Source organism: Aureimonas sp. AU12 (assembly GCF_001463705.1).
Lineage (GTDB): Bacteria > Pseudomonadota > Alphaproteobacteria > Rhizobiales > Rhizobiaceae > Aureimonas.
Genome location: NZ_BBWH01000004.1, coordinates 169,292 through 225,290, shown reverse-complemented (window position 1 = coordinate 225,290; position 55,999 = coordinate 169,292). Strand labels below are relative to the sequence as shown.

The 55,999-nt window shown below is 68.1% G+C and carries 53 protein-coding genes (2 of these 53 cut by a window edge); 26 read left to right on the top strand and 27 right to left on the bottom strand.

Annotated features, from left to right (window positions below):
- Positions 1-125, bottom strand: partial view of an oxidoreductase gene (locus tag AUL33_RS02605; RefSeq protein WP_062203343.1) — the 5' portion only. 724 nt of this gene lie to the left of the window's left edge; 125 of the gene's 849 nt are visible here — the first part of the coding sequence; it begins with the start codon at positions 123-125; its stop codon lies off the left edge, out of view.
- A gap of 222 nt (positions 126-347) precedes the next feature.
- Here AUL33_RS02605 and AUL33_RS02600 point away from each other — a divergent pair, with 222 nt between their 5' ends.
- Positions 348-1,247 carry a D-alanyl-D-alanine carboxypeptidase family protein gene (locus tag AUL33_RS02600; RefSeq protein WP_244491901.1) on the top strand — a complete coding sequence of 300 codons (900 nt, stop codon included), beginning with the start codon at positions 348-350 and terminating at the stop codon, positions 1,245-1,247.
- A gap of 12 nt (positions 1,248-1,259) precedes the next feature.
- On the opposite strand, the gene AUL33_RS02595 is transcribed toward AUL33_RS02600, so the two are convergent.
- The 3 genes from AUL33_RS02595 to AUL33_RS02585 all read right to left on the bottom strand — a co-directional run bounded on the left by AUL33_RS02595 (position 1,260) and on the right by AUL33_RS02585 (position 3,538).
- Complete coding sequence (locus AUL33_RS02595) at positions 1,260-1,946, bottom strand: fumarylacetoacetate hydrolase family protein (RefSeq protein WP_062203341.1); 687 nt, start codon at positions 1,944-1,946, stop codon at positions 1,260-1,262.
- A 112-nt stretch (positions 1,947-2,058) separates the two neighbouring features.
- Positions 2,059-2,850 carry an SDR family NAD(P)-dependent oxidoreductase gene (locus AUL33_RS02590; protein WP_062203339.1) on the bottom strand — a complete coding sequence of 264 codons (792 nt, stop codon included), beginning with the start codon at positions 2,848-2,850 and terminating at the stop codon, positions 2,059-2,061.
- 22 nt (positions 2,851-2,872) lie between these two features.
- A complete protein-coding gene (locus tag AUL33_RS02585; RefSeq protein ID WP_062203391.1) occupies positions 2,873-3,538 on the bottom strand; it encodes a sulfite oxidase-like oxidoreductase in 666 nt (221 codons plus the stop codon).
- 152 nt (positions 3,539-3,690) lie between these two features.
- On the opposite strand from AUL33_RS02585, the gene AUL33_RS02580 reads away from it, so the two are divergent.
- The 4 genes from AUL33_RS02580 to AUL33_RS02565 all read left to right on the top strand — a co-directional run bounded on the left by AUL33_RS02580 (position 3,691) and on the right by AUL33_RS02565 (position 5,727).
- On the top strand, positions 3,691-4,056 hold the full coding sequence (locus AUL33_RS02580; protein WP_156419239.1) for a hypothetical protein: 366 nt from the start codon (positions 3,691-3,693) through the stop codon (positions 4,054-4,056).
- Between the two features lie 107 nt (positions 4,057-4,163).
- Entirely contained in the window at positions 4,164-4,490 is a 327-nt protein-coding gene (locus AUL33_RS02575; protein ID WP_062203335.1) for a four-helix bundle copper-binding protein, read from the top strand.
- Between the two features lie 3 nt (positions 4,491-4,493).
- Positions 4,494-4,886: a DUF305 domain-containing protein gene (locus AUL33_RS02570; protein WP_062203333.1), complete on the top strand. Its 393-nt coding sequence runs from the start codon at positions 4,494-4,496 to the stop codon at positions 4,884-4,886.
- Positions 4,887-5,004: 118 nt separating this feature from the next.
- Positions 5,005-5,727, top strand: coding sequence for a phosphatase PAP2 family protein (locus AUL33_RS02565; RefSeq protein ID WP_062203331.1), 723 nt, complete (start codon positions 5,005-5,007; stop codon positions 5,725-5,727).
- 110 nt (positions 5,728-5,837) lie between these two features.
- On the opposite strand, the gene AUL33_RS02560 is transcribed toward AUL33_RS02565, so the two are convergent.
- From AUL33_RS02560 to AUL33_RS02510, 11 genes are all read right to left on the bottom strand, one after another.
- Positions 5,838-7,070 (bottom strand): aminotransferase, encoded by a 1,233-nt coding sequence (locus AUL33_RS02560; protein WP_082652257.1) that lies wholly within the window; start codon positions 7,068-7,070, stop codon positions 5,838-5,840.
- A 145-nt stretch (positions 7,071-7,215) separates the two neighbouring features.
- Positions 7,216-8,319 (bottom strand): substrate-binding domain-containing protein, encoded by a 1,104-nt coding sequence (locus AUL33_RS02555; RefSeq protein WP_062203329.1) that lies wholly within the window; start codon positions 8,317-8,319, stop codon positions 7,216-7,218.
- Between the two features lie 74 nt (positions 8,320-8,393).
- Positions 8,394-9,338, bottom strand: coding sequence for an ABC transporter permease (locus AUL33_RS02550; RefSeq protein WP_062203328.1), 945 nt, complete (start codon positions 9,336-9,338; stop codon positions 8,394-8,396).
- A gap of 16 nt (positions 9,339-9,354) precedes the next feature.
- Complete coding sequence (locus AUL33_RS02545; protein ID WP_062203326.1) at positions 9,355-10,308, bottom strand: ABC transporter permease; 954 nt, start codon at positions 10,306-10,308, stop codon at positions 9,355-9,357.
- On the bottom strand, positions 10,305-11,843 hold the full coding sequence (locus tag AUL33_RS02540) for a sugar ABC transporter ATP-binding protein (RefSeq protein WP_062203324.1): 1,539 nt from the start codon (positions 11,841-11,843) through the stop codon (positions 10,305-10,307). Before AUL33_RS02540 ends, AUL33_RS02545 begins: the two co-directional genes overlap by 4 nt.
- Complete coding sequence (locus AUL33_RS02535; RefSeq protein ID WP_062203322.1) at positions 11,821-12,546, bottom strand: SDR family oxidoreductase; 726 nt, start codon at positions 12,544-12,546, stop codon at positions 11,821-11,823. Before AUL33_RS02535 ends, AUL33_RS02540 begins: the two co-directional genes overlap by 23 nt.
- 52 nt (positions 12,547-12,598) lie before the next feature.
- Positions 12,599-13,684, bottom strand: a complete 1,086-nt coding sequence (locus AUL33_RS02530; RefSeq protein WP_062203320.1) for an NAD(P)-dependent alcohol dehydrogenase — start codon at positions 13,682-13,684, stop codon at positions 12,599-12,601.
- Between the two features lie 169 nt (positions 13,685-13,853).
- A complete protein-coding gene (locus AUL33_RS02525; RefSeq protein WP_062203319.1) occupies positions 13,854-14,756 on the bottom strand; it encodes an AraC family transcriptional regulator in 903 nt (300 codons plus the stop codon).
- Between the two features lie 55 nt (positions 14,757-14,811).
- Positions 14,812-16,221 (bottom strand): FGGY-family carbohydrate kinase, encoded by a 1,410-nt coding sequence (locus AUL33_RS02520; protein WP_062203316.1) that lies wholly within the window; start codon positions 16,219-16,221, stop codon positions 14,812-14,814.
- Between the two features lie 6 nt (positions 16,222-16,227).
- Entirely contained in the window at positions 16,228-16,557 is a 330-nt protein-coding gene (locus AUL33_RS02515; RefSeq protein ID WP_082652256.1) for an L-rhamnose mutarotase, read from the bottom strand.
- Entirely contained in the window at positions 16,547-17,344 is a 798-nt protein-coding gene (locus AUL33_RS02510; RefSeq protein WP_062203313.1) for a DeoR/GlpR family DNA-binding transcription regulator, read from the bottom strand. Before AUL33_RS02510 ends, AUL33_RS02515 begins: the two co-directional genes overlap by 11 nt.
- A gap of 218 nt (positions 17,345-17,562) precedes the next feature.
- Between AUL33_RS02510 and AUL33_RS02505 the strand changes: the two genes are divergently transcribed.
- The 8 genes from AUL33_RS02505 to mce all read left to right on the top strand — a co-directional run bounded on the left by AUL33_RS02505 (position 17,563) and on the right by mce (position 29,410).
- Complete coding sequence (locus AUL33_RS02505; protein WP_062203311.1) at positions 17,563-19,665, top strand: bifunctional rhamnulose-1-phosphate aldolase/short-chain dehydrogenase; 2,103 nt, start codon at positions 17,563-17,565, stop codon at positions 19,663-19,665.
- Between the two features lie 97 nt (positions 19,666-19,762).
- Positions 19,763-21,058, top strand: coding sequence for an L-rhamnose catabolism isomerase (gene rhaI, locus AUL33_RS02500; protein ID WP_062203309.1), 1,296 nt, complete (start codon positions 19,763-19,765; stop codon positions 21,056-21,058).
- A gap of 13 nt (positions 21,059-21,071) precedes the next feature.
- Entirely contained in the window at positions 21,072-21,626 is a 555-nt protein-coding gene (locus AUL33_RS02495; protein ID WP_062203307.1) for an SIS domain-containing protein, read from the top strand.
- A gap of 178 nt (positions 21,627-21,804) precedes the next feature.
- Positions 21,805-23,331 carry an acyl-CoA carboxylase subunit beta gene (locus AUL33_RS02490; RefSeq protein ID WP_062203304.1) on the top strand — a complete coding sequence of 509 codons (1,527 nt, stop codon included), beginning with the start codon at positions 21,805-21,807 and terminating at the stop codon, positions 23,329-23,331.
- 29 nt (positions 23,332-23,360) lie between these two features.
- Positions 23,361-25,370 carry an acetyl/propionyl/methylcrotonyl-CoA carboxylase subunit alpha gene (locus AUL33_RS02485; protein WP_062203302.1) on the top strand — a complete coding sequence of 670 codons (2,010 nt, stop codon included), beginning with the start codon at positions 23,361-23,363 and terminating at the stop codon, positions 25,368-25,370.
- 28 nt (positions 25,371-25,398) lie between these two features.
- Positions 25,399-26,811 (top strand): methylmalonyl-CoA mutase family protein, encoded by a 1,413-nt coding sequence (locus tag AUL33_RS02480; protein ID WP_082652255.1) that lies wholly within the window; start codon positions 25,399-25,401, stop codon positions 26,809-26,811.
- Positions 26,808-28,994 (top strand): methylmalonyl-CoA mutase, encoded by a 2,187-nt coding sequence (scpA, locus tag AUL33_RS02475; RefSeq protein ID WP_062203298.1) that lies wholly within the window; start codon positions 26,808-26,810, stop codon positions 28,992-28,994. The genes AUL33_RS02480 and scpA overlap by 4 nt, the downstream gene beginning before the upstream one ends.
- A complete protein-coding gene (gene mce, locus AUL33_RS02470) occupies positions 28,991-29,410 on the top strand; it encodes a methylmalonyl-CoA epimerase (protein WP_062203296.1) in 420 nt (139 codons plus the stop codon). The genes scpA and mce overlap by 4 nt, the downstream gene beginning before the upstream one ends.
- A gap of 116 nt (positions 29,411-29,526) precedes the next feature.
- On the opposite strand, the gene AUL33_RS02465 is transcribed toward mce, so the two are convergent.
- Positions 29,527-29,904 carry a hypothetical protein gene (locus AUL33_RS02465; RefSeq protein ID WP_062203294.1) on the bottom strand — a complete coding sequence of 126 codons (378 nt, stop codon included), beginning with the start codon at positions 29,902-29,904 and terminating at the stop codon, positions 29,527-29,529.
- Between the two features lie 286 nt (positions 29,905-30,190).
- Here AUL33_RS02465 and AUL33_RS02460 point away from each other — a divergent pair, with 286 nt between their 5' ends.
- The 4 genes from AUL33_RS02460 to AUL33_RS02445 are packed head-to-tail and all read left to right on the top strand — an operon-like array spanning position 30,191 to position 35,014.
- Positions 30,191-31,339 (top strand): acyl-CoA dehydrogenase family protein, encoded by a 1,149-nt coding sequence (locus AUL33_RS02460; protein WP_062203292.1) that lies wholly within the window; start codon positions 30,191-30,193, stop codon positions 31,337-31,339.
- Positions 31,336-32,418, top strand: a complete 1,083-nt coding sequence (locus AUL33_RS02455) for an enoyl-CoA hydratase/isomerase family protein (protein ID WP_156419238.1) — start codon at positions 31,336-31,338, stop codon at positions 32,416-32,418. The genes AUL33_RS02460 and AUL33_RS02455 overlap by 4 nt, the downstream gene beginning before the upstream one ends.
- Complete coding sequence (gene mmsB / locus AUL33_RS02450; protein ID WP_062203288.1) at positions 32,415-33,326, top strand: 3-hydroxyisobutyrate dehydrogenase; 912 nt, start codon at positions 32,415-32,417, stop codon at positions 33,324-33,326. The genes AUL33_RS02455 and mmsB overlap by 4 nt, the downstream gene beginning before the upstream one ends.
- Positions 33,323-35,014 (top strand): AMP-binding protein, encoded by a 1,692-nt coding sequence (locus AUL33_RS02445; protein ID WP_062203286.1) that lies wholly within the window; start codon positions 33,323-33,325, stop codon positions 35,012-35,014. Before mmsB ends, AUL33_RS02445 begins: the two co-directional genes overlap by 4 nt.
- A gap of 16 nt (positions 35,015-35,030) precedes the next feature.
- Here the strand turns inward: AUL33_RS02445 and AUL33_RS02440 are convergent, their stop codons facing one another.
- The 7 genes from AUL33_RS02440 to AUL33_RS02410 all read right to left on the bottom strand — a co-directional run bounded on the left by AUL33_RS02440 (position 35,031) and on the right by AUL33_RS02410 (position 41,900).
- The gene (locus tag AUL33_RS02440; protein ID WP_062203284.1) at positions 35,031-35,405 is read right to left on the bottom strand and encodes a response regulator; all 375 of its coding nucleotides are present in this window, start codon (positions 35,403-35,405) and stop codon (positions 35,031-35,033) included.
- 195 nt (positions 35,406-35,600) lie between these two features.
- Positions 35,601-36,605 (bottom strand): zinc-binding alcohol dehydrogenase family protein, encoded by a 1,005-nt coding sequence (locus tag AUL33_RS02435; RefSeq protein ID WP_062203282.1) that lies wholly within the window; start codon positions 36,603-36,605, stop codon positions 35,601-35,603.
- A 77-nt stretch (positions 36,606-36,682) separates the two neighbouring features.
- Entirely contained in the window at positions 36,683-37,666 is a 984-nt protein-coding gene (locus AUL33_RS02430; RefSeq protein WP_062203279.1) for an ABC transporter permease, read from the bottom strand.
- Positions 37,667-37,711: 45 nt separating this feature from the next.
- A complete protein-coding gene (locus AUL33_RS02425; protein WP_062203277.1) occupies positions 37,712-39,250 on the bottom strand; it encodes a sugar ABC transporter ATP-binding protein in 1,539 nt (512 codons plus the stop codon).
- A 115-nt stretch (positions 39,251-39,365) separates the two neighbouring features.
- On the bottom strand, positions 39,366-40,352 hold the full coding sequence (locus tag AUL33_RS02420) for an ABC transporter substrate-binding protein (protein WP_062203275.1): 987 nt from the start codon (positions 40,350-40,352) through the stop codon (positions 39,366-39,368).
- Positions 40,353-40,476: 124 nt separating this feature from the next.
- Positions 40,477-40,902 (bottom strand): RbsD/FucU family protein, encoded by a 426-nt coding sequence (locus AUL33_RS02415; RefSeq protein WP_062203273.1) that lies wholly within the window; start codon positions 40,900-40,902, stop codon positions 40,477-40,479.
- An 8-nt stretch (positions 40,903-40,910) separates the two neighbouring features.
- Positions 40,911-41,900, bottom strand: coding sequence for an aldo/keto reductase (locus AUL33_RS02410; RefSeq protein ID WP_062203271.1), 990 nt, complete (start codon positions 41,898-41,900; stop codon positions 40,911-40,913).
- Between the two features lie 183 nt (positions 41,901-42,083).
- On the opposite strand from AUL33_RS02410, the gene AUL33_RS02405 reads away from it, so the two are divergent.
- Positions 42,084-43,010: a GntR family transcriptional regulator gene (locus tag AUL33_RS02405; RefSeq protein ID WP_062203267.1), complete on the top strand. Its 927-nt coding sequence runs from the start codon at positions 42,084-42,086 to the stop codon at positions 43,008-43,010.
- Between the two features lie 4 nt (positions 43,011-43,014).
- On the opposite strand, the gene AUL33_RS02400 is transcribed toward AUL33_RS02405, so the two are convergent.
- The 3 genes from AUL33_RS02400 to AUL33_RS02390 are packed head-to-tail and all read right to left on the bottom strand — an operon-like array spanning position 43,015 to position 45,486.
- Complete coding sequence (locus AUL33_RS02400; protein ID WP_062203264.1) at positions 43,015-43,863, bottom strand: fumarylacetoacetate hydrolase family protein; 849 nt, start codon at positions 43,861-43,863, stop codon at positions 43,015-43,017.
- Positions 43,864-43,899: 36 nt separating this feature from the next.
- The gene (locus tag AUL33_RS02395) at positions 43,900-44,643 is read right to left on the bottom strand and encodes an SDR family oxidoreductase (RefSeq protein WP_062203390.1); all 744 of its coding nucleotides are present in this window, start codon (positions 44,641-44,643) and stop codon (positions 43,900-43,902) included.
- A 60-nt stretch (positions 44,644-44,703) separates the two neighbouring features.
- Entirely contained in the window at positions 44,704-45,486 is a 783-nt protein-coding gene (locus AUL33_RS02390) for an IclR family transcriptional regulator (protein ID WP_062203263.1), read from the bottom strand.
- Between the two features lie 55 nt (positions 45,487-45,541).
- Between AUL33_RS02390 and AUL33_RS02385 the strand changes: the two genes are divergently transcribed.
- Positions 45,542-46,822 (top strand): L-fuconate dehydratase, encoded by a 1,281-nt coding sequence (locus AUL33_RS02385; RefSeq protein ID WP_062203261.1) that lies wholly within the window; start codon positions 45,542-45,544, stop codon positions 46,820-46,822.
- A gap of 356 nt (positions 46,823-47,178) precedes the next feature.
- Here AUL33_RS02385 and AUL33_RS02380 read toward each other — a convergent pair whose 3' ends face one another.
- On the bottom strand, positions 47,179-48,576 hold the full coding sequence (locus AUL33_RS02380) for an MATE family efflux transporter (RefSeq protein WP_062203260.1): 1,398 nt from the start codon (positions 48,574-48,576) through the stop codon (positions 47,179-47,181).
- 306 nt (positions 48,577-48,882) lie between these two features.
- On the opposite strand from AUL33_RS02380, the gene araD1 reads away from it, so the two are divergent.
- The 7 genes from araD1 to AUL33_RS02345 form a co-directional block, all read left to right on the top strand.
- Positions 48,883-49,875: an AraD1 family protein gene (araD1, locus tag AUL33_RS02375; protein WP_062203259.1), complete on the top strand. Its 993-nt coding sequence runs from the start codon at positions 48,883-48,885 to the stop codon at positions 49,873-49,875.
- Positions 49,876-49,886: 11 nt separating this feature from the next.
- A complete protein-coding gene (locus tag AUL33_RS02370; RefSeq protein WP_062203258.1) occupies positions 49,887-50,813 on the top strand; it encodes a Gfo/Idh/MocA family protein in 927 nt (308 codons plus the stop codon).
- 2 nt (positions 50,814-50,815) lie between these two features.
- Positions 50,816-51,877 (top strand): aldose epimerase family protein, encoded by a 1,062-nt coding sequence (locus AUL33_RS02365; RefSeq protein WP_062203257.1) that lies wholly within the window; start codon positions 50,816-50,818, stop codon positions 51,875-51,877.
- A gap of 49 nt (positions 51,878-51,926) precedes the next feature.
- Positions 51,927-53,780: an IlvD/Edd family dehydratase gene (locus AUL33_RS02360; RefSeq protein WP_244491896.1), complete on the top strand. Its 1,854-nt coding sequence runs from the start codon at positions 51,927-51,929 to the stop codon at positions 53,778-53,780.
- A gap of 125 nt (positions 53,781-53,905) precedes the next feature.
- A complete protein-coding gene (locus tag AUL33_RS02355) occupies positions 53,906-54,793 on the top strand; it encodes an SMP-30/gluconolactonase/LRE family protein (protein WP_062203256.1) in 888 nt (295 codons plus the stop codon).
- A complete protein-coding gene (locus tag AUL33_RS02350; protein ID WP_062203253.1) occupies positions 54,790-55,731 on the top strand; it encodes a 2-dehydro-3-deoxygalactonokinase in 942 nt (313 codons plus the stop codon). The genes AUL33_RS02355 and AUL33_RS02350 overlap by 4 nt, the downstream gene beginning before the upstream one ends.
- Positions 55,728-55,999 carry the start of a 2-dehydro-3-deoxy-6-phosphogalactonate aldolase gene (locus AUL33_RS02345; protein ID WP_062203252.1) on the top strand. The gene runs 373 nt beyond the window's last position, so the window shows 272 of its 645 coding nt (coding positions 1-272); it begins with the start codon at positions 55,728-55,730; the stop codon falls past the right edge of the window. Before AUL33_RS02350 ends, AUL33_RS02345 begins: the two co-directional genes overlap by 4 nt.

Genomic DNA, 55,999 nt, shown 5'->3' with positions numbered 1-55,999 from the left:
CGGCTTTTGTCGCGCGCGGTGACAGCGGCGCGCCAGCCGCGGGCGAGCACCAGCTTGGCGAGTTCGAGGCCGAAGCCGGTGGAGCAGCCCGTGATGAACCAGACGGGGGTCGTGTCCGATGCCATGATCCGTTTATCCCTTTCGTGACGCGGCGCCGGCCGGCCCCGCGGCCGCTTCGCCGCGATCCGCCTGGCGTCCACGCATCCCTAAATGGGACATACGATCGGGGAGGACAGCCCCGCGGAAGGCTCGCGCGCGATGGATCTGGACGAAAGCCGTTCGTCTGGCCTATCGATGGGCCGCGCGCCGCAGGGCGCCGGTCCCGGTCCCTCGCAGAGATCCCGCCCTTGCCCCTTCGCCTTATCCAACGTGCTGTCGCCGGGCGCGGCCTGCGGCGTCTCGCGTCGCTCGCGCTCGTCCTGTCGCTCACTGCCTGCCAGTCGGTCGATCTCTCGCGCAACGATATCATGCCGCTGTCGAAGGCGCCGGCGCTCGCCTATGGCGAGGAGGTGCCGATCCGCACGCCCGCGGCGATCGTCATCGACACCGACACGGGCCGGGTGCTCTACGACGAGGACGCCGACGGCCTGCGCCATCCCGCCTCGCTCACCAAGCTGATGACGATCTACCTGCTGCTGGAAGCGCTGGAGACGGGCAAGGTGAAGCTCGACGACGCCTTCGTCGTCTCTCCGGCGGCCGCCGCCAAGCCGCCCTCGAAACTGGGCTTGAGGCCGGGCGAGACGATCCGCGTGCGCGATGCCATGCTGGCGATGGCGGTGAAGTCGGCCAACGACGTGGCGTCGATCACCGCCGAGAACCTTGCGGGCTCCGAAGAAGCCTTCGCACGGCAGATGACCGGCAAGGCTCGCCAGCTCGGCATGACCCGCACCAATTTCGACAATCCGTCGGGCCTGCCTGATCCCCTGCAGATCACGACCGCGCGCGACATGGGCATCCTTGCCCTGCAGATCCGCCGCCGCTTTCCGCAATACGTGTCGCTCTTCGCGACGCCGGCCTTCGACTATGCGGGGCGGCACTACGTCTCGACGAACAAGCTGCTCGGCAAGGTGGCGGGCATCGACGGCATGAAGACCGGTTTCATCGGCGACAGCGGCTTCAACCTCGTCGCCAGCGCCCGGCGTGGGGCTAAGGGCGTCATCGTGGTGGTGATCGGCGGGGCGACGGGACGTGCGCGGGATGCACGCGTCGAGCAGCTGGTTGACACCTATCTCGGCCCCGCCGCCTGAGGCTTCTAGGTCTCAGGCGATCGTCGTCTCGACCGAACCGACGCCTTCGATCCGCCCGGACAGACGATCACCGGGCGTGACCGCGCCGACCCCGCCGGGCGTTCCCGTCATCACGAGATCGCCGGGCTCAAGCCGCACGAGCGCGGAGAGGTGGGCGATGATCTCGGGCACGCTCCAGATCATCATCGAGAGGTCCGAGGACTGGCGCACCGCCTCGCCGACGCGCAGTTCGATCAGCCCGGAGGCCGGGTGACCGATGCGCGAGGCCGGGGCGATCTCGCCGATCGGGACCGAGGCGTCGAAGCCCTTCGCCATGTCCCACGGCCGCCCGGTCTTCTTGGCGGCGTCCTGCAGGTCGCGCCGGGTCATGTCGAGGCCGACGGCGTAGCCGAAGATGTGGTCGAGCGCGTTGCCGGCCGAGATGGCGCTGCCGGCCGTGCCGATGGCCAGCACGAGTTCGAGTTCGAAATGCAGGTTCGCGGTCTGCGACGGGTAGGGCATCGCCGCGCCCGAAATCAGGACCGCGTCGGCGGGCTTGGTGAAGAAGAAGGGCGGTTCGCGCTCGGGATCGCTTCCCATCTCGCGCGCGTGGTCGGCATAGTTGCGCCCGACGCAGAAGATGCGGCGCACGGGAAAGCGGCCGCCGCCGCCCACCGGCACGAAGGGGGTCGGGAACGGCGAAACGACGAAGTCACTCATGCGGCCGGCTGTCCTTGCGATGGAATCGGAAGCGCGACTCAAGCGGCGCGCCCCGCTTCCATCCTGTCCCGGCGAACGCGCCACGTCGAGCACACGGCCGGGCGGGACCGGATCAAAGCGCCTTCATCATCCCGCCGTCGACGAAATAGGTCGAGCCGACCGAGTAGCTGGCCTTGTCGGAGCAGAGGAAGACGAAGAAGTGCGCAAGCTCCTCCGGCGTGCCGAAGCGCTTGATCGGGGCGTGCTCGTCGGCGACCGACTGGAGATAGCCCTCCCAGTCGCCACCGGTCTCGGCCGTCAGCTGCTTGGCGGTCTTGATCCAGTCGGGCGTCAGGATCAGGCCGGGATTGACGCAGTTGACGCGGATCCCGTCGCCGACGAGTTCGGTGGCGAGGCATTTGGAGAACATCATCAGCGCCGACTTGGTGACGTTGTAGATCGGCTCGTACCAGAGCGGTTGCGCCGCGCAGATCGAGGCGTTGTGGAGGATCACCCCGCCGCCGCGCCGCTTCATGCCGGGAACGACGCCGCGCGCCAGCCGCACGGCCGCCATCACGTGGAGATCCCAGTAAGATTGCCACTTGTCGTCGGACGCTTCCATCACCGTCTCGTTCGAGCCGGTGCCGGCATTGTTGACGAGGATGTCCGCTCCGCCGAACTTCGCCTCGACCGCGGCAATCAGTGCATCAACACCTGACGCCGTGCCGACATCGGCGGCGATCCCGATCGCCTCGACGCCGAAGGTTCGCGCGATCCGCGCTGCTTCCGCCTCGACCCGTTCGGCGCCGCGCGCCGCTATCGCGATGTGGGCGCCCTCGGCCGCCAGGCCCTCGGCCACCGCCAGCCCGATGCCGACCGAGCCGCCGGTGACGATGGCGACCTTCCCGCGCAAGCCCAGATCCATGGCATGTCCTCCCGTTGGGACCTCAGTCCGAATAGCGTTCCTCGGCCCAGGGGTCGCCGCGATTGTGGTAGCCGCGAACCTCCCAGAAGCCCGGTTGATCCCCGGTGCGGAACTCGATTCCCTTGAGCCATTTCGCACTCTTCCAGAAGTAGAGATGCGGCACCATCAGGCGGACGGGTCCACCATGCTCCTTTTCGAGTGGCCGGCCCTCCCAGGCGTGGACGAGCATCGCATCTTCGGCGGCGAAATCCTCAAGGGCGAGGTTCGTGGTGTAGCCGTCGTAGGAGGAGAGCACCACGAAGGCGGCGTCGCGCTTCGGCTGCACCTTGGCGATGAGATCGCGCGTGAAGACCCCGGCCCAGCGGTTGTCGTAGCGCGACCACGTGGTGACGCAGTGGATGTCGGTCGTCTCCTCCCCCTGCGGCTGGGCCTGGAACTTGGCGAAGTCCCAGATCTGCGGCTCTTCCACCGCACCGTTGATCGTCAGCCGCCAGCGCTCGGTCGAGACGTCCGGCAGCAGGCCGAGGTCGAGCACCGGCCAGTTCTTGACGAGATGCTGGCCCGGCGGCAGCCGCTCGGTGTCCGGCCGCGCGTGCCGGCCTGTCAGGAAACGACCCTCGCGCGCCCAATCCTGCTTCGTTCGCGTCAGCTTCGTCTCGGGCGCGGTGCTGTCGGTCTCTTCGGTCATGTCCATGGGCTCCTCGGTTGCGGAGAGACGTGGGAACGGAAAAGAGGACGCGCAACCATCGAACCCCGTCATATGGGGCCGGTCACGGGCCCATATGCACCATGGCGGCCGCGGCGACTTGAAATTGCCATCGCGTAGGCGATCTTGGTCGCATGAGACGCGGCAAGTCCTCCCCGACGGCATGGCGAGCGCTGGCGACCCCCTTGCGGGCCGTCTGGCTGGCGGTCGGCCTCGTCGTGGCGTTGCTCGGGCCTGCGCCGACGATGGCGATGCCGGTCATGACCATGGCGGCGACCGATTGCGCAGGTGCTGCGCATGCGGACGGGGATCACCACGATAAACGCGACGCGGCCGACCATGCCGGCGGCTGCTGCGTGTTCCATTGCGCGCCGGCCACCGCGTCGCCATCGATCGCCGCAACCGTCCGGGCCCGCGCCATCTTCAGAATTCCACCGGCCCTCGAAGCAGCCTCCGAAGGCGTCGTCCTGCCGATCCTGGTGCCGCCTCCACGCGCCTGACGCCGGACTGCCGATCGGTCATTCCCGCTATCAGACCCGCCCACCGGCCCGACGCATGGTTGGGACGCCGCGACGATGGCGCCTCACGCTTCCAAGGATTTGTCACGATGAACGACCACGACATGCAGGCCTGCATCGACGCCTGTCTCAAATGCTACCGAACCTGCCTTTCGACGGCGATGCATCATTGTCTCGAAGCCGGCGGTCGGCACACGGAGCCTCAGCATGTCCGGCTGATGATCGCCTGCGCCGAGATGTGCCGGGCCTCCGCCCACCTGATGCTGACGGGCTCGGATGCGCATCGCCATTCCTGCGCCGCCTGCGCGAAGATCTGCGCAGACTGCGCCGATGACTGCGAGCGTGTCGGCGACATGGCGGAGTGCGTCGCGGTCTGCCGCGCCTGCGCCGAATCCTGCCGCACGATGGCGGGCTGACCCATGACACGGACCCGCACACCCGCCCGCATCGCCGCCGTCGCCCTCGGCTTCACGCTGATCGTCGCTCCCGTCATGGCGCAGGACCACACCGCCGGACACGGCATGGCCCACGAGACGCCGGTCGAGCCGGGCTCGGCGTCGGCCCGCTACATGGACGCCATGAAGACGATGGACACTGCCATGCAGGGCATGACGATGACCGGCAAGGCCGGCGTCGACTACGCCGAGATGATGATCCCGCATCACCAGAGCGCCATCGACATGGCCGAGGCCTACCTTGCCAGCGGCGAGACCGACCCGGTTCTCACCCAGCTCTCCGAAGACGTCGTCGCCTCGCAGAAGCGCGAGATCGCGACGTTGCAGGAGTGGCTGGCAAAGAACGCCGAGAAGTAGCGGCGCGATGCAGGACGGGGCCGGCCGGCATGGCCGGCCTCAATCGTTCGCATGGCCTCTCGCCGCGGCCGTCCACGCGCTTACCTATGGCGCCTCAACCCTTTCTCGATCGAGACCGATGACCCGCGCCTTGCCCAAGACCTTCGACCGCTGGAAGCCGCTGCTCGAACGGGTGGAGGCGCGGGGGCTCGTCATTCTCGCGCTCGTCTCCGGCGCGCTCTTCGCTTTCCTGTCGATCGCCGGCGAGGTCCGCGAGGGCGATACCCACGGGTTCGACGAGCAGATCCTGCTGTGGTTCCGCACGCCCGGCGACACCGCGAACCCGATCGGGCCGCTCTGGCTGGAACTCGCCTTCCGCGACATCACCGCCCTCGGCGGCATGACGGTGCTGGCGCTGATCACGCTCGCGGTGGTCGGCTACCTGCTGATCGCTCGCAAGCGCGCCTCGGCATTGCTCGTCATCGGATCGGTGCTCGGCGGCGTCATCCTGTCGAGCCTTCTCAAGCTCGGCTTCGACCGGCCGCGTCCCGACGTCGTCTCGCATCTCGTCGACGTTCACACGCTGAGTTTCCCGAGCGGCCATGCGATGCTGTCGGCCGCGACCTACCTGACGCTCGGCGCGCTCCTGTCGCGAACCGAAAAGAGCCTTGTCATGCGATCCTACGTCGTCGGCGTCGCGATCGTCCTGACGCTGCTCATCGGCACCAGTCGCATCTTCCTCGGCGTCCACTATCCCACCGACGTCCTCGGCGGCTGGAGCGCCGGCGCAGCCTGGGCGCTGTTCTGCTGGTGGCTCGCGCGCTGGCTGCAGCACCGCGGGCAGGTCGAGCCGAGCGGCTAGGGCCTGTCCGGACGAAGCGGGCATGCTTCGTCGGCGGACAGTGCGGACACGATAAAGACTTGGCGCACGTCCGGCGGACCGATGTGTGCAGGACGTGCCTCAGCGCCGGCTCAGCCGGCCAAAGCTGCGCGTGCGCGTGTACCGAACAGTCGCTCTTCGCTGGCCGTTTCGAGCCGAATGCCGAAAGTGCGGATGGCGTCGGCATCGACATTGGCGAAGGCGACGCGCAGATGCGCCTCGCCGTCCGGACCGAAGAAGGTGCCCGGCAGCGTCAGCAGCCCGAGCCGCACCGCCAGCGCTTCCGCCACGGCCTCGGATCCGCGTCCCTCGAACGGATGGCGCAGATAGGCGAAATAGGCGCCGATCTGCTCGATGCGCCAGCCCGGTACCGCGCCGACCGCGGCCCGGAAGACCTCGATGCGCTCCAGGATCTCGGCGGCCTTCGCCGCCCGCCACGCCGCGGTGCCCTCGATCATCGGCGCTATCGCCGTCTGGCTCGGGCGCGGCGCGCAGATCTGCATGCAGTCGACGACCTTCTCGATCTCGGGCATCAGCGCCGGACCGGCGATGAGCGCACCAAGCCGGTGCCCCGGCACCGCATAGGCCTTCGAAAAACTGTAGAGGCTGACGAGGCTGTCGCGCCATCCCGGGTCGTCGAAGAGCGCATGCGGAGCCGCCGACGGGTCGGGGCGGAAGTCGCGATAGGTCTCGTCGAGCACGAGCGTGATGCCGCGCCGCCGGCAGACCGCGAAGAGCTCGGCGATGCGCTCGGGCGGATAGATCGCCCCCGTCGGGTTGTTCGGCGAGACCAGCACCAGCGCGCGCACCCGGTCGTCGATCGCCGCTTCGAGATCGGCCACTGTCGGCACGAAGCCGTTTGCAGCATGGGTCGGCAGCGGGCGCGGCTCGATCCCCAGCATCTCCAGCGTCATCTGGTGGTTGAAGTACCAGGGCGTCGGCAGGATGACGGCATCGCCGTCCCCCGCCAGCGCGATCATCGCGGCGAAGAAAGCCTGGTTGCAGCCGGCGGTGATGCCGACCTCGGCCGGTGCGATGGCCGCGCCGTAGCGCTCCGAGACGTGGTCGGCATAGGCCGAGCGCAGCGTCGCGTCGCCGAGCACGGCGCCATAGCGTGCCGCGGCCGGTGTGGTTCCGGCGTCGCGGAACTCGCGCACGAGATCGTCCGGCGGCGCGTAGCCGGGCACGGCCTGGCTGAGGTTGACCACCGGTCCGGCATCGCCGCGATAGTGCTCGAGCCATGACGCCGCGCGCCCGATCGGCGGCGCGGACACCGCGGCGAGGCGTCGGTTGGCGCGGGGGCGGGCGGGAGCGGATGAGGACAAGTCGCGAGCTTTCTGTCTGGAATGCGGGTCGGCGATGAGATGACAGGGAAGGGTGGACGGGATCAAGGCGCACGGCCCCGAACATGCGAACGGCGCGGGCCCTTTCGGACCCGCGCCGTTCGATCGATCGCCGGAGCGGACCGGCTTAGAAGTCGAAGTCGTTGATGTCGGCCTTCGTGAAGACCTTCGGCGCGCCGAGCAGGATCTGACTCTGGTTGACGATCTGCAGGTCGCCGAGGCGGCCGGCCTTGAACGAGGTGTCGCCGGGCTTCAGCGTGCCATCGGCGACGGCGCGCATCGCGAGGCCCGCCGCGTAGCCGAGATCGACGGTCGACCAGAGGATGGTCGACTTGATGCAGTCGCCGTTGACGTAGGGCTTCATGGCGTTCGGCAGCGCCAGGCCGACCACGGCGACCTTGCCGCAGAGCTTGTTCTGCTGCACGGCCTCGGAGGCGGCCGGCGTCGCCACCGAGGTCATGCCGAGAATGCCCTTGAGGTCGTCGCCGTGCTTGTTGATGAGCGTCTGCGCCTGGTTGAAGGAGAGGATGTTGTCCTCCTGCGCTTCGACCGTCTCCAGGAACTTGATACCGGGATGGCACTTCTCGGCATAGGCTGCCATTTCGCTGATCCAGCGCGACTGGTTCGGCGTGGTGAAGGTCGAGGTCACGATGGCGAAGGAGCCGTCGGCGCCGATTTCGGATGCCAGCTGGTCGATCATCGACTTGGCGACGCCGTTCGGCTCGGCCTGGTTGACGAACCACTGGCGCGCATCGGGCTCGGCGTCCGCGTCGTAGCCGACGACGTTGATGCCAGCTTCCAGCGCACGCTTCAGCACCGGCGCGATCGCGACCGGGTCATTGGCGGCATAGAGGATGCCGTCGACGCCGGAGGTGATGTAGTTGTCGATGAAGGTGATCTGCTCGTCGATGTTGGCCTTCGTCGGACCGTCGGTGGTGACGGTCATCGAGCCCGTCTCCTTCGCCGCTTCCTGAATGCCCTGCGCGGTCGAGTTGAAGTAGCCGACGCCGACGAGCTTCGGGATGTCGACCACGGTCAGCGGCTTGCCCTTGCGGTCGGGCGCGCCGGTTGGCGTGCCGCCGTTGTACTCGCCGGGCGGAACGGCCGTGACGGTAGCGTCGCAGGCGAGCGGGCTGGTCGGCAGGTCGTCGCCGCCGGTCCAGGCGCTCTGTGCCATGGCGGGTGCGGTGAGAAGGCTGGACCCCAGGAGCAGGGCGAAAAGGGTGCGCATGTCGTTTCCTCCGTTTGGACGTTGGTCGATCCGTCGGTCCGCCCCTCCCGGGCGGCCCCGCGGCAGTTTCCCCCTCAGTCGCTGGTGAAGCGGCTGAGGAAATTCGAGATGAGGACGGCGGCGATGAGCACGACGCCGATGATGACGATCGTGCCGTCGCCCTTGACGCCGGACAGCGCGAGGCCGTTCTTCAGGACCTGCACGAGGCAGAGGCCGAGCAGCGTGCCCACGACCAGGCCGCGCCCGCCGAAGATCGAGGTGCCGCCGAGCACGACGGCGGTGATCACGTCGAGCTCAATTCCCGAGCCCATGTCGGAGCGCGTCGTCGAGACACGGCTGACGAAGACCACGGCGGCCAGACCCGAGACGAAGCCCGAGGCCGAGTAGATCAGGAGCTTGGTGCGGGTGACGTCGATGCCGGAAAATTCCGCGCCGGCCTCGTTGTTTCCGATCGCGTAGGTGGCGCGGCCGAAGGCGGTGAAGCGCAGGATGAAGAACCCGATGAGCGCGACGATGGCGAGCAGCCAGAGCTGGGTCGGTATGCCGCCGAAGCTGCCTTGGCCGAGCGTGAAGAACCATTTGGGATAGCCGCGGATCGACTGGGCCTGGCTGATCCCCTCGGCGAGGCCGCGATAGAGGGCGAGCGTCGCCAGCGTCGCGATGAGCGGCGGCACCCGGAAGCGGGTGATGATCAGCCCGTTCACGAAGCCGGCGATCGTGCCGACCACGATGGACAGGCCCATCGCCACCGGCAGCGGCAGGCCGAGCGTCTTCCAGAAGACGCCGACGAGGATGGCGCAGAGCCCGAGAATGGAGCCGACCGAGAGGTCGATGCCGCCGGTGATGATGACGAAGGTCATCACCACCGCGATGAGACCGACCTCGGTGAGCAGCCGTCCCTGGTTGAGGAGGTTGGCGGCGGTGAAGAAGCGCTCGTTGTCGATCGCAAGGATGGCCAGCGCGAGGGCGAGGATGAGCGCTAGGATCGCCTCGTGGCGCAGGAGGGAGCGAAGGGTCATGGCGTCAGCTCCTTCGTCAGCCGGTTCGTCCGCGCCGCGCCATGTCGGCGAGGACGGTCACGAGGATGAGGATGCCCTGCACCGCCCGCAGCCAGTAGGCGGAGACGTTGAGGAAGATCAGCGAGGAGCCGATCGCGGCGAACAGAATGGCGGCGAGCGTCGAGCCGGTGACGGTGCCGATACCGCCGAGGATCGAGACGCCGCCGACCACCGAGGCGGTGATGACGATGAGTTCGAGACCGTTCGGCACGGTGGACTGGATCACCTGCAGCTGCGTCGCGAAGAGGATCGCGGCAATGCCGGCGATCATGCCGTGGAGCGCGAACACCTTCACGATGGTCGACTTGTAGGGAATGCCCGAGGCTTCCGCCGCTTCCGGATTGCCGCCCACCGCGTAGATCGAGCGGCCGAAGGCGGTGGAGCGCAGCAGGAAGGCGGCGAGGATCGTCAGGCCGATCATGAACCAGACCGGCGAGGGGACGCCGAGAAGGCGGAACTGCGCGAGCTGGTAGCCGGGCGGCAGGCCCGAGATCCAGGCGCCGCCGGTGAGCGTGATCAGGCCACCGCGCAGGATCGAGAGCATGGCGAGCGTGGCGATGATCGAGGGCACTTTCAGATAGGCGATCAGCCCGCCGAGCGCGCCGTTGATCAACCCGCCGATCAGCACCGGCCCGAGCCAAGCCAGCCAGATCGGATAGCCGTTGGTGACGAGAAGGCCGGAAATCGTCGCCAGCACGCCGATGAGGGCGCCGACCGACACGTCGATATGGCCGGAGATGATCACCATAGACATGCCGATCGCGGCGACCGCGATATAGGCGTTGCCGACGAAGATCGAGGTGAGGTTGTTCTGCGAGATGAAGCGCGGGTTGATCCAGCCGACGATCGCGAAGAGCGCGACGATGGCGACGAGCAGCAGCAGTTCCTGGCCGGACGAGGACAGGCGGCGCGAGAGGGTCGGCGCCTTCATGCCGCGTGTCCCGTCATCATGGCGGTGCCGACGCGGTCGGGCGTCGCCTCGGCGCGCGGCAGGATGGCCGACATGCGTCCGCCGTTCATCACGAGCACCCGGTCGCTCATGCCGAGGACCTCGGGCAGCTCGCTGGAGATCATCACGATCGCAAGGCCCTGGGCCGCGAGCTGGTTCATGAGCTTGTGGATTTCCGTCTTGGCGCCGACATCGACGCCGCGCGTCGGTTCGTCGAGAATGAGAATGCGCGGATCGGTGGCGATCCACTTGGCGATGACCACCTTCTGCTGGTTGCCGCCCGAGAGCTGCGCGACCACCTGGCCTGGGCCACGGGCGCGGATGGCGAAGCGCTTGATCGCGTCGAGCGCCAGCGCCCATTCGCGGGTCGTGTCGACCACCGCGTTCTTCGTCAGGCGCGGCAGGATCGCCATCGAGACGTTCTCGCGGATCGACTGCGGCCGCACCAGCCCGTGCTGCGCGCGGTCTTCCGGCACGTAGGCGATGCGATGGGCGATCGCCTCGCGCACGTTGCCGACCTTGACGGGCTTGCCGTCGATGAGGATCTCGCCGGACGTCGCCGGCGTCACGCCGAAGATGGTCTGCGCGAGTTCCGTGCGGCCGGAGCCGACGAGACCGGCGATACCGAGGATCTCGCCGGCCCGGACCTCGAAGGAAACGCCCTCGACCTTGCCGGCATGGGAGAGGTTCTTCACCTCCAGCACGACCTCGCCGAGGGGAATGGTCTCCTTGGGGAACAGCTGGTCGATGTCGCGGCCGACCATCATCGAGACGAGCGAGGCTTCCGTGACTTCGGCGGTGGGCCGAGTGTCGATGGTCTTGCCGTCGCGCAGCACCGTCACGCGGTCGGAGATCTCGAAGATCTCGTTCATGCGGTGGCTGACATAGACGATGCCGACGCCCTCGGCGCGCAGCGAGCGCACGACATCGAGAAGGCGCTTCACGTCGGCCTCGGCGAGCGCGGCGGTCGGCTCGTCCATGATGAGGACGCGAGCATCGCGCGACAGGGCACGGGCGATCTCGACGCGCTGCCGGTTGGCGACGGAGAGGCGGGAGACCTTTTCGTCCACGTCGAGATCGGGGCAGTCGAGGCGGTCGAGGAGGATACGGGCGCGGTCGCGCATCGCCGTCCAGTCGAGAAGGCCGCGGGCGGTCTTGGGCTGGTGCCCGAGAAAGATGTTCTCGGCCACCGTCATCGCGGGAAAGAGCAGCAGCTCCTGGTGCACGACGGCGATGCCGGCGGACTGCGCTTCGCGCGGGCCGGTGAACTTCGTGGTGCGGCCGTCCACCTCGACGGTGCCGGTATTGGCCTGATGCGCGCCGGACATGATGCGGATCATCGTCGACTTGCCGGCGCCGTTCTCGCCCATCAGGGCGTGGACCTCGCCGGCCCGCAGGTCGAAGTCGACGCCGCGCAGCACGGTGACGGGGCCGAACGCCTTCTCGACGTTGCGAAGGGCGATGATCGGCGTGCCGCCGGCGAGGGCGGATGTGTCAGTTGACAAGGAAACCTCCATCCACCGGCATCGAGATCCCGTGAACCATGGCGGCGGCATCCGACAGGAGGAAGAGGATGACCTCGGCGACATCGGCCGTCTCGGCGAAGCGGCCGACCGGCGTGCGCGCCATCATCGGGCCCGCCTTCACCGGATCGCTCCAGGCGACGCGGCCGAGATCGGTGAGGGTGATGCCGGGATTGACCGCGTTGACGCGGATGCCGTGCGGCCCGAGCTCGTTGGCCATGACCCGGCCGAGACCGTCCATCGCGCCCTTCGAGGCGCAGTAGGCCGCATGATCCCGGAAGCCGAGGAAGGAGGAGATCGAGGAGACGTTGACGATCGCGCCGCTCTTGCCCTTGGCGATGAGATCGCGGGCGAAGACCTGCGAGACGATCGCCGCCGAGCGCACGTTGACAGCCTGCACGAGATCGAAGGACTCGTCCTTCATCTCCAGGAAGGGCTCGAGAATGTTGATCCCCGCGCAGTTGACGAGAAGGTCGGCGGGGAGGGCGTCCTTCGCCGCCCGGCGGGTGGCCGCCGCATCGGAGAGATCCACCACGATGCCGCCCGATCCGATCTCGGCGGAGAGCGCGTCGAGATCGGCCTGCGAGCGCGACAGGGCGATGACATGCGCGCCGCGCTGCGCCAGAAGCACCGCCGTGTGCCGCCCGATGCCCTTGCCGGCACCCGTGACGATCGCCGTCCTCCCTTTGAAATCCATCCTCGCTCCTCCCAAAGCCGGTCTCCCCCAAGTCGCCGCTGGCGGCGTTTCGCTACCCGTCGAGACCCATCGTGATTTGCATCTTCACCTCGCCCTTCGGCGCGCTCGCCGCGAGTTCGAACGCCTGGACGCTCTCTTCGAACGGAAAGGTGCGGGTGATCAGCGACGAGACGTCCACCGCGCCGGAGGCCAGCATGGCGACACAGCGCGGAAAGACGTGGGCGTAGCGGAAGACGTGCTCGACCCGCGCTTCCTTCAGCATCGCCGCCGACACGTCGTAAGTCGCCGGCTTCAGCGGGATGCCGACGAAGACCACGACGCCGCCCGGGCACAGCGGCTCGAAGATCGAGGCGATGGCGCGTTCCGAGCCCGCGCATTCGTAGATCACGTCGGCGCCCCAGCCCTCGGTGCGCGCCTTCACGGCCTCCGCCAGATCCTCGCGGGCGACGTTGACGGTGGAGACGGATCCGAGCTTGCGGGCGATCTCGAGCTTGGTGTCGTCGATGTCGGAGACGATGACATGGGCGCAGCCGCCGGCCAGCGCCGCCAGAACGGTGACGAGACCGATCGGCCCGGCGCCGACGACGACGGCGATGTGGCCCGGCGCGGCGCGCGCCTTCGTCACCGCGTGGACGCCGACCGCGAGCGGCTCGACCATCGCGGCGGCGGCGAAGGAGACGTTGTCGGGCAGCTTGAAGGTGAAGGCCTCCGGATGCACCACGGACGGGCGCAGCACACCATGCACCGGCGGCGTCGCCCAGAACTGCACGGCGGGATCGAGATTGTAGAGGCCGAGGCGCGTGGCGCGGCTGTTGGGATCGGGAATGCCCGGCTCCATGCAGACGCGGTCGCCCACCGTCAGCGTCGAGACCGACGATCCGATCTCGGTGACGATGCCCGACGCCTCGTGCCCTAGGATCATCGGCTCGTTGACGATGAACGGGCCGATGCCGCCATGCGTGTAATAATGGACGTCGGAGCCGCAGATGCCGACCGTGTGGATGGCGATCCGCACGTCATGGCTGCCGAGCGGCTCGTCCATGGCGAAGTCGCGCAGCGTCAGCCGGTCCTTCGCTTCGAGGACGAGGGCCCGCTGGTCGGCGGCGGTGGCGGATTTCAGCTGTTCGATCTGGGTCATCGGCGAGACCTCCCGTCCTCGCTAGTCGGTTGAGCTGGCAACGCGTGACGCCGCCGGTGCCGTTTGCCGCGCGGATCGCGCGGGCTTCGGCTTGATGTCGAGGCTAGGCGCGGCCCGGAGGGGACGCGACGTGTTTTGCGGCCACCCTCCAAACTTTCTTGGCATCAGATCAGGCTGCGACCCGTCCCTCGTGTCCCTGCCGGACGGCTCGGGCACTTTCGCGGTAGGCCGAAGGTGTCTGTCCGCAGACGGCGAAGAACTGGCGGTTGAAGTTGGCGGTGTTGTTGTAGCCTGATTCGTAGCAGATCTCGGTGATCGCCCGCTCGCTGCGCGCCAGGAGCGTGCACGCGTGCTGGACGCGGAGTTGATTGACGAAGAACGAGAAGTTGTGGCCCGTCTGATGTTTGAAGAAGCGCGAGAACGCCGTCGCTTCCATGTTGCAGACGCCCGCCGCCTCCGAGAGCGAGAGTTCGCGCAGATAGTTGCTGCTGATGAAGGCGATGACGCGTTCGAGGCGCCGCGACGCGGCCGTGTGCAGCCCGAGCGCCGGCGCGCAATGCGACAGCGAGCGTCGTTCGCGGCGGTCTGCGGCGAGCTGCGCCATCAGTTCGAGGAAGAGGATCAGCCGGCGCGGGCCGCTGGCATGGCCGATCTCGCAAAGTTTCCTGCGTCCGAAGGCAGCGGTGGCGCCGGTGAACTCGATGCCGAACGCGGCCTCGCTGAGCAGCGTGCGCACGTCCGTGAATTCGGGAAAGCCGTCGCAGAGCGACTGCGCGAAGGCCCCGGTGAACTGGACGAGCATGTCGCGCTCGCGCACCCGCTCGTCCGGCCCGATCGCGCTCACCCAGTTGTGCGGCAGGTTCGGCCCCGTGAGAACGAGGCAGCCTGGCTCGAAGGCGCCGACATGGTCGCCGATCATCATCCGGCCGCCCGTCGACTGGATGAGATGCAACTCGTATTCGGGATGGCAGTGCCACTTGGCGAGGTGGTGCGGATAGTCGTGCACCGCCCAACGAAACGACTCGCGCGGACCGCAGATGACGACTTCGAGCGCGGGGTCGCTGGCTTGCATGGCTGTCCTTTCGTTGGTTCGCTTTGTGGTCTTCAACGCGGGATCGTGGGGGAGCCTATCCGGTTCGAAGCCGATCCGTCTCGGCCTCCGTTGCCATCCGCCGCCATCGTTCGGCATAGGCGCCAAGCCCTTCGATCGGCCGGGGCGGGGCGCTCGGCGCCTCCGCGCCGCCGGGCTGGGCCTGCGGCATGCCTCGCGCCAGAAGCGCGGCTCCAGCGCTCGTGCCGGTGTTGGCGAGCGCCGCCGTCACCGGGCGTCCCGTCAGCAGGCCGAGCGCGCGGCAATACAAAGCGTTGCGCGCGAACGGACCCTCGACGATCGTCGGGCCGTCGGCCCCGATGAGGCGCAGCACGGTGTCGGTCATCAGAGCCGCATAGAGGCTGGCGGCTGCCGTGCGCTCAGACGCGGTGAGATCGCCGGTCGGTCCGCTCCAGTGCCCTGCGCGGTCAGGAAAGGGGCCGCTGCCGGCGGTGAAGCTCGGCAAGGCCATGACGGAGCGCGACACGACGGCGTCGATCGCGGCCTCGTCGGGTTCGGCCGGCTGGCGATCGGTCAGGATGTCGAACTCGCGCCCGCCCATGAACAGCGCGGAGGGCACCGGACGCCCGAAGGCGTCGACATTGGCGAGCGTGCCCTGGCTCGCGGCGAGGCCCTCGGTGCGTCCGCCGATGGCGAAGCTGACGACCCAGGTTCCGGTCGAGATCACCGTGAAGGGTGCCGGGCGCGCGAGGAGATGCGGCAGCAGCGAGGCGTTGGAATCGTGGATGCCGCAGGAGACCGGAATCGGGCGTCCGGCATCCAGCCCGGTCGCCGCCGCGATCTCCGGATTCAGCGGACCCAGCACGTCGAAGGCCGAGTGGCGCGGCGCGAACAGCGGACGCCAGCCTTGGCTGTCGACGAGCGAGGAAAAGTCGCCGCGCTCCGGCGCCCAGAGATCGGTGTGACAGCCGAGCGAAGTCGGCTCGAAGGCGGCGACGCCGGTGAGGCGCCAGGCCCAATATTGCGGATAGGTGAGGATGTGGCGAACCCCGGCGAAGGCCGCGGGAAAGCGATGCTGCAGCCAGAAGATCTGGTTGCCGAGGTTCAGCCCGTTGGCCATGCGAGGCGACAAGGTTTCAGTGAAGGCGGGGCGAAGGCGCTCGTAGGCCTGCGTCTCCGGGCCGGACAGGTCGTGTTCGTAGTCGAGGACCGGCAGCGCCAGATCGTCGTCGCCGACCAGCGCGGCGGAGGCGCCGTGGGTGGTGATCGCGATGGCGTCGATCGGGTGCGCGCTGGCGAGATCGCGCAGCGCGCCGATGATGAAGCGGAAGAGCCCGTCCGTGTCGAAATGCGGGTAGGGGCCGTCGTTCGCCACGGCGTTGACGGTGGTGCGATGGGCGAGGTCGCGTCCCTCGTCCAGGTCGTGGACGGCCACCTTGGCATTGGTCTTGCCGATATCGACGACGGCGACGAAACGGTGCGGCATGTCGGGTCAAGCCATGTGAAAGAGCGGGACGAGCGGGACGGCGACCGGCTCGTTGCCGGGATGCGTCGCCATGATGTCGGCCATCCCTGCCCACCAGCGCTTCATCGCGGGATGATCGGGCAGGGCGTCCATGGTGTGATCGCGCGGGCGCTTGAGGATGGCGAAGAGGTGGTTCGTCTCGGGGTCGAGATGGATCGAATAGTCGCTGACCCCGGCCTCGCGCAGCAGGGCGGACAGCTCCGCGGGGATCGCGTCGTGGCGGCGGCGATACTCTTCGGCCATGCCGGGGTTCAGCACCATGCGGAAGGCATAGGTTTCCAAGGGCTCACTCGTCATGTCCGGCTCCCCGGTCGAGGCGGGCGACGACGAGGCGAAGGCCCGCCGCCTCGACCATCTGCGCGCTGGCATCGCCGATGCCTTCGTCGGTGATGAGAATGTCTGCGCGCTCCAGCGGCGCGATCACGAAGCTCGAGCGGTTGTCGAACTTCGAGCTGTCGGCCAGCACCACCAGTTCGTCGGCCTGGCGCATCAGCCGCTGTTCGGACTGGATGATCAGCGGGTCGGCCTCGGCGAAGCCGACCGGCGAGATGCCCTGCACGCCCATGAACATGCGCCGCGCCCGGAAATGCGCGATGCCGTCGGTCTCGAAGGGCGAAAGGATCAGCCCCTGTTCGCGATAGATCGTCCCGGCCGGAAGCAGCACCGCGCATTTGGAATGCTGGAGCAGGTGATCGGCGATGGGAAAGGAGTTCGTCAGCACCTGCAGGCGCAGGCCCGTCAGGTGGTGCACCATCTGGAAGGTCGTGGTGCCGCCGTTGAGGATCGTCGCGTCGCCGTCCTCGCAGAGCCGGGCCGCCTCGCGGGCGATGGCCCGCTTCTGCGCGGCGTTGCGCCCCTGCGCCGTGCCGAAGCTCTCGCCGGCCACCGCGCCGGGCGATGGAGCGCCCAGCGCCTCGGCGCCGCCGCGCACCTTGCGCAGCTTGCGAAGCCCGGCCAGCGTGGTGATGTCGCGCCGGATCGTCGCCTCGGACGCTCCGGTGAGCTCGGCGAACTCCTGCACGGTCGCGACGGTGCGCCCCTGCACGGCGCTGAGGATCATCCGATGGCGTTCGCGTTCGTGCATCCGGCACCTCCCTAGAACCCGGAAGGTCCGACGAATGCGCCCGAGTGTCAATCATCTTCGATCACGAATTGTCATATTGCGATGCAACATGATCGAATCTGATTAAATGTTTGACAGGACGGGGTGGCTGCGGGATGGTCCGCGCCGACCGGGAGGGTTCCGAGCGCGATGCTCGCGGCAACCCTCCCGCTCCACGCGACAGGACGGGACGGAACACGATGTCGGCGACCACCGGGACGAAGCTTTTGGACAACCGCTGGGACGACGCGAAGGCGGCGGCCATGAGCGAGCCTGAGCGGCTGCTCTACCGCTCCAACCTTCTCGGCGGCGACAAGCGCATCACCAATTACGGCGGCGGCAACACCTCCGCCAAGGTCGAGGAGCGCGATCCGCTGACCGGCGAGAGCGTGACGGTGCTCTGGGTAAAGGGCTCGGGCGGCGACGTCGGCACGATGAAGCTCGACGGGTTCTCCACCCTCTACCAGGACAAGCTGGAGGCGCTGCGCGGCATCTATCGCGGGCTGGAGCACGAGGACGAGATGGTGGCGCTGCTCAGCCACTGCACCTTCAACCTCAACCCGCGCGCCGCCTCGATCGACACGCCGCTTCATGCCTACGTGCCCTATCGCCATGTCGACCACATGCATCCCGACGCGGTGATCGCGATCGCCGCGACGAAGCGCTCACGCGAGCTGACGCGCGAGATCTACGGCGACGAGATCGGCTGGCTGCCCTGGCGCCGGCCCGGCTTCGAGCTCGGCCTCGACCTGTCGAAATTCGCCGCCGAGAACCCCAGCGCCAAAGGCGTCGTGCTGGAAAGCCACGGGCTCTTCACCTGGGGCGACACGGCCAGGGACAGCTACGAGACGACGCTGCGCATCATCAACAAGGCGATCGAGTGGTTCGACGGCCAGCTCGCCGGCAGGCCGGCCTTCGGCGGCGAACGCGTTTCGGCGCTGGAGCCCGCGCAGCGCCGCGCCATCGCCGCAAGGCTGATGCCGGAGATCCGCGCGCGCATCGGCACCGACGAGCGAAAGATCGGTCATTTCGACGATTCGGCGGCGGTGCTGGGCTTCGTCAATTCGGCCGAGCTGGACCGGCTGGCCGCACTCGGCACGTCCTGCCCCGACCACTTCCTGCGCACCAAGATCCGCCCCCTCGTGCTGGCCTTCGACCCCGCCAGCGGTGACGTCGACGGACTTCTGGCCGGGCTGGACGGCGAGATCGAGACCTATCGCGATGGCTATCGCGCCTATTACGACCGCTGCCGGCGGGCGAACAGCCCGGCGATGCGGGATCCCAACGCGGTGATCTACCTCGTGCCGGGCGTCGGCATGCTCTCCTTTGCGAAGGACAAGGCGACCGCTCGCATCGCCTCGGAGTTCTACCTCAACGCCATCAACGTCATGCGCGGCGCATCGGGCGTCGACGTCTACCAGGGGCTGGACGAGCAGGAGGCCTTCGACATCGAGTACTGGCTGCTTGAAGAGGCCAAGCTGCAGCGCATGCCCAAGCCCAAGTCGCTGGCCGGGCGCATCGCGTTCGTCACCGGCGGGGCCGGCGGCATCGGCCGCGCCACGGCCGGCCGGCTGCTGCAGGACGGCGCCTGCGTGGTGCTCGCCGACATCGACCAGGGCGCGCTTGACGGCGCGGTGGCCGAGTTCACCAAGGGGTTCGGCGCCGATCAGGTGCGCGGCGTCGTGGTCAACGTCACCGACGAGGGCGCGGTGGAGCGCGGCTTCGCGGAGACCGTCGCGGAGTTCGGCGGGCTCGACATTCTCGTTTCCAATGCCGGCATCGCCTCGGCCTCGCCGATCGAGGAGACGACGCTGGAAGTCTGGAACCGCAACATCGACATCCTCGCCACCGGTTATTTCCTCGTCTCGCGCGAGGCCTTCCGCCTGTTCCGGCGCCAGAAGCTCGGCGGCGCCGTGGTCTTCATCGCCTCGAAGAACGGCTTGGCCGCCTCAGCGGGCGCCGCCGCCTACTGCACGGCGAAGGCCGCGGAGATCCATCTCGCCCGCTGCCTCGCGCTGGAGGGCGCGGAGGCCGGCATCCGCGTCAACACGGTGAACCCGGACGCGGTTTTGCGCGGCTCGAAGATCTGGAGTGGCGAGTGGCGCGAGCAGCGCGCGGCGTCCTCCAAGCTTCAGACCGACCAGCTCGAGGAGCATTATCGCAATCGCTCGATGCTGAAGCGCTCGGTCTTCCCCGAGGACATCGCCGAGGCCGTCTATTTCCTGGCGAGCGACCTCTCGGCCAAGTCCACCGGCAACATCATCAACGTCGACGCCGGCAACCCAATTTCGTTCACGCGCTGAGCGAACGCGCGGCCGGCCGCCCCCTTCGCCTCATGCGGGCGAGGGGCTCCATTTCGGCGGGCACCCAGCCCGCGACATCGTATCCGGGAGGATCCCCATGCCGTCTTCGATCGCCTCCAGCCTGATCGAACAGCACAACGCGCCGCTTCGCGAGACGCTGGAGCGCGACTACGCGACGCTCGGCGAGAAGCTCGACCGTCGCGGCGTCTCGATCGACGCGGTGACCCGGCAGGTCGCCGCCTTCGACGTCGCGGTGCCCTCCTGGGGCGTCGGAACGGGCGGCACGCGCTTTGCGCGCTTTCCCGGCCCCGGCGAGCCGCGCGGCATCTTCGAGAAACTCGACGACTGCGCCGTGATCCATGATCTCGGTCGCGCGACGCCGGCCGTTTCGCTGCACATCCCGTGGGACAAGGCCGACCCGGCCGATCTCAAGGCCAAGGCGGCGGCGCTTGGGCTCTCCTTCGACGCGATGAACTCGAACACGTTCCAGGATCACCCGGACGATATCAGCCAGCCGCTCTCCTACAAGTTCGGCTCGCTCTCGCACACCGACGCCGCCGTGCGCCGGCAGGCGGTGGAGCACAATCTCGAGACCGTCGCGATCGGCGAGGCCATCGGCTCGAAGGCGCTCACGGTCTGGATCGGAGACGGCTCGAACTTCGCCGGCCAGAGCGATCTCGGCCGGACCTTCGAGCGCTATCTCGGCGCGATGAAGGAGATCACCCGCGGCCTGCCGGCGGACTGGCGCATCTTCTCGGAGCACAAGATGTACGAGCCGGCCTTCTACTCGACGGTGGTTCAGGACTGGGGAACGAGTTACCTGACGGCGGTGGAGCTCGGCGACAAGGCCTTCTGCCTCGTCGATCTCGGCCACCATGCGCCCAACGTCAACATCGAGCAGATCGTGTCGCGTCTGGTGCGCACGGGCAAGCTCGGCGGCTTCCACTTCAACGACTCCAAGTACGGCGACGACGATCTCGACGCCGGGACGATCGACCCGTTCCGCCTCTTCCTCGTCTTCAACGAACTGGTGGAGGCCGGCGCCCGGCTCGATGCGCTTCAGCCCTCCTACATGATCGACCAGTCGCACAACGTCACCGACCCCATCGAGAGCCTGATCCGCTCGGCCAACGAGATCCGCCGCGCCTATGCGCAGGCGCTGCTCGTCGACCGCGCCGCGCTGCACGGCCATCAGGAAACCAACGACGCGATGATGGCGTCCGAGACGCTGAAGGCCGGCTTCCGGCTCGACGTCGAGCCGATCCTCGCCAAGGCGCGGCTGGAGGCCGGTGGAGCGATCGATCCGATCGGAGCCTTCCGTGCCAGCGGCTACCGCGCCAAGGTGGCGGGCGAGCGGCCGGCCGTGAAGGGTTCGGGCGGCGGCATCGTATGAAGGAGACCGTCCGATGAGCAGTTTGTACCGCACGGCGCTCGATGAGCTTGGCCGTGCCATGGACGGGATCGACGATGCGTCGGTCGACGAGGCTTGCCGCATGGTTGCCGAGGCGCGCCGCGTCGGCGTCTATGCCGGCGGGCGCGAGGGCTTGGCCGTCAAGGGCTTCGCCATGCGCCTCTTCCATCTCGGCCGCGAGGTCGGCGTCGTCGGCGACATGACGATGCCAGCGCTGGGCGAGGGCGACCTCTTCTTCGTGGTGTGCGGCCCCGGCGAGATCTCCACCGCCGTCGCGCTGGTGGGCGTCGCAAAGGCGGCGGGCGCCGGGGTCGTCGTCGTCACCGCGCAGCCGGGCGGGCGCGTGCCTGGCATGGCCGACCATGTCGTCACCATTCCCGCCCAGACCATGGCCGACGACCAGGGGCCGGCGGCCAGCTCCGTCCTGCCGATGGGCTCGCTCTTCGAGGGCGCGCTGTTCGTGCTCTTCGAGGTGATGATCCTCAAGCTGAAGGAGCGGCTGGCGGTGACGCCGGAGGCGATGCGGGCCAACCATACGAACATGGAATGACGGTCGGATCTGCGCGACTGGTCCGCTGAGCCGACCATCTCAGCGAAGCGGGCTTTGCAAATCACCTGCGGGATGCTTGTCTCCCGACCGTGATTTGCGATCGAATGATGTTCGAAGCGCGGACGGAACCGGCGGGACAAACGCGCCGGGCGTTCGGGCCGAGGCCGGGAGCCAGTGCATGCGGACTGTGATCGAGGGGCTGGCGGAGCGGCGCGCGCAGGCGCGCCTCGGCGGCGGGGAGCGGCGCGTCGCCGCCCAGCACGCCAAGGGCAAGCTGACCGCCCGCGAGCGTATCGAGCTTCTTCTCGATGCCGACACGTTCGAGGAGTTCGGCATGTTCGTGGAGCACCGCTCCACCGATTTCGGCATGGCCAGCCAGAAGATCCCCGGCGACGGCGTCGTCACCGGCTGGGGGACCATCAACGGCCGGCTCGTCTTCGTCTTCGCCAAGGATTTCACCGTCTTCGGCGGCTCCCTCTCGGAGGCGCATGCCGAGAAGGTGCAGAAGATCCAGGACATGGCGTTGCGCGCCCGCGCGCCGATCATCGGCCTCTACGATGCCGGCGGCGCCCGCATCCAGGAGGGAGTCGCGGCGCTCGGCGGCTATGCCGAGATCTTCCGGCGCAATGTCGAGGCGTCCGGCGTCATCCCCCAGATCTCGGTGATCATGGGCCCGTGCGCGGGCGGCGACGTCTATTCGCCGGCCATGACCGACTTCATCTTCATGGTGCGCGACACCAGCTACATGTTCGTGACCGGGCCGGACGTGGTGAAGACCGTGACGAACGAGAGCGTCACGGCCGAAGACCTCGGCGGCGCGCGCGTTCACACGACGAGGTCCTCGATCGCCGACGGCGCCTTCGAGAACGACGTCGAGGCGTTGCTGCAGGTGCGCCGGCTCGTCGATTTCCTGCCCGCCAACAACCGCTCGGGCGTGCCGGAATGGCCGACGGCGGATCTGGCCTCGCGGCACGAGGCCTCGCTCGACACGCTCGTGCCCGAGAACGCCAACAAGCCCTACGACATGAAGGAACTGGTCCTGAAGGTCGCCGACGAGGGCGACTTCTTCGAGATCCAGGCCGATTTCGCCCGCAACATCGTCACCGGCTTCATCCGGCTGGAGGGGCGCACGGTAGGCGTCGTCGCCAACCAGCCGATGGTGCTGGCCGGGGTGCTGGATGCCGACGCCTCGCGCAAGGCCGCGCGCTTCGTGCGCTTCTGCGACTGCTTCGAGATCCCGATCCTCACCTTCGTCGACGTGCCCGGCTTCCTGCCCGGCACCGCGCAGGAATATGGCGGGTTGATCAAGCACGGCGCCAAGCTGCTCTTCGCCTACAGCCAGGCCAGCGTGCCGCTGATCACCGTCATCACCCGCAAGGCCTATGGGGGCGCCTACGACGTGATGGCCTCCAAGCATATCGGCGCCGACGTGAACTACGCCTGGCCCACCGCCCAGATCGCGGTGATGGGGGCGAAGGGCGCCGTCGAGATCATCTTCCGGGGCGGCGACGCCGAGACGATCGCCCGGCAGACGAAGGAGTACGAGGATCGGTTCATGTCGCCCTTCGTGGCGGCCGAGCGTGGCTATGTCGACGAGGTGATCACGCCGCATTCGACGCGGCGGCGGGTGGCGCGCGCTTTCGCCATGCTGCGGGGCAAGGCGTCGGAGCAGCCGTGGCGCAAGCACGACAACATCCCGCTGTGACCCCGCTCGCGCCACCGAAAGCCGCCGCCATGTTCTCCAAGATCCTGATCGCCAATCGCGGCGAGATCGCCTGTCGCATCATCCGCACGGCCCGGCGCATGGGGATCGCGACGGTCGCGGTCTATTCCGAGGCCGATGCCGGCGCGCTGCATGTGCGACTGGCCGACGAGTCCGTTCTCATCGGCCCGGCCGCCGCCGCGCAGAGCTATCTCGACATCGACCGCATCCTTGCCGCCTGCCGCGAGACCGGCGCCGAGGCCGTGCATCCCGGCTACGGCTTCCTGTCGGAACGCGCGGCCTTCGCCGAGCGCTTGGCGGAGGCCGGCATCGTCTTCATCGGACCGAACCCGCACGCGATCGCGGCGATGGGCGACAAGATCGAATCGAAGCTGGCGGCGAAGGCGGCGGGCGTCTCGACCGTGCCGGGTCATGTCGGCGTCATCGAAAGCGCCGACGAGGCCGAGCGCATCGCCGACGAGATCGGCTATCCCGTGATGATCAAGGCCTCGGCGGGGGGCGGGGGCAAGGGCATGCGCATCGCCCATTCGCGCGGCGAGGTCCGCGAGGGGTTCGAGCGGGCGCGCTCCGAGGCGGCCTCCTCCTTCGGCGACGACCGCGTGTTCGTCGAAAAGTTCATCACCGATCCGCGCCACATCGAAATCCAGGTGCTCGGCGACAAGCACGGCACCGTCATCCATCTCGGCGAGCGCGAATGCTCGGTGCAGCGGCGCAACCAGAAGGTCCTCGAAGAGGCGCCGTCGCCGCTGCTCGACCCCGAGACGCGCGAGCGCATGGGCCGGCAGGCCGTCGCGCTGGCGCAGGCGGTCGGCTACGATTCCGCCGGCACGGTGGAGTTCGTGGCGGGACAGGACAAGAGCTTCTACTTCCTCGAGATGAACACGCGGCTGCAGGTCGAGCATCCCGTCACCGAACTCGTCACCGGCATCGATCTCGTCGAGCAGATGATCCGCGTCGCGGCCGGCGAGCGGCTGGCGATCCGCCAGAAGGACGTGCGGCTGGACGGCTGGGCGGTGGAATCGCGCATCTACGCCGAGGATCCCTCCCGCAGCTTCGTGCCCTCGATCGGCCGGCTCGTCACTTACCGGCCGCCGAATGAAAGCACGCAAGCGGGCGTCACGGTGCGCGTCGATACCGGCGTCGAGGAGGGCGGCGAGATCTCGGTCCATTACGACCCGATGATCGCCAAGCTCATCACCCACGCGCCGACCCGTGCGGCGGCGGTGGAGGCACAGGCCCGGGCGCTCGACGAATTCGCGCTGGCCGGCATTCGCCACAACATTCCGTTTCTCTCGGCGCTGATGGCCAACGAGCGATGGCGCGAGGGGCGGCTGTCGACGGCGCTGATCGCCGACACCTATCCCGATGGCTTCGCGGAGCGTCCGCCGGCCGGCGAGGCGGCTCTGCCGTTTCTGGCTGTGGCGGTGTCGATCGATCGGCAGCTTGCCGTCCGCAACCGGCAGATCTCTGGGCAATTGCGCACGCATCGCACAGGGCGGAAGAACTCCGAGAAGAACGTGCTTCTTGGGCGTGATCCGCATCCCGTGACGGTCCGCGACGGCGATCGGCCCGGCGAGATCGCGGTTGGTGCGGCGGAGGGGCGCGAAGTCGCCGTGGTTTCGCATTGGCTGCCCGGCCAGCCCGTCTGGCACGGGACGATCGACGGCGCCGACCTTACGATGCAGGTTCGTCCCATCCTCGACGGCGTCGCGCTGTCGCATGGCGGCATGAGCACGGAGGCCCGCGTGCTCATGCCGCGCCACGCCGAACTGGCGGCTCTGATGCCGGTGAAGCTGGCGGCCGACATGTCGAAGCATCTGCTCTGCCCGATGCCGGGGCTTGTCCGTTCGATCCTCGTGGCGGAAGGTCAGGCCGTTCGCGCCGGCGATCCGCTGGCCGTGGTCGAGGCGATGAAGATGGAGAACCTCCTGCGGGCCGAACGCGACGGGACGATCGCGGCGGTTCATGTGCGGGAGGGCGACGTGCTGGCCGTGGACGAGGTGATCCTCGACTTCGCATGAGCGCTCGCGGAAGCGGCAGGGAGGCCGAATGAGCGACCGGATGGATCTCGAATGCCTTTGGCGCGAGCGCGTTGCGCGTGTCCTGAAGGGCGCTTCGTTCGGCGATGTGCTGGTATCGCACAGCGCCGACGGCTTGCGCATCGAGCCGCTCTACGCGCCGGCGGAGGAGGGCGCGCGCGCCTTTCGTCAGGAGCCCGAGCGGCCCTGGCGCATCGTTCAGCGCGTGGATCATCCGGATGCCGCCGTCGCCAGCGAACTGGCGCTCGCCGATCTCGAAGGCGGGGCAAATGCCCTGGCGGTCATCTTCGCGGGCGCGCCGGGCGCGTTCGGCTACGGGCTGGCCGCGCCCGCCGATCTCGGCGCGGCTCTCGTCGGTGTCGAACTCGACCTGATCGCCCTGACGCTGGATTATGCGCCCTTCGCGGCCGAGGCCGGTGTCGACGCCTGCCTCTCCCTGATGCGCGACCGCCGGCTCACGCCGGACCGCCTCGCGATCGGCTTCGGCAACGATCCCGTGTCCGATGCCGCGTCCGCGGGGCGCGTCGAGCCGGGAGCGATGGCGAAGGCGGCGGCGCTGGCCGTGCGGCTACGCGAGACCGGTTTCGAGAGCGGGCTGATGCGGGCCGATGGCGCGTTGCATCACGAGGCCGGCGCCACCGAGGCTGAGGAACTCGCGGCGACGCTGGCGTCGGCGCTGGCGTGCCTGCGCGCGTTGGAAGCCGCCGGCCTCCCGCTGGACGCCGCGAGCGCCGCGATCGACTTTCGGCTTGGCGTCGATCAGGACGAGTTCCTGACCATCGCCAAGGTTCGAGCCCTGCGCCGGCTGTGGGCCGGCATCGAGACGGCTTGCGGATTGACGCCGCGCCCCATCCGCATCGAGGCGCGCTCGTCTCGCCGGATGATGACGGCCAGCGACGGCGAGACCAATCTCCTGCGCCTGACGCTGGCCGGTTTCTCGGCGGCGATCGGGGGCGCCGACGCGATCGCGCTGCTGCCGCACGCGGCGGCGGCCGGCTTGCCGGATGCCTTCGCCCGCCGTCTCGCGCGCAACATGCAGCATGTTCTCGCCGACGAATGCCGGCTCGCCGCCGTCGGCGATCCCGCGGCCGGTGCAGGCGCATTCGAGGCGCTGACCGCCGGCCTTTGCGAGCGGGCCTACGCCATCCTGCAGGAGACCGAACGCGTGGGCGGCATCCTCGCCATGCTCGCCGACTGCACCTGGCAGGCGCGGCTGGCCGCCAGCCGCAGCCGACGCGCCGAGGACATCGCCGCCGGACGGCGCGTAATTCTCGGGGTCACGCTCTTCCCTCCGAAGACAGCACGCCCGGCCGCCATCTTCGCCGATGTCGCGCCGTCCGGTCCCCTATCGACGAACGACGACAGGTCGCGTCTTGCCGGCAGTCGCGACGAAGAGCTGATCGGGCAGGAGGCCGCTGCATGAGCCGCATCCCGAGCTTCGCCGACCGCGCGCTGGCCTACGGTGAGGCCCCGGGCCAGTATCCGGCCGGCGACGGCACGATGCTGCCCGAAGGCATCCGCATCCGCCCGGCCTATTGTGCCACCGACCGCAGCGGGCTGGACGATCCCGGCATGCCCGGCGTCGCGCCGTTCCTGCGCGGCCCCTATCCCACCATGTACGTCAACCAGCCCTGGACGATCCGGCAATATGCGGGGTTCTCGACGGCCGAAGCGTCCAACGCCTTCTATCGCCGCAACCTCGCGGCGGGCCAGAAGGGCCTTTCCGTCGCCTTCGACCTCGCGACGCATCGCGGCTATGATTCCGATCATCCGCGCGTCGCCGGCGACGTCGGGATGGCCGGCGTCGCCATCGATTCCATCCTCGACATGCGCCAGCTCTTCGACGGCATTCCGCTCGGCGAGATGAGCGTCTCGATGACGATGAACGGCGCGGTGCTGCCGATCCTGGCACTCTACATAGTAGCCGGCGAGGAGCAGGGCGTGCTGCCCGATCTGCTTTCCGGCACGATCCAGAACGACATTCTGAAGGAGTTCATGGTTCGCAACACCTACATCTACCCCCCAGTGGGGTCGATGCGGATCGTCGGCGACATCTTTGCCTACACGGCGGCGCACATGCCGCGCTTCAACTCGATCTCGATTTCCGGCTACCACATGCAGGAAGCCGGGGCGACGGCGGATCTGGAACTCGCCTACACGCTGGCCGACGGCGTCGAATACATTCGCGCCGGGCTTGCCGCGGGTCTGGCGGTGGATGCCTTCGCGCCGCGCCTTTCCTTCTTCTGGGCGATCTCGACCAACTTCTTCATGGAGGTCGCCAAGCTGCGGGCGGCACGCCTCCTCTGGAGCGAACTCGTCGGCGCCTTCGCGCCCGCGAGCGACAAGAGCTTGACGCTGCGCGCGCATTCACAGACCTCCGGCTGGTCGCTGACGGCGCAGGACGTGTTCAACAACGTCGCGCGCACCATGGTCGAGGCGATGGCCGCGACCGCCGGCGGTACTCAATCGTTGCACACCAACGCGCTCGACGAGGCGTTGGCGCTGCCGAGCGACTTTTCCGCCCGCATCGCCCGCAACACGCAGATCCTGCTTCAGAAGGAGAGCGGCACCACACGGATCATCGATCCCTGGGGCGGTTCCTTCTATGTCGAGCGCCTCACCGCCGATCTCGTGGCGCGCGCCCGCATCCACCTCGCCGAGATCGAGGCGATGGGGGGCATGGCCAAGGCGATCGAGGCGGGCCTGCCGAAGCGGCGCATCGAAGAGGCGGCGGCGCGAACGCAGGCGCGCATCGACGGCGGCGAGCAGGTCGTCGTCGGCGTCAACCGCTATCGGCCGATGCGCGAAGAGCCGATGGAGATCCTCAAGGTCGACAATTCGGCCGTGCGCGCGGCGCAGATGACGAAGCTCGCGACGCTGAAGGCGGACCGGAACGGTGCCGCGGTCGGCTCGGCGCTGGAGGCGTTGACCGCGAGTGCGCAAAGCGGCGTCGGCAATCTTCTCTCGCTGGCGGTCGAGGCGGCACGCGTTCACGCGAGCGTCGGCGAGATCTCCGCTGCGATCGAGGCGGCATGGGGGCGCCATTCGGCAACCGTCGAGGTTCAGTCCGGCCTCTATCGCAGCACCCTACGCGCCGACGATCCCGTCGTGTTGCGCGCCGAGGCACTGGTCCGCGCCTTCGAGGAGACGGAAGGACGGCAGCCGAAGATCCTCGTCGCCAAGATGGGGCAGGACGGTCACGATCGCGGCCAGAAGGTCGTCGCCTCGGCCTTTGCGGATCTGGGCTTCGCCGTCGTGGCCGGGCCGCTCTTCGCAACGCCCGAGGAGACCGCGCGCCAGGCGGCGGCCGAGGACGTTCATGTCGTCGGCGTTTCGTCGCTGGCGGCCGGGCATCTGACGCTCGTGCCGGAACTGCGACGCGAGTTGCAGCGGCAAGGGCGGACCGACATTCTCATCGTCGTCGGCGGCGTTGTCCCGGAAGGGGACTACGAGGCGTTGGAGGAGGCGGGTGCCGTGCTGATCGTGCCGCCGGGGACACCCATCGGACGTTCGGCCGCCGACCTGCTCGACAGGCTCCAGACCCATCTCGGCCAGCGCCAGAAGCCACCGGAAGCCTATCTGCCAGCACCGGGAAGCCCCGCATGATCGGCCGCCTCAACCATGTCGCGATCGCCGTGCCCGATCTTGAAGCCGGCGTGCGCCTGTACCGCGACGTTCTCGGTGCCGATGTCTCAGACCGGCAGGATCTGCCGGCACACGGCGTCGGCGTCGTGTTCGTGGCGCTGCCGAACTCGAAAATCGAACTGGTGACGCCGCTGGACGAGGCCTCGCCGATCGCCGACTTCCTGCGGCGCAATCCGGCGGGGGGCCTGCACCATGTCTGCTACGAGGTGGACGACATCCGGGCGGCGCGGGATCAATTGGTCTTACGGGGTATCCGCATCCTCGGGGACGGTGAGCCGAAGCTGGGCGCGCACGGACTGCCTGTTCTCTTCCTTCACCCGAAGGACTGTGGTGGCACGCTGATCGAGATCGAGGAGGTCCGTCCGAAGATCGTTTGACGGCCAACGCACGACCAGCGAACAGGCTCGATCGCTGCGCACTCCATCGTTTACGAAAAAAGGCGCCGTCCCCAAAGGGACGGCGCCTCGATAAGGTGCCTCGGAGGCAACGCGGCTTAGTTCGCCGGCAGTGCGGTCTCGGCAGCCTTCGAGCCGGGGACCGGCGAAGCCTTGGGAGCCGGAACCGGGGCCGCATCGCCCGTGGTCACCACGGTGTTGGCGGCGGCAGCCGGCATCGCGCTCTCGATACCCGAATTGTTGCCGGGGACCGGTACGGCGCTCGTATTCTGGCCGTTCGAGACGCTCGGCGCGTCCTGCGTCGTCACGACGGTGCTGGCGGCGGCAGCGGGCATGGTGCTGTCGATGCCGGAATTGTTGCCGGGAACCGGCACAGCGCTCGTCGCGGCATTGGTGTTGGCCGAGGGAGCAGTCTGCGCGAACGCAGCGGTCGACATCAGAACGGAGGCAGCGGCGGCAAGAATGATGCGGGTCATGGGAAACTCCTTCAAAGTGGGGCGAAGACTTACCCGCCGACGAATTCCTGTTTCATCTCTTCGAGCTGTCTTGCTCCCAAAATGCCGACTTCGAACGTTGGTTCCGGTCGTCCGCCATCTTTTGCCGTTCAAATAATGCTGCCATGTTCGTGAGCGGCGGTTGCTCGCCCATCGAGCAAAGTTCGGGTCGCCGCTGGCACCGTGCCGGCCGGGCCGCTACGCTGCGATCGATTCGTCGGCCGAAGCCAGCAGAGACTGGACGGCCGACCGAAGGGGAGGACCGGGAATGCCGTCGTTTGCGCTCGACGAAGAGCAACGCGCCGTTCGCGAGATGGCTGGCGCCTTCGCGCGGGACCACCTCGCGCCTTTCGCGCTCGAGTGGGACCGCGAGCGGCATCTGCCGGTCGAGACGCTGCGGGAGGCCGCGACGCTCGGAATGGGCGGGATCTACGCGGAAGAGGAGCACGGCGGCTCTGGCCTCACGCGTCTCGATGCCGCACTCATCTTCGAGGCGCTGGCGACCGGTTGCCCGACGGTTGCGGCCTTCCTTTCGATCCACAACATGGCGACGTGGATGATCGACCGATTCGGTTCGCCGGAACTGCGAGCCGCGCTCGTGCCCGGCCTCTGCCGGATGGACGCGATCGGCGCCTATGCGCTGACAGAGCCGGGGTCCGGCTCGGATGCTGCCGCGTTGCAGACGCGCGCCGTCCGCGAGGGCGATCACTACCGGATCGACGGCGCCAAGCAGTTCATCTCGGGGGCCGGCATCGCTGATCTCTACGTTGCGATGGTGCGCACCGGCGAGGCGGGCCCGCGCGGCATCACCGCGCTCGTGGTGCCCGGCGATACGCCGGGTCTCTCCTTCGGCGCGGAAGAGGCGAAGATGGGCTGGAATGCGCAGCCGACGCGCGCGGTTCTCTTCGACGACTGCCGCGTGCCCGTCGTCCATCGCCTCGGCGAAGAGGGCGAGGGCTTCGCCATCGCCATGAAGGGTCTCGACGGCGGCCGCTTGAACATCGCGGCCTGTTCGCTCGGGGGCGCCGCAGACGCGCTGGCGCGCACGCTCGCCTACATGGGCGAGCGCCGGGCCTTCGGCCGGAAGCTCGAGGAGTTCCAGGCATTGCAGTTTCGGGTGGCCGACATGGCGACCGAACTGGAGGTCGCCCGCAGCATCCTCTGGCGCGCGGCTGCCGCGCTCGATGCCGGCGATCCCGCGGCGACCGGGCTCTGCGCCATGGCCAAGCGCTTCGTCACGGATGCCGGCTTCCGCGTCGCCGACGAGGCGCTGCAGTTGCATGGGGGCTACGGCTACCTCCACGACTACGGGATCGAAAAGATCGTGCGGGATCTCAGGGTCCATCGCATCCTCGAAGGGACGAACGAGATCATGCGCGTCATCATCGCCCGGCAACTGATTGGAGGTCGCTCGTGAGCGGCGTGGCGGAGAGCGCGGTGGCGCCGCCCGCAGTCGTGTGGGATCGGCACGGCGCGGCACTCCGGATGGAACTTGCGCGGCCCGCCGCCCTCAACGCGCTCGACCTGCCGATGATCGCGGCATTGGCCGACGCCTTCGAGGCAGCGCGTACGGATGCGGCCTGCCGGGTCGCCGTCGTCAGTGGACGCGGCGGACGCGCCTTCTGCGCCGGCGGCGACATTCGCGCGATCTATCGCGGGCTGGAGGAGGGACAGGACGTCGCCTCGCGCTTCTGGCGCACCGAGTACGATCTTCTCGTCGAGATCGAGCGGTTTCCCAAGCCCGTCGTGGCGCTGATGGACGGCATCGTGATGGGCGGCGGCGTCGGCCTTGCCATGCATGCCTCGCACCGCGTCGCCACCGAGCGCACGCGCCTCGCCATGCCGGAAGTCGGCATCGGCTTCCTGCCCGACGTCGGCGCGACCTGGCGGCTGCCGAAAGCGCCCGACCATGTCGGCACATGGATGGCGATGACGGGCGATGCCGTCGGCGCCGACGACGCGCGTCTGGCCGGCCTCGTCGATCATGTCGTGGCGTCCGACAGTCTCCCAGCGCTTCAGTCGGCTCTCGCCGCGCTGCCTGCAGACGCCCAAGCTTCGGATGTCACGGACACGATCCGTCGCTTCGAGATCGAGCCGGAGCCCGGGCGTCTCGAGGATCAGCGAGCGCTGCTCGCGAGCGTCTTCGACGCGCCTTCGCTGGACGCGGCCAGCGAACGACTGGCCGGGCGGGACGATCCGTTCGCGAGCAAGACGCTGGCGACGATCCGGTCGCGGTCGCCGATGAGCCTGCACGTGACCTGGCGGCTGCTCGAACTCGGCGGCCGCTCCTCGTCGCTCGCCGACTGTCTCGACCGCGAGTTCGATGCCGCCGTGCGCGTGCTGCGCCATCCCGATTTTCGCGAGGGGGTGCGGGCGGCGGTGGTGGACAAGGATCGCAACCCGCGCTGGCGGGCATGGACCGCGACGGAGGCGGCGGACTGGGACGCGTTTCTGGCCGAGGCTGGACGCATGGCAGACAAGGGAGAGCCGCGATGACGGTGAGGGGACGGATCGCCTTCGTGGGGCTCGGCAACATGGGCGGTGCGATGATCGGCCATCTCGTGGCCGCCGGCTATGATGTCAGGGGTTTCGACCTCTCGCCGGCCGCCTGCGAGGCAGCTCGCGGTGTCGGGGTCGAGGTGGCCGGATCGCTGGCCGAAGCGCTGGAGGGCGCCGATACGCTCCTGACCATGCTGCCGGCGGGACTCCATGTTCTCTCGGTGTTCGAGGAAGCGGCGCCCCGGCTGCAAGCCGGCGCGCTGCATCTCGACTGCTCGACGATCGATCTGGCCAGCGCGCGCCGCCTGCACGAACTCGCCGCCGAGCGCGGGCTTTTGTCGGTCGATGCCCCGGTGTCCGGCGGCACCGGCGGCGCGAAGGGCGCGACGCTGACCTTCATGGCCGGCGGATCGTCGGACGCTCTCGCGCGGGCCCAGCCCATGCTGGAGCGGATGGGCAAGCGCGTGGTCGCCTGCGGCGCGGGCGGCGCGGGCCAGGCGGCGAAGATCTGCAACAACATGATCCTCGGGATCTCGATGATCGGCGTCTGCGAGGCCTTCGTGCTCGGCGAACGGCTCGGCCTGACGCATCAGGCACTGTTCGACGTCGCCTCCACCTCGTCCGGCCAGTGCTGGTCGCTCTCCACCTACTGCCCGGTCCCTGGACCGGTGCCGACCTCGCCGGCCAACGACACCTATCGGCCGGGCTTCGCTTCCGCGCTGATGGCGAAGGACCTGACGCTGTCGCAGGAGGCCGCACGCGATGCCGGCGCCGCGACGCCGCTCGGTCATGCCGCGCACGAGATCTACGAGCGGCTCGTCGCGGCGGGCGAGGGCGGTCGGGATTTTTCCGCCGTGATCGAGTTTTTGCGCCGGCAATCGGATAACGGGGAGATGGGCCGATGACCGGCTTTCGAGAGGCGCGCGACTTTCTCCTCACCCATCGCGAAGACTACGATGCGGCCCGCCGCGGCTTCCGCTGGCCGGATGCCGTGCCGTTCAACTGGGCGTTGGACTGGTTCGACCGGGAACTCGCCGGCGATGCCGAGACACGCGATGCGCTGGCGTTGCGCATCATCGATCAGCAGCGCGGAACCGACTTGTCCTTCTCCTTCCGCGAGATGTCGGATCGATCCGGGCAGACCGCCAACGTCCTGCGCGCGGCCGGACTGCGGCGCGGCGACCGCCTACTCCTGCTGCTGGGCAACGAGCCGGCGCTCTGGGAAACCATGCTGGCGGCCTTCAAGCTCGGCGTCGTCGTCATTCCCGCGACGGTGCTGTTGACGGCCGACGAGCTGGCCGACCGGATCGAGCGCGGCGGCGTCGCAGCCGTCGTGACCGATGCGACGCAGGCGAACAAGGTCGACGACACCGGCTTCCAAGGCCTGCGCATCTTGGCGGATGCCGAGGCGCGGCCGAGCTGGATGCCGCTGTCGGGCCGCGAGGACCATGATACGGTCTTCGAGCCGGATGGGCCGACGCAGCCGGACGATCCGATGCTGCTCTATTTCACCTCCGGCACGACGGCCAAGCCCAAGCTGGTGCTGCACACGCATCGCTCCTATCCGGTGGGCGCCCTCTCGACGCTCTACTGGCTCGGGCTGAAGCCCGGCGACCGCCATCTCAACGTCTCCTCGCCCGGCTGGGCCAAACACGCCTGGAGTTCGTTCTTCGCGCCCTGGAATGCCGGGGCCGCCGTGATCGTCGTCAACCAGGCACGGTTCGACGCCCGGGCGCTGCTCGGCGCGCTCGACGGCGCTGACGTGACGACGCTCTGCGCGCCGCCGACCGTCTGGCGCCACCTCGTGCAGGAGGATCTCGGCACGGTGCGCCACGCGCTGCGCGAACTCTGCGCCGCCGGCGAACCGCTGAACCCCGAAGTGATCGAGCGTGTGCGACAGGCCTGGGGGCTGACGATCCGCGACGGCTACGGCCAGACCGAGACGACGGCACAGGTCGCCAACACGCCGGGCCAGCGCAGCATTCCCGGCTCGATGGGTCAGCCGCTTCCGGGCTACCAGATTGCCGTGGTGGATCCAGACGGGCGCCCGGCGCGCGAGGGCGAGGTCTGCATCGTGCTGGGAAGCCTGCGGCCGGCGGGCCTCATGGCGGGGTACCTGCGCGAGGGCGGCGAGGTGACGGGGACGGAGGGAGAGCTGTACCGGACGGGCGACGTCGCCTTCTACGACGAGGCGGGCGGGCTGACCTTCGTCGGCCGCGCCGACGACGTGTTCAAGTCGTCGGACTACCGCATCAGCCCGTTCGAACTCGAAAGCGTGCTCGTGGAGCACCCGGCCGTTCGCGAGGCCGCGGTGGTACCCATGCCCGACGCACTGCGGCTTTCTGTTCCGCGTGCCTTCGTGGCGCTGGCAGGCGATGCCCTGCCCGACGTCGCGACGGCTCGCTCGATCTTCGAACATGCGGCGCGGCGCCTGGCGCCCTTCAAGCGCATCCGGCATCTCGTCTTCGTTTTGGACCTGCCGAAGACCGTGTCGGGCAAGATCCGGCGCGTCGAGTTGCGGCGACGTGATGTCGATATCTCGATGGATGACAACATCGTCGTCGCGCAGTTCTCGGAAAAGGACGTCGCCTAAAGCTGTGGCGCCCCGCTCAGCGGCGGCCGATGACGGCGGTCAGATTGGCAACGAGGGAACCGCCGTCGCAGGGCTTGTTGCAGACGGGTACGCCGGGATAGCGCTGGCCAAGCTGGTTCTTTTCGCCCTGTCCGGTGTGGAACAGGAACGGGACGGCGCGCCGCTGGAGCATATCGGCGAGCGGGTAGGACTTTTCGCCGTGCAGGTTGAGGTCGAGTACTACGGCATCGAACTCGTCGCGCTCCGCACAGCCAGTCGCTTGGCTCAGCGTGCTGGCACAGGTGACCTTCGCACCGGATTCTTCCAGTTCCATTTCGAGGTCGAGCGCCACGAGGAACTCGTCCTCGACCACGAGAACCTTTTTTCCCGTCAGGTCTGCCGCGTGTTTCATACCCTGCCGATCCCTGCTCGAACGCAACTCTTCACCTGCAACGCACAAGATGCGGAAAGGCTGCCGTCTTGCGCAGTCTTCGCTCGATTAACAAGATGCCACTGCAATCTTGGGAAAGTCATAACGCGGATTTGAGGGGCGTCGGATCTTACAAGTCGAGCATTGGAAACCTGTCCGATCCCGGTTCGAGCGCCGTCAGACGTCGATGATCGCCTTGACCAGTCCCGACTTCTCGTGGGCCCAGCGCGCGATGCCCGCGGGCGCCTCCTCCAGCGTAGCGCGGTGGGTGGCGAGGCGATCGGTCGGCACCTGCGCCCCGCGCATGGCGGCGAGCACCGTTTCGAAGTCGACCTTCAAGGCGTTGCGGCTTGCGATGAGCTGCATCTCGCGCTTGTGAAACTCTGGGTCGGCAAAGCTGATCGTGTCCTTCACCACGCTGACGAGAACGTAGGCGCCGCCATGGGCGACGTCGACGAAGCCGCTACCGATCGAGGCCGCGTTGCCGGTTGCATCGAACACCACGTCGAACCCGTCGCCGCCGGTGAAGCGGGCGACCTCCGCGTTGCGATCGGGACCGGCCTTCAGGTGCGAGGCGATGCCGAGGGCGTCCGCGGTGAAGCCGAGCCGCTCCTCGCTCATGTCCATCACGGTGACATCGAGGCCGGCGAGCTTGGCGAAGAGCGCGGTGCCGATGCCGATCGGTCCGGCGCCCACCACGAGGGCCGAGCCCGTGTTGCGTGCCGAGCGACGCACGGCATGGGCGCCGATGGCCAGAAACTCGACCATCGCGGCATCGCGCAGCGAGATGCCCTCGGCGGGGTAGAGATTGCCCTCGGGAACCTCGATGCGATCACAGAGGCCGCCGTCGCGGTGAACGCCGAGCACCTCGATCTGCATGCAGCAATTCGGCTTGCCCTTGCGGCAGGCCGCGCAGCGGCCGCAGGCGAGGTAGGGATTGACGATGACCGGCGTGCCCGCTGCGATCGCGGCGCCCTCGCTGGCGGTGATCCCGGACAGTTCGTGCCCCATCACGCGGGGATAGGCGAGGAACGGGTGCTTGCCCTCGAAGATATGATAGTCGGTGCCGCAGACGCCGACATGGCGGATGTCAACGGCGACCCAGCCCTCGCGGGGCGAGCCGAGATCGGGGCGGGTCTCGAGCGCGAGACGACCGGGGGCGGCGCAGACGACGGCTCTCATGGCGAGGATCCTTGGCATGGCAAAGGCCGGCCCTTGGGAAGGCCGGCCTCGTGGATGGCGATGTGCTGCTGTTCGGCCTACTGCCGGCGGCGGCGGAGCTGGTCGAAATACACGATCACGATGATCAGGCCACCGGTGATGATGCGCTGCCAGAACGAATTGACGTTCAGGAGGTTGGCGCCGTTGTTGATCGTGGCGAGAATGAATGCCCCGATCAGCGGTCCGTGAATCGAGCCGACCGCGCCGAAGAGGCTGGTGCCGCCGATGACGGAGGAGGCGATCGCCTGAAGCTCCCAGCCTTCGGCCTGCGTGGCGTTGCCGACGCCGATGCGCGCCGCCAGGAGCACGCCGACGAAGGCCGCGCAGACCGCAGAGAGCGAATAGGCGAGATAGATGATCTTCGAGACGTTGACGCCCGAAAGGCGCGCCGCCTCCGGGTTCGAGCCGACCGCGAAGAGATAGCGGCCGAAGCGCGAGCGGTGAAGGAAGACGAAGGCCGGCACGGCGACGAGGATCACCATCCAGAACAGGTTGGGAACGCCGAGGAAGCTGTTGCGCGAGAACTCGTTGAAGCCGGGATTGGTGATCGAGATCGTCGAGCCGTTGGTGATCACGAGGCCGATGCCGCGAAGGGCCGTCAGCGTCGCCAGCGTAATGATGAAGGGCGGCAGGCCCATCTTGACGATGCCGAAGCCGTGGAAGAGCCCGATGCAGAGGCCCATCAGCAGCGTCAGGATGATCGCCGCCCAGACGGGCACGCCGGCCTGCAGCAGGTAGGCGATGACGGTGGTCGAGAAGCCGACCACGGCGCCGACCGACAGATCGATGCCGGCTGTGATGATGACGAAGGTCTGACCGATGGCGAGGATCGCGATCATCGAGCCCTGCCGCAGCAGGTTGGCGATGTTGTTGCCGGTGGCGAAGGTCGGCGTCGCGAAGGCCAGGAAGACCCAGAGCGCCACGAGGAGGCCGAGCAGGGTCAGGGCGAAGAGGAAGCCGAAATTGCGCTTCGGCCGGATGGCCGCGGCGACCGCATCGGCGTTCGAGCTCTCAATGGTCATGGGTCGCCTCGAAACGTTGGCACGACGATGGAAACAGGCCGGGGCTCAAACGCCGATCGCCTGGGCGAGAATGTCTTCGTGGGTCGCGGTATGAAACCCGCTGGAGCCGACGACACGGCCGGTGCGGAACACGTGCAGCGTGTCGGAGAGCTCGTAGACCTCCGGTAGGTAGGACGAGATCAGGAGAATGCCGGCGCCGTTCTTCAGGAGCTTGGCGAAGAGCCGGTAGATCTCGGCCTTGGTGCCGACATCGACGCCGACCGTCGGCTCGTCGAAGATGAACAGTTCGGCGCCGTGGTTCAGCCACTTGCCGATGACGATCTTCTGCTGGTTGCCGCCCGACATCGAGGAGGCGAGCGACCGGCGGCTCGGCGTCTTGATCGCCAGATCCTTGATCTGCCGGTCAGCGTGCTCGGATTCCTTGCGCGTGTTGATCGTGATGCCGCGCGTCAGCCGGTCGTAGATCGGCAGATTGAGATTCAGGCCGATCGGCAGGTTGAGGGCCAGGCCCTGGTCGCGGCGGCTTTCGGGCGCCAGCGCGATGCCGAGGTCGATGGCGCGGCGCTCGGTGCGAATGTCGACCGGCTCGCCCTTCCAGCGGATCTCGCCGGCGGTCCTGGGGTTGCGGCCGAACAGGCTGAGCGCGAATTCGGAGCGCCCGGCGCCGATGAGCCCGTAGAGCCCGACGATTTCGCCGGCTCGAACGGTGATCGAGACGTCCTCGAAGCCCTTGCCCGAAAGGTTGCGCGTCTCGATCAGCGGCTTGCCGATCGGGATCGTCTCCTTGTGGTAGATCTGGTCGAGCGAGCGGTTGATCATCAGCGACACGAGCTCGGCGTCGTTGGTCTCGCCGATGAGGCGCGTGCCGACATGGGTGCCGTCGCGCAGCACCGACACCCGGTCGGCGAGTTCGAAGACCTCTTCCATGCGATGGCTGATGTAGACGATGGTGACGCCCTCGGACTTCAGGCGGCGGATGAGCGCGAAAAGCTGCGCCGCTTCCTGCCGGGTGAGGTAGGCCGTGGGTTCGTCGAAGATGATGAAACGCGTGCCGCGCAGCGAGGCGCGGGCGGTGGCGACGAGCTGCTGCTGGCCGATCGTCAGGCTGCCGAGTTCGGCGGCGGCGGGCAGATGGAAGCCCATGTCGTCGAGGATCTTCTGCGCCGCGCGGTTCATCTCGCGCTTCTGCAGCATGCCGAAGCGAACCGTCTCGTCACCGAGGAAGATGTTGGCGGCGACGCTGAGGTGCCGGCAGAGCACGACCTCCTGGTGCACCGCGTTGATGCCGTGGTCGATCGCCTCCTGGGGCGTCGCGAGCGCGACGGGCTTGCCTTGCCAGACGATCTCGCCGCCCGACCGGCGGATGACGCCCGTCAGGAGCTTGATCAGCGTCGACTTGCCGGCGCCGTTCTCCCCGACGATGGCGTGGATCTCGCCGGCCTCGAAGGTGAAGCTGGAAGGCTTGAGCGCACGCACCGGGCCGTAGCTCTTTTCCAGCCCCCGTAGTTCGAGGATCGGCGCGCCGCGCGTCGGCAGAGGATCGTCGGTCGGATGGATGACGGCGTCGAGCGATTCAGCTGCCACGGCGGTGTCCTCAGCGAATGGCCGCAGCCGTCCGTCGGCGCCGTGGGCGCAGGACGGACGGGGAGGCGAGGGCGACGGGCGCGGCGGACGAACGCCGCCGCGCGAGGCGAGGGTCCTACTTGACCTTCGGGTTGAGGAGCTCCTGCGAGCGGGGCTCCATCATGTTCGCCGTCGTGATCAGGTTCGCGCCGGTGTCGACGTTCTTCTCGACGCTCTCCTTCTTGGAGGCCGCGAGTGCCGTCTTGATGCCGTCGTAGCCCATCCGGTAGGGGTCCTGCACCACGAGCGCCGAGATGACGCCGTCCTTCAGGAACCCGACGAGCCGGTCGTCGCTGTCGAAGCCGATGAGCGCGACCTTGTCCTTCGCGCCGTTCTCGGCGATCGCCTGGCCCGCACCCTGCGCCATGATCAGGTTCGAGGCGAAGATGCCGACGAGGTTCGGGTTGGCAGTGAGGATGTCGGTGGTGAGGTTCAGACCGGTGGCGGCCTGACCGTCGGCGTAGCGGTCGGCGACGAGCTTCAGATCCGGATACTTCGAGGCCAGCTGCTCGGTGAAGCCCTGCTTGCGCTGCTCCAGGGAGCCCGCGTTCGGCGCGTTCGTGATCAGCGCCACGTCGCCAGCGACCTTGCCGGTCTTGGCCTTCACGGCCTCCGCCAAGCCATCGGCGGCGATGCGGCCGCCCTGGACGTTGTCGGTGGTGAGGAACGAGGTGAAGGCCTCGGAGTCGGCGGCCGAGTCGATGCCGATGATCGGAACGGACTTGGCAGCCTCGGTGATCGGGGCGCCGAGCGCGGTTCGCTCGGTCGGCGCGATGACGATGGCAGCGGGGGCGCCGGCTACGGCGTTCTCGAGGATCGAGATCTGGCCGTTGATGTCGGTTTCGGCCTGCGCGCCGAGCTCGGGCACGTTGACGCCGAGATCCTTGCCGGCCTGGCGGGCGCCGGCGAGCACGATCTGCCAGTAGAAGGACGTGGTGTCCTTGACGATGATGGGAATGGTCGGCGTCTGCGCGGAGGCAGGGGCCGGGCCGATCGCGAACGAGCCGGCGGCAATGGCGATGCCTGCAAGAAGCAGGCGACGGGTCAGGGTTAGGCTCTGCATCGGGTTCCTCCACCTCGGATAGCGCTCGACCGGTTTTCCCGGTTCTTTATGGATTTGGTACAACGGGGACGCTACTCGTTCGCCCGCACGTTGACAAGAGTGAAGCGCAAGTCTGCTGGAATGTCTATTCGATAATTCCAACGGTTAGAACAAGATTGCCGTAGAGGCGCGTTTCGCCTGTCGCGACAATGAGTTGAGCAGAGCGTGCGCGCTCGTAGAAGGCGTGCCGCTCCAGCGGTTGGATCGCGAAATCGCCGGCGTGGCGGCGAATCGCGTCGGCGAAGAGATCCGTGATAGGTGGCACCGCGTCGGGATCGCCGACCACGGCCATGCGGAATGCCGCATGGTCGACGAACGTATCGAGCGGAAGATGACGCAGGATCGCATCGGCGACGGCGACGGCATCCACCCCGTCGAGCCGCACGACACGCGGACCCAGCGAATGGGCCGGAAAGTTCGCGTCGGCGATCACCAGTTCGTCGCCATGGCCGAGGCTGCGCAAGGCGTGGAGAAGGTCGGGGCCGAGAAGCGGATGGATGTGGCGGAGCATGGTGCGGCCTATCGGTTGATCGCGACGGAATCGAACGCGGCGAAGGCGTCTGCCGGCAGTCGCGGCTCGAAGAGGGCGAGGTTGCGCTCGAGGCTGGAGCGCTTCGCGGTGCCGATGAGGACGGTCGAGACGGCGGGCTCATGCAGCGGGAACTGCAGGGCGGCGGCGGCGAGATCGATCTTAGCCTCGGCGGCGATTTCGCCCATGCGAGCGACGCGGTCCAGAATGTCCGGCGAGGCCGGCCCGTAGTCGAAATTGGCGCCCGGCACCGCTCCTGTGGCGAGGATGCCGGAGTTGAAGACGCCGCCGACGACGAGCGTCGTGCCGGTCTGGCGGCAGAGCGGCAGCAGGTCGCGCTCGGCGGCGCGGTCGAGCAGCGTGTAGCGGCCGGCCAGGAGAATGCAGTCGATCTCGGCCTCGCGCATGACGTCGAGGCAGACCGGCACTTCGTTGACGCCGAGCCCGTAGGCGGAGATCGCGCCCGATCGTTTCAGTTCTTCCAGGGCCCGCAGGCCAGAGCCGAGAAGATCCTTCATGTGCCCGGCATTGACCTCGTCGCCGTGCGTGTAGGCGCCGATGTCGTGAACATAGAGAATGTCGATGCGGTTGAGGCCGAGCCGCGCCAAGCTGAACTCGAAGGACCGCATGATGCCGTCATAGCTGTAATCGTAATCGACGCGGAACGGCAGCGGGTCGACATAGCCGTGGTCGGGGATCTGGTCTTCCGGCACGGCCGAGAGGATCCGCCCGACCTTCGTCGACAGCACGTAGTCGGCGCGGCGCTGCGAGCGTAGGAAATCTCCCATCCGCCGCTCCGACAGGCCGAAGCCGTAGAAGGGCGCGGTGTCGAAGTAGCGGATACCGGCATCCCAACCGGTTTCCATGACCGCCATCGCGGCCTCCCGCTCGACGGCGCGGTAGAGCCCGCCGAGGGCGGCGCCGCCGAGGCTGATCGCGGTGACTTCGAGGGCGGTGCGACCGATGCGGCGGCGATCCATGGGCGGTCTCGTTCGTCGTGATGGGAAGGAAGTGTCGAGGCGGGTGCCCTGCGTTCGAGGCAACCACCGCGCGCTTTGCAGCGTCGATGAAGTTCTAGCCTATCCGTATCTCATCGACAAGAAACGGAACGAAGCGCTAGAAGGGAGTCGGGTTCCTTGGGTCGACGAGGGGCCGGAGGTCGCATGGCGAAGCCGAACACTCTGTTCAAGGACACTTACAACCAGGCCCTCGAAATCCTGGCGGCCGGCGGTGTGCTGCCGTCGGAAAGCGAGCTGGGCGCACGGCTGGCGGTGAGCCGCACCACGGTGCGCGCCGTGTTGTCGCGCATGGACGAGACCGGGCTGATTCGCTGGGACAAGCGCGAGAAGGTGCTGCTGCGGGCACCGCGCCCGGCCGACGCTTTCCCGACCAGTGAGACCGATTCGCTCGGTGCCATCATCGAGCGCGGGTTCATGCATCGCATCCTTGCCGGGGGCGCCCAGCCCGGCGACATGATCGGCGAGGCGGATCTGGCGCGCGATCTCGGCGTCGGCGTCTCGGCCGTGCGCGAGTTCCTGATCCGCTTCTCGCGCTTCGGCCTCATCGAGAAGCGCCGCAACAGCCAGTGGGTGCTGAAGGGCTTCACGCGCGAGTTCGCGCTCGAACTCACCGACGTCCGCGACATGTTCGAATTGCGCTCGGCCCAACGCTTCGTCGAACTCACGCCGGAGCATCCGGCTTGGGGCTCGTTGGCGTCGATCGAGGCGGAGCATCGTGCCATGCTCGCCGACGTCGAGACGCGCTACGTCGCCTTTTCCGAACTGGACGAGCGCTTCCATCGCCTCATCCACGAGTCCTCTGCCAACCGCTTCGTGATCGACTTCTACGACGTGATCTCGATGATCTTCCACTACCATTACCAGTGGAACAAGGCGGGCGAGAAGGAGCGCAACGAGGCCGCGCTCGAGGAGCATCTCGATTACATCGCGGCGCTGCAGGCGCGCGATCCTTTGGATGTCGAGTTCTTCTGCCGCCGGCATCTGCGCTCGGCGCGCCAGACGCTGCTGCAGTCGATCGCGGGCGGCGAGGCTGCGGCCGATCCGTTGCCCGGACCAGCCGCAGATATTTGACCGGTCAGGCGGCGGCGGTGACGCTCTGCGTCTGTTCGCCGAGACCCTCGATGCCGAGCTGCACGTTCTGGCCGGGCTTGAGGTAGATCGCCTCGGGCTTCATGCCCATGCCGACGCCGGGCGGCGTGCCCGTGGAGATCACGTCGCCGGGCTGCAGGCTCATGAACTGCGAGAGATACGAGACGACGTGCGCCACGCCAAAGATCATCGTCTTCGACGAGCCATCCTGGCGCATCACGCCGTCGACGGACAGCCACATCTTCAGGTTCTGCGGATCGGGAACCTCGTCGCGCGTCACCAACCACGGGCCGATCGGACCGAAGCTGTCGGCCGACTTGCCCTTCGTCCACTGGCCGCCACGCTCCGTCTGGAAGGCGCGCTCCGACAGGTCGTTGATGACGCAGTAGCCCGCGACGTGGTTCAGCGCGTCGGCCTCGTCGACGTAGCGCGCCTCGGTGCCGATGACGACGCCGAGTTCGACCTCCCAATCGGTCTTCTGCGAGTTGCGGGGAATGACGATGCCGTCGTTCGGGCCGGTGAGGGCGCTCGTCGCCTTCATGAAGATGATCGGCTCGGCCGGGATCGCGGCGCCCGTCTCGGCCGCGTGGTCGGCATAGTTGAGACCAATGCAGATGAACTTGCCGACGCGCCCGACGCACTGGCCGATGCGGGTGGCGGCGGGAACGCTCGGCAGACCGTCGATGTCGATGGCGGCGATCCTGGCCAGCCCGGCATCCGTCAGCCAGTCGCCGGCGAGATCGTCGACATGGCCGGATAGGTCGCGGATCGTGCCGTCCATTACCAGGATGCCCGGCTTTTCGTGGTTCTTCTCGCCCCAGCGCAGAAGCTTCATGATGCGAAATCCCTCAAAGGTTCGGAAGGTCGGGGTTCAGATGTTGGTCCAGCCGCCGTCGATGGCGATGGCTTGGCCGGTGACGAAGCCCGACTCGCGCGAGGCGAGATAGACGGCGAGCGCGGCGATTTCCTCGGCGTTGCCGAGGCGACCCATCGGCTGGCGGGCGGCGAAGGCGAGGCGGGCAGCGTCGAGGTCGCCGGTGGCGCGCATCCGGTCCTCCAGCGATGGGCTTTCCACCGTGCCGGGGCAGATGGCGTTGGCGCGGATCCCTTTGCCCACGAAATCGGCCGCCACAGACTTGGTGAGGCCGATCACGGCGGCCTTCGAGGCGCCGTAGACGAAGCGGTTGGGCGCGGCGATGAGCGAGGAGGCGACCGAGGCGATGTTGACGATCGACGCGCCGCCGGCCTCGATCATGCCGGGCAGGAAGGCGCGGACCATCCGGTACATCGACTTGACGTTGAGGTCGAAGGAGAAGTCGAACGCCTCTTCGTCGCATTCGAGGATCGTGCCGGCATGGACGAAGCCGGCGCAGTTGAAGAGGATGTCGGTGCGGCCTGCCTCCGCGGCGAAGGCCGCGATGGCGGCGCCGTCGCGCACGTCGAGGATGCGGGTGGAGATCCCCGCCGTGCCATCGAGCTCGGCGAGCTTGGCGCCGTTGATGTCGCAGGCGATGACACTGGCGCCCTCATGGGCGAAGGCGAGGGCGGTGGCGCGGCCGATGCCCTGCGCCGCAGCGGTGACCACCGCGCGCTGCCCGTTTAGACGTCCTGCCATCGTTCCATCTCCCATGCCCGCCGGATTTCATCGGCGAATTGACGTTTCATAAAAGGACGTTCAGCCGAACTCAAGGGACTCGGCGATCTGCCGTGCGGCCGCCGCGACGTTTTCGGCGAGCGTCTCCGGGTCGATCGGCTGGTGGCGCATGCGGATATGCGGCGAGGTCAGTGCGGCAACGGCGCCGTTTTCCTGCGGGTCGAGGATCGGCACGGAAATGTCGGTGACCCCTTCGGCAATGCCGGACGGGCGCACGACGCGCCCGGCGGCGCGGAACCCGTCGAGATCGGCGGTCAGGCTCTCGATATCGCGGAAGGGCTCTTCGTGGGCGATGGCGACAAGCGTTCGCGAGCGGCGGCGCGGGTTCATGAAGGCCAGGAGGCAATGGCCGGAGCCGGTCAGCGCCAGCGGCTGACGATAGCCGATCCGCACGGAGAAGCCGATATGCGAAACGCTCTCGACGCGAGCGATCACCACCATTTGCGTCTCGCTGGCGACGGCGAGGTGGCAGGAGTAGCCGGTGCTCTCGGCATAGCCTCGCATTACCGGTAGAGCGGCTTCCACCAAGCTGCGGTGCAGCGGTCGGTTGAGGCCGAGACGAAACAGCTTGTCGGCGATGACGAAGCGATCGGCGTCCTCACGCTCGATATAGCCGCGCGCCTCCAGCACCGAGACCATGCGGAAGATTTCGCTGCGCGTGCGCCCAAGAGCCTCCGCCAGTTCGCCAAGCGTCATCGGCCGGCGCCCGTCGGACAGGTGCTCGAGGATGTCGAGGCCCTTTTCCAGCGCCGGCGCCGAATAGCGCGAGCCGACGTCGGGATCGGGTGGGTCGCGTTCGCTCATTGACAGGATGTGGCGTCCATGATTTCTCATTTCATATATGAACAGGAACGATCCCATGTCCAGCGCCATCCGCTCCTTCCGGACCTACGACATCCGCTTCCAGACCTCGCAGAAGCTCGACGGATCGGACGCGATGAACCCAGACCCGGACTATTCCGCCGCCTATGTCGTGCTGGAAACCGGCGAGCCCGGCCTCGACGGACATGGGCTGGCCTTCACCATCGGGCGCGGCAACGACCTCGTGGTACAGGCGATCGCCACCGCGGCCGAGCGCGTGGTCGGGCGCCGGATCGAGGACATCGCCGCCGACATGGGCGGCTTCTGGCGCGAGATGACCGGGGACTCGCAGCTGCGATGGCTGGGGCCGGACAAGGGCGTGATGCACATGGCGATCGGCGCCGTGGTCAACGCGGTCTGGGACCTCTGGGCCAAGACCGCGGGCAAGCCCGTCTGGCAACTCGTCGCCGACATGAGCCCCGACGAGATCCTGGCGCTGCTCGACTTCCGCTACCTGACGAACGTGCTGACGAAGGACGAGGCGCGCGAGATCCTCGTGCGCGCCGCCGAGGGCAAGGCGGAGCGGCGGCAGATCCTCGAGGCGAAGGGCTATCCGACCTACACGACCTCGGCGGGCTGGCTCGGCTACGACGACGACAAGGTGCGCCGCCTCTGCCAGGATGGGATCGCGGAAGGCTGGACCCATTTCAAGCTGAAGGTCGGGCGCGATCTCGAGGACGACATCCGCCGCTGCCGCATCGTGCGTGAGGAGATCGGTCCGGATCGCACGCTGATGATCGACGCCAACCAGGTCTGGGAGGTGGGCGAGGCTATCCCGTGGGTCAACCGTTTGGCCGAGTTCAAGCCCTGGTTCATCGAGGAGCCGACCTCGCCGGACGACATTCTCGGCCACAAGGCGATCCGCGAAGGCGTCCACCCCGTGAAGGTCGCGACCGGCGAGATGTGCCAGAACCGCATCCTGTTCAAGCAGTTCCTGCAGGCCGACGCGATCGACGTGGTGCAGATCGACAGCGCCCGCGTCGGCGGCCTCAACGAGAACCTCGCGATCATGCTGATGGCCGCGAAGTTCGGAAAACCGGTCTGTCCGCATGCCGGCGGCGTCGGGCTCTGCGAGTACGTCCAGCATCTCTCGATGATCGACTATCTGGTGATCTCGGGCTCGATGGAGGGGCGGGTGGCCGAGTATGTCGACCACCTGCACGAGCATTTCGTCGATCCCTGCGACGTCCGCGGCGGGCGCTACATGCCGCCGCACGCGCCGGGCTTCTCGATCGCGATGAAGCCGGAGTCGCTGGAGGCGCATACGTTTCGCGGTTGAGGGGGAGGGCCGTGCGTCCGTCGCGGCTGGGTTGCGGGTGACATCGGACGAGGCTCGACATCTCACCCTCGTCATCCTGGGCTCGACCCGGGATCCCAGCCGCAGACCCGATTTCACCAGAACCGACTGACGGACGCCGTTCTTAATCACTTCGCAATCCGAAGGCGCTTCGGCATGGATCCCGGGTCAAGCCCGGGATGACGAGTTGGAAGGGTTGGTGGGCTGGTTGGAAGGCTGGATCGGAGCGCCGCTGATGCGCCGCCGGAAGGCCGCCAACGCCGCGCCCGGAGCATGCGGCAGAAGCCGCCTTACGACCGGCAAACCCGACAAGCCGATGCTTCCACGTCAAAAATCCATCAGGCGTCGATGATCACCCGCCCGTGGCGCTCCTTGACGAAGAAGCGGCCGGTCATCAGAACGGCGGCGACGCCGAGGCCGATGGCAAGGCCCCACCAGACGCCGGCCCCGCCCCATTCGAAAACGAAGGCGAGGGTGTAGGCGACGGGCATGCCGACCGCCCAGTAGGACAGGACGGCGAAGATCATCGGCGTGCGCGTGTCCTTCAATCCGCGCAGGATACCGCTCGACGTGACCTGGATGGAATCGACGATCTGGAAGGCGGCGGCGATGGCCAGAAGCGGCACCGCCGCCTGGAGGACGCGCTCGGCGTCGGGCGTGCGCAGGTCGAGATAGAGCGAGATCAGCGGAGCCGGGATCGTCCAGAACAGGAGGGCCGCCCCGGTCGAGATCGCGGTGGCGACGACGAGCGCGGTGCGGGCGGCGCGGCCGACGCCCAACCTGTCGTCGCGCCCGTACGCGGTGCCGACGCGCACCGTCGCGGCGCTGGCAAGGCCGAGCGGCACCATGAAGGACACCGAGGCGATCTGCAGAGCGATGCCGTGGGCGGCGAGTTCGACCGTGCCGATCCAGCCCATCATCACGGAGGCCGCGGTGAACAGGCCCACTTCGGCGAGGATCGTCGCCCCGATCGGCCAGCCGAGGCGGACCACTTCGAGAAAGGCGCCCCAGTCCGGACGCCAGAACCGGACGTAGAGATCGTAGCGCTGGAGTGCGGCATCGCGCAGCGTGAAGGCGACGAGCAGCGCCACCGTGAGGATCGCCGTCGAGACCGAGGCGATGCCCGAGCCCGCAAGGCCCAGCGCCGGCGCGCCGAAATGGCCGAACACCAGCACGTAGTTGAGGCCGGCATTGGCCAGCGCCCCGAGCACCGTGATGACGAGCACGGCGCGTGGGCGCTCGAGCGCGCTCAAGTAGGATCGCAGTACGAATGTCGCGAGATAGGGCAGCATCGACCATTGCAGGATGCGCGCGTAATCGCCGGCCATGGCGGAGACGCCGGGGTCCTGGCGAAGCGCCACGAGGATCGCCTCGGTGAACCAGAGCGGGATCATCGTGATGGCGGCATAGGCGCAGACGACCCAGAGCCCCATGCGTACCGAGCGGCGCACGCCGCGGATATCAGCCCGCCCGTTGGCGCTGGCCGCCATCGGCATCACCGCATAGGCAAAGCCCGAGCCGAACATCCAGAACAGATAGAAGGTCTGCGTCGCCAGCACCGCCGCCGCGAGTTCGACCGTGCCGAGCTGCCCGACGATCACCGTATTCGTGACGTTGATCGAGACCTGCGCGAGCTGCGCGCCGACGAGCGGCAGGCCGAGGAGGATCATCGCCTTGGCATGGCCGGTCCAGGAGAGGGGGATCGAGCGGGCGTGCGGGACGGCGAGCGTGGTCATGTCGCCTCCTCCGGCGATGATGGTTCGGGTTGGTCGAATGGCGTGACGGGTAGTGAGAGCATGCCGACTTGTCCAGCCGATGACGGCTTGCGACCGGCGGCTGAGTGGAGCGCTGGCGACGGAAGCCATGCTGCGCTGCGGTGTCGAGAAGCAGGGCCGCGGGCGGCCCATCCGATTGACAAGATCGGAGCCGTTCGAAATAAAGCAGACAATTGACCGGCACCTTGGAGTCGTTCGAGAAGGGGGCGATGCTCCCGCCGCGCGACGCGGTTCCGCCCTCCCGTCAGGTACGAGTTCGGACATCCCATGGCACTTCGGCTTCTTCAGGTGAAAGACCGCAACGGCACGCTGCAGGTCGTCGCGAGCGACGATCACGGTGCGGCCCACGTGCTGCCGGGCGTCGCCTCGACCTACGATCTCGCGATGTCGGCGATCGCCGCGGGCCAGTCGCTGGCGCAAGCCGCCGAGGCGGCCGGCAAGGGCGAGGCGGTGGATCTCGACGCGGCGCTGGCGCAGGGGCGCATCGCGCTGCCGATCCATCATGCCGATCCCGCACATTTCGTCGTGGCGGGCACGGGTCTGACGCATCTCGGCTCGGCCGACGGGCGCGACAAGATGCACAAGGCGCAGGCCGGCGAGCACGTCACGGACTCGATGAAGATGTTCCAGATGGGCGTCGAGGGCGGCAAGCCGAAGGACGGTGAGGCCGGCGTGCAGCCCGAATGGTTCTACAAGGGCGACGGCTCCTGCCTCGTCGGCCCCGGCGAGGCGTTGACCTCGCCCGCCTTCGCGCTCGACGGCGGCGAAGAGCCCGAGCTCGCCGGCATCTATCTGATCGGCCCGGACGGCACGCCGTTCCGGCTCGGCTTCTGCCTGTCGAACGAGTTCTCAGACCATGTGACGGAGCGTGGCAACTATCTCTGGCTCGCCCATTCGAAGCTGCGGCAGGCCTCGCTCGGACCGGAGCTGATCGTCGGCGAATTGCCCGATAGCGTCGAGGGCACCTCGAAGATCACGCGCGGCGACGAGACCATCTTCGACAAGCCGTTCCTGTCGGGCGAGGCGAACATGAGCCATTCGATCGCCAATCTCGAACATCACCATTTCAAGTACGACCTGTTCCGCCGCCCCGGCGATCTGCACGTCCACTTCTTCGGCACCGCCACCCTGTCGGTGTCGCACGGCGTGAAGACCCAGGACGGCGACCGGTTCGAGATCGAGGCGCGTCCCTTCCGGCTGCCGCTCGTCAACACGCTGGCGACCGCCGAGGCCGCGCCCGTCTCCGTTCGCGCGCTCTGAGGGCCATTCGCATGACCCTTCGTCTCGCCATCGTCGGCCTCGGCAAGATCGCCCGCGACCAGCACGTGCCCTCCATCGCCAAGACCGAGGGCGTCGAGCTCGCGGCCGTCGCCAGCCGCAACGCCTCGATCGACGGCCTGCCGCATTTTCCCGACATCGATGCGCTGCTCGCCTCGGGCGAAGCGGTGGATGCGATCGCGCTCTGCACGCCGCCGCAGGGGCGCCATGCGCAGGCCGTCGCCGCGCTTCAGGCCGGCAAGCATCTGCTGCTCGAGAAGCCGCCGGGTGCTTCGGTGAGCGAAATCGAGCCGCTGGTGACGCTGGCGCGCGAGAAGGGCGTGTCACTCTTCGCCACCTGGCATTCGCGTTACGCGCCCGCCGTCGAGCCCGCACGCGCCTTCCTGGCCGAGACCGAGATCCGCTCCGTCCACATAGAGTGGAAGGAGGACGTGCGCAAATGGCATCCGGGGCAGGCCTGGATCTGGGAGCCCGGCGGCCTCGGCGTCTTCGACCCCGGGATCAACGCCCTGTCGATCGTAACCGCGATCCTCCCGTCGCCGATGTTCCTGCGCCGCTCCGACCTGCAGTTCCCCGAGAACCGCGCGGCGCCGATCGCCGCCGACCTCGAGTTCACGGATGCCTCCGGCCTGCCCATCCGCGCCGAGTTCGACTGGCGCGAGACCGGTGGCGAGACGTGGAACATCCATGTCGAGACCGCCCGGGGCAAGCTGACGCTGGCCGAGGGCGGCAAGAAGCTTTCCCTCGACGGCCGGTCGATGGTGGACGAGCCCGACGCCGAATATGCCGCGATCTATCGCCGCTTCGTCGAACTCGCCGCGACGGGTGCGATCGACGTCGATCTGTCTCCGCTCCAGCATGTCGCGGACGCGTTCCTGCTGGGCCGGCGTCATGTCGTCGAAGCCTTCGTGGAGGATTGAGCATGGGCGCCGGCGTCACCCGCCAGCCCTTCAGCCGGCTTCCCGACGGACGCGAGGTCGAACTCGTCACGCTGCGCTCGGCCTCCGGCTTCGAGGCGCGGGTGATGACCTATGGCGCGGTGCTGCAGGCGCTTTTCGTTCGCGACCGCGACGGGGGGCTCGCCGACGTCGTGCTCGGCCATGACGACCTTACGGGCTACGTCGCCTCGCGCGACTTCTTCGGCGCCACGATCGGCCGCTATGCCAACCGTATCGCCGGCGGGCGCTTCTCGCTGGGCGGCGAGACCTTCGAAATCGCCGCCAACGATGGGCCGAACGCCCTGCATGGCGGCGCGGAGGGCTTCGACCGGCAGCTCTGGACGATCGCGGGATCCGACGACGCCTCGGTTAGGCTGCACTACCAGAGCGCGGACGGCGAGGGCGGCTTTCCCGGCGCGCTCGATGTTGCGCTGACCTACCGCCTCGTCGGCGAGGCCGCGCTGGAGATCGCCTTCGAGGCGCGCACGACGAAGCCGACGGTGGTCAACCTCACCAATCATTCCTTCTTCAACCTCGGCGGCGCGGCGTCGGTCACGGACGTTCTCGCGCACCGGATCGCGATTCACGCCGAGACCTATCTGCCGATCGACGCGGTTTCGATCCCCGAAGGCGGGCCGGCGCCCATCGCCGGCACGCCCTTCGATTTCCGGGTGTTGCAGCCGATCGGGGCGCGGATCCGCGAGGGGCACGAGCAGATCCGGCGTGGCCGGGGCTACGACCACAATTACTGCATCGACGGTGCGTCTGGCGGCGAGCCGCGCCTCGCCGCGCGGGTCGAGGATCCGTCGAGCGGCCGCCTGCTGGAACTCCTGACCGACCAGCCGGGCGTCCAGTTCTATTCCGGCAACTTCCTCGACGGGACGCGGTCCGGCAAGAACGGCCAGTCCTACCGGATGGGCGACGCCTTCTGCCTGGAGCCGCAGCTCTATCCCGACACGCCGAACCGGCCGGATTTCCCGTCCGCCCGGCTCGACCCCGGCGGCGTCTATCGCCACCGCTCGATCTTCCGCTTTTCCGCGATCTAGCCATCCACCGCCTCGCCCATCGGGCTCGAGGCCGAACGAGGAGACGACCATGGGCAACGACCTGACGACCGCGACCGGCGGACTGACCAGCCCGAAGGGCAGCCGCGGCCACGGACGTGCCGCCACGACGCTGCGCTCGCGCGCCTGGTTCGACAATCCCGACAATGCCGACATGACCGCGCTCTATCTCGAGCGCTACATGAACTTCGGCCTGAGCCAGGAAGAGCTGCAGTCCGGCCGCCCGATCATCGGCATCGCGCAGACCGGCTCGGACCTCTCGCCCTGCAACCGCCACCACATGGAACTCGCGACCCGCGTGCGCGAGGGCATCCGCGAGGCCGGCGGCATCGCCATCGAGTTTCCGGTCCATCCGATCCAGGAGACCGGCAAGCGCCCGACCGCGGGCCTCGACCGGAACCTCGCCTATCTCGGCCTCGTCGAGATTCTCTACGGCTATCCGCTCGACGGCGTGGTGCTGACGATCGGCTGCGACAAGACCACGCCCGCCTGCCTGATGGCGGCGGCGACCGTCAACATCCCGGCGATCGCGCTCTCGGTCGGCCCGATGCTGAACGGCTGGTTCCGGGGCGAGCGCACGGGATCGGGCACGATCGTCTGGAAGGCCCGCGAACTGATGGCCAAGGGCGAGATCGACTATGCCGGCTTCGTCAAGCTGGTCGCCTCCTCGGCGCCCTCCACCGGCTATTGCAACACGATGGGCACGGCGACGACGATGAACTCGCTCGCCGAGGCTCTGGGCATGCAGCTGCCCGGCTCGGCGGCGATCCCCGCGCCCTACCGCGACCGGCAGGAGGTCTCGTATCGCACGGGCCTTCGCATCGTCGACATGGTCAACGAGGACCTCAAGCCCTCCGACATCCTGACGAAGGACGCGTTCATCAACGCCATCCGCGTCAACTCGGCGATCGGCGGCTCGACGAACGCGCCGATCCACCTCAACGCGCTCGCCCGCCACATCGGCGTCGAGCTGACGGTTGACGACTGGCAGACATACGGCGAGGAGATCCCGCTGCTGGTGAACCTGCAGCCCGCCGGCGAATATCTCGGCGAGGACTACTACCATGCCGGCGGCGTGCCCGCGGTGGTCAACCAGCTGATGGAGCAGGGTCTGATCAACGAGAGCGCGATGACCGTCAACGGTCGCACCATCGGCGACAACTGCCGCGGCGCAAAGATCGAGGATGACAAGGTCATCCGCACCTACGACAACCCGCTGAAGGACAAGGCCGGCTTCCTCGTCCTGCGCGGCAACCTGTTCTCGTCTGCGATCATGAAGACCTCGGTGATCTCGCCCGAGTTCCGCGAGCGCTATCTCGTGAACCCGAACGACCTCAACGCCTTCGAGGGCAACGCCGTGGTCTTCGACGGGCCCGAGGACTACCACCACCGCATCGACGACCCGGCGCTGGCCATTGACGAGCACACGATCCTCTTCATGCGTGGCGCCGGTCCGATCGGCTATCCCGGCGCGGCCGAGGTCGTGAACATGCGGGCGCCCGACTACCTGATCAAGCGCGGCGTCACTTCGCTCGCCTGCATCGGCGACGGTCGCCAGTCCGGCACGTCGGGCAGCCCTTCCATCCTCAACGCCTCGCCGGAAGCGGCGGCCGGCGGCAATCTCGCGGTGCTGAAGACCGGCGATAGGGTGCGCATCGATCTCGGGCGCGGTACGGCCGACATCCTCATCTCCGACGAGGAGCTGAACGCGCGGCGCGCCGCGCTGAAAAGCGAGGGCGGCTACAAGTATCCCGAGCACCAGACCCCCTGGCAGGAAATCCAGCGCACGCTGGTCGGCCAGATGGAGACCGGCGCGGTTCTGGAAAACGCCGTGCAGTACCAGCGCCTCGCGCAGACCAAGGGCGTGCCGCGCGACAACCACTGAGAGCGTTCGAAGGGCCGGCTTCGCGTGCTGCCGGCCCTTTTCACCACATCCGCGATCCGGCACCCCGATGCCGAAGAAGCTACGCGGTGCGCGAGCGAGTCGTGCCGGTTGAGGGAGCACTGCCCATGGACGACGTCGCGATCGGCGTCCTGTCGGACCACCGCTGCCATCTCGGCGAGGGGCCGGCCTACGATCACCGCACAGACACGGCCTGGTGGTTCGACATCCTCGAAAAGAAGCTGTTCGAGGCGAAGATTGCCACAGGCGAGACGCGGATCCACGACCTGCCGATGATGGCGAGCGAACTCGCCGTCATCGACGATCATCGCCAGCTCGTCGCCACCGCGGATGGCCTGTACGTGCGCGACGTCGCGACCGGTCGGCTGGAGCTGCACACGCGGCTCGAGGACGACAACGGCCGGACCCGTTCGAACGACGGCCGGGTGCACCCCTGCGGGGCGCTGTGGATCGGCACGATGGGGCGCAAGGCCGAGACCGGCGCGGGGTCCATCTACTGGTTCTTCCGTGGCGAGCTGCGCCGGCTCTATGCCAGCATCACCATTCCGAACGCCATCTCCTTCTCGCCGGACGGCACCGTCGGCTACTTTACCGACACGCACGAGGGCATCCTGCATCGCGTGCCGCTCGATCCCGCCACGGGCTTTCCGACCGGCGAGCCCTCGGCGCTCTATGACCATCGCGGCGGGGAGGGTGGTCTCGACGGCGCGGTGGTGGATGCCGAAGGTCTGATCTGGAACGCACGCTGGGGCGCCTCCTGCCTCGACGTCTATTCGCCCGAGGGCAAGCGCCTTCGCACGATCGCGCTTCCGGCGACGCGCCCGACCTGCCCGATCTTCGTCGGTTCCGCCTTCGACCGGCTGCTCGTCACCTCCGCCACGGAGGGCATGGACGAAGCCGAGCGCGGGGCCGATCCGAAGGGCGGCATGACGTTCCTGTTCTCGCCGGGAGCCCGCGGGCTGCCCGAGGCCCGCGTCAAGGTGTCCGCCGAATGAGTGCGATCCCCGCCTATGCCGCCGCCGATTGGGGCACCACGTCGTTTCGCGCATGGGCCTGCTCGGCCGACGGGACGGTTCTCGGCGAGCGTCGCGGCCCCGACGGGCTGACGAGCGCCACCGAGCGCGGCTTCGAGACGGTGCTGGAGGGGCATCTGGCGGCGCTCGGCCTGCCCGATGGTGCGCCCGCGATGATGTGCGGCATGGTGGGCTCGCGCACCGGCTGGATCGAAGCCGCCTATCTCGATACGCCGATCGGCCTGGACGGGCTGGCCGCGCAGGCGACCCGCGTGCCGGGAACCCGGCGGCCGGTCTTCATCCTGCCAGGCCTCGCCCAGCGCAGCGCCACCGAACCCGACGTGATGCGCGGCGAGGAGACGCAGCTTCTCGGTGTCGTCGCCGACGGCTACCGCACCGGCTTCGTCTGCATGCCCGGCACGCATTCCAAATGGGTGCGGCTGGAGGACGGGTCGATCGATGCGTTCTCGTCCTTCATGACGGGCGAACTGTTCCAGCATCTACGCACCGCGTCGATCCTGCGCCAGGCCGTCGAGGGCGCCGAGGGGGTGGACCCCGCGTTGCCGGCCTTCGCGGAAGCCGTGCGCGACGTGCTGGCCGAGCCGGCGCTCCTCACCAGTCGGCTGTTCCAGATCCGGGCGGGCTGGCTGCTGGCGGGCCGCTCGTCCGACGAGCAGCTCGCGCGGCTGTCGGGCACGCTGATCGGCATGGAGATCGCTGGCGCGAAGGCCCGCTACGGCGATCTGACAGGGGCCGCGCTTCTTGCCTCCGGACCCATCGCCCAGCTCTATGAGACGGCGTTCGCCCTCGCCGGGTTCGGCGCGTTCCATCCGCTCGATGCCGACCGCTGCGTGCGCCACGGGCTGCACACGGCTGCGGCCTCGCTCTTCGACCTCAACCCGACGGGATCGCCCTCATGAGCTTCACCGCCACCGTTCCCTGGCCGACCCTCAAGCGTTCGCTCGTGGCGATCCTGCGCGGCATCGGTCCCGACGAAGCCGAGGCCGCCGTCTCGACGCTGATCGAGGCCGGTTTCGAGGCGATCGAGATCCCGCTGAACTCGCCGGACGCTTTTCGTTCGATCGCGCTGGCCGCCAAGCTCGGTACGCCCGCGCATTACATCGGAGCGGGCACCGTCCTCGATGTCGCGAGCGTCGATCGGCTGGCGGAGGCGGGCGGGCGCCTGCT

Bases quoted from the DNA above. Each gene is read 5' to 3' on its own strand.
- AUL33_RS02485 (WP_062203302.1), top strand. From the start codon at position 23,361: ATGTTCTCCAAGATCCTGATCGCCAATCGCGGCGAGATCGCCTGTCGC.
- AUL33_RS02435 (WP_062203282.1), bottom strand. From the start codon at position 36,605: ATGAGAGCCGTCGTCTGCGCCGCCCCCGGTCGTCTCGCGCTCGAGACC.
- AUL33_RS02420 (WP_062203275.1), bottom strand. From the start codon at position 40,352: ATGCAGAGCCTAACCCTGACCCGTCGCCTGCTTCTTGCAGGCATCGCC.
- AUL33_RS02460 (WP_062203292.1), top strand. From the start codon at position 30,191: ATGCCGTCGTTTGCGCTCGACGAAGAGCAACGCGCCGTTCGCGAGATG.
- AUL33_RS02535 (WP_062203322.1), bottom strand. From the start codon at position 12,546: ATGGATTTCAAAGGGAGGACGGCGATCGTCACGGGTGCCGGCAAGGGC.
- rhaI (WP_062203309.1), top strand. From the start codon at position 19,763: ATGCCGTCTTCGATCGCCTCCAGCCTGATCGAACAGCACAACGCGCCG.
- AUL33_RS02380 (WP_062203260.1), bottom strand. From the start codon at position 48,576: ATGACCACGCTCGCCGTCCCGCACGCCCGCTCGATCCCCCTCTCCTGG.
- AUL33_RS02385 (WP_062203261.1), top strand. From the start codon at position 45,542: ATGTCCAGCGCCATCCGCTCCTTCCGGACCTACGACATCCGCTTCCAG.
- AUL33_RS02365 (WP_062203257.1), top strand. From the start codon at position 50,816: ATGGGCGCCGGCGTCACCCGCCAGCCCTTCAGCCGGCTTCCCGACGGA.
- AUL33_RS02580 (WP_156419239.1), top strand. From the start codon at position 3,691: ATGAGACGCGGCAAGTCCTCCCCGACGGCATGGCGAGCGCTGGCGACC.
- AUL33_RS02595 (WP_062203341.1), bottom strand. From the start codon at position 1,946: ATGAGTGACTTCGTCGTTTCGCCGTTCCCGACCCCCTTCGTGCCGGTG.
- AUL33_RS02415 (WP_062203273.1), bottom strand. From the start codon at position 40,902: ATGCTCCGCCACATCCATCCGCTTCTCGGCCCCGACCTTCTCCACGCC.
- AUL33_RS02530 (WP_062203320.1), bottom strand. From the start codon at position 13,684: ATGACCCAGATCGAACAGCTGAAATCCGCCACCGCCGCCGACCAGCGG.
- AUL33_RS02510 (WP_062203313.1), bottom strand. From the start codon at position 17,344: ATGCACGAACGCGAACGCCATCGGATGATCCTCAGCGCCGTGCAGGGG.
- mmsB (WP_062203288.1), top strand. From the start codon at position 32,415: ATGACGGTGAGGGGACGGATCGCCTTCGTGGGGCTCGGCAACATGGGC.
- AUL33_RS02390 (WP_062203263.1), bottom strand. From the start codon at position 45,486: ATGAGCGAACGCGACCCACCCGATCCCGACGTCGGCTCGCGCTATTCG.
- AUL33_RS02405 (WP_062203267.1), top strand. From the start codon at position 42,084: ATGGCGAAGCCGAACACTCTGTTCAAGGACACTTACAACCAGGCCCTC.
- AUL33_RS02570 (WP_062203333.1), top strand. From the start codon at position 4,494: ATGACACGGACCCGCACACCCGCCCGCATCGCCGCCGTCGCCCTCGGC.
- AUL33_RS02515 (WP_082652256.1), bottom strand. From the start codon at position 16,557: ATGACGAGTGAGCCCTTGGAAACCTATGCCTTCCGCATGGTGCTGAAC.
- AUL33_RS02550 (WP_062203328.1), bottom strand. From the start codon at position 9,338: ATGACCCTTCGCTCCCTCCTGCGCCACGAGGCGATCCTAGCGCTCATC.
- AUL33_RS02400 (WP_062203264.1), bottom strand. From the start codon at position 43,863: ATGAAGCTTCTGCGCTGGGGCGAGAAGAACCACGAAAAGCCGGGCATC.
- AUL33_RS02585 (WP_062203391.1), bottom strand. From the start codon at position 3,538: ATGACCGAAGAGACCGACAGCACCGCGCCCGAGACGAAGCTGACGCGA.
- AUL33_RS02545 (WP_062203326.1), bottom strand. From the start codon at position 10,308: ATGAAGGCGCCGACCCTCTCGCGCCGCCTGTCCTCGTCCGGCCAGGAA.
- AUL33_RS02495 (WP_062203307.1), top strand. From the start codon at position 21,072: ATGAGCAGTTTGTACCGCACGGCGCTCGATGAGCTTGGCCGTGCCATG.
- AUL33_RS02565 (WP_062203331.1), top strand. From the start codon at position 5,005: ATGACCCGCGCCTTGCCCAAGACCTTCGACCGCTGGAAGCCGCTGCTC.
- AUL33_RS02370 (WP_062203258.1), top strand. From the start codon at position 49,887: ATGACCCTTCGTCTCGCCATCGTCGGCCTCGGCAAGATCGCCCGCGAC.
- AUL33_RS02575 (WP_062203335.1), top strand. From the start codon at position 4,164: ATGAACGACCACGACATGCAGGCCTGCATCGACGCCTGTCTCAAATGC.
- araD1 (WP_062203259.1), top strand. From the start codon at position 48,883: ATGGCACTTCGGCTTCTTCAGGTGAAAGACCGCAACGGCACGCTGCAG.
- AUL33_RS02505 (WP_062203311.1), top strand. From the start codon at position 17,563: ATGTCGGCGACCACCGGGACGAAGCTTTTGGACAACCGCTGGGACGAC.
- AUL33_RS02355 (WP_062203256.1), top strand. From the start codon at position 53,906: ATGGACGACGTCGCGATCGGCGTCCTGTCGGACCACCGCTGCCATCTC.
- AUL33_RS02490 (WP_062203304.1), top strand. From the start codon at position 21,805: ATGCGGACTGTGATCGAGGGGCTGGCGGAGCGGCGCGCGCAGGCGCGC.
- AUL33_RS02555 (WP_062203329.1), bottom strand. From the start codon at position 8,319: ATGCGCACCCTTTTCGCCCTGCTCCTGGGGTCCAGCCTTCTCACCGCA.
- AUL33_RS02590 (WP_062203339.1), bottom strand. From the start codon at position 2,850: ATGGATCTGGGCTTGCGCGGGAAGGTCGCCATCGTCACCGGCGGCTCG.
- mce (WP_062203296.1), top strand. From the start codon at position 28,991: ATGATCGGCCGCCTCAACCATGTCGCGATCGCCGTGCCCGATCTTGAA.
- AUL33_RS02525 (WP_062203319.1), bottom strand. From the start codon at position 14,756: ATGCAAGCCAGCGACCCCGCGCTCGAAGTCGTCATCTGCGGTCCGCGC.
- AUL33_RS02440 (WP_062203284.1), bottom strand. From the start codon at position 35,405: ATGAAACACGCGGCAGACCTGACGGGAAAAAAGGTTCTCGTGGTCGAG.
- AUL33_RS02360 (WP_244491896.1), top strand. From the start codon at position 51,927: ATGGGCAACGACCTGACGACCGCGACCGGCGGACTGACCAGCCCGAAG.
- AUL33_RS02520 (WP_062203316.1), bottom strand. From the start codon at position 16,221: ATGCCGCACCGTTTCGTCGCCGTCGTCGATATCGGCAAGACCAATGCC.
- AUL33_RS02430 (WP_062203279.1), bottom strand. From the start codon at position 37,666: ATGACCATTGAGAGCTCGAACGCCGATGCGGTCGCCGCGGCCATCCGG.
- AUL33_RS02350 (WP_062203253.1), top strand. From the start codon at position 54,790: ATGAGTGCGATCCCCGCCTATGCCGCCGCCGATTGGGGCACCACGTCG.
- scpA (WP_062203298.1), top strand. From the start codon at position 26,808: ATGAGCCGCATCCCGAGCTTCGCCGACCGCGCGCTGGCCTACGGTGAG.
- AUL33_RS02395 (WP_062203390.1), bottom strand. From the start codon at position 44,643: ATGGCAGGACGTCTAAACGGGCAGCGCGCGGTGGTCACCGCTGCGGCG.
- AUL33_RS02540 (WP_062203324.1), bottom strand. From the start codon at position 11,843: ATGGAGGTTTCCTTGTCAACTGACACATCCGCCCTCGCCGGCGGCACG.
- AUL33_RS02445 (WP_062203286.1), top strand. From the start codon at position 33,323: ATGACCGGCTTTCGAGAGGCGCGCGACTTTCTCCTCACCCATCGCGAA.
- AUL33_RS02480 (WP_082652255.1), top strand. From the start codon at position 25,399: ATGAGCGACCGGATGGATCTCGAATGCCTTTGGCGCGAGCGCGTTGCG.
- AUL33_RS02465 (WP_062203294.1), bottom strand. From the start codon at position 29,904: ATGACCCGCATCATTCTTGCCGCCGCTGCCTCCGTTCTGATGTCGACC.
- AUL33_RS02410 (WP_062203271.1), bottom strand. From the start codon at position 41,900: ATGGATCGCCGCCGCATCGGTCGCACCGCCCTCGAAGTCACCGCGATC.